Below are 57671 nucleotides of genomic sequence, written 5' to 3' on the forward strand. Positions count from 1 at the left end.
CAATTCGTAAGACCCCTGGTAGACGACCAGGTTGATAGGTTCGGGGTGGAAGCGCGGCAACGCGTGCAGCTGACGAATACTAATCGGTCGAGGGCTTATCCAACTAGCCCCGGTAAACCCCCGGGGCACTCGATTCAGCTTTAACTTGATTCGTTTCGCATTCAGTTTTCAAGGAATAAACCTTGAGCAAAATCGTTTGGTGATGATGGCGGAGGGGATCCACGCGTTCCCATCCCGAACACGACCGTTAAGCCCTCCAGCGCCGATGGTACTTGGACCGCAGGGTCCTGGGAGAGTAGGACGTTGCCAAGCGATCGATACAACCCGGAAGTTCTGCCTAACAGCAGGGCTTTTTTTTATCGCTGGATTCCGATCTTATACAAATCAGCCTCTTGGATTAATTTCCAGAGGTTTTTTTCATTGTAGTACGATACGCGTTTTGCGATTAAGCCATACTATTTTCATGATGCTGTAAAGGATCCATTCCGATCCGACCAAGCTTCGTAGAGAAGGAGGTGGTCTGCGATGAAATCAGTTGTTCGGCTAGGCATCTATATGACGCTAATGGCAAGCATGGTCGGATGTCAATTGTACGCACCGGTTGAGCTGGACGCACGTTTGCCTATTCCGAATGGAACTCCCCGAACGGATGTGTCGAGCAGCGATACAACCTCTAATAATAGGCTTGTTTCTTCGGCGCCGTACGGTTTCCTTCCTTCCTCGAGACCGAAAGTCAAAGGATTATATGTTAGCGGTTGGGCGGCGGGAACACGTAAGCTGGATACTCTGATCGAGCTGATCGATCAAACCGAGCTCAATGCACTGGTCATCGATGTAAAAAACGATTCGGGCCAAGTTACTTATGACTCTCAATTGCCTCTGGTGAATGAGTTCGGAGCGGATTCCAGGAAGATGATACCGGATATGAAGAGGTTGATTGCGTATTTGAAAAGCAAGGACATTTACACCATTGCGCGAGTAGTCGTGTTTAAAGACCCGTGTATAGCTTCGATTAAGCCGGAATGGGCACTTCATACGAAGGACGGGTCGGTATGGAGGAATAAGCACGGCGATTCATGGGTCGATCCTTATAATCCTCAAGTATGGAACTACGCATTGGGCGTCGCTAAAGAAGCGGTGGATTACGGATTTGACGAGATTCAATTCGATTATGTCCGGTTCCCCGATAACGGTCGAGCGGTAGATCTGGAAGTCGAATATTCCAATCCGAATGACTGGTCGAAATCGGCTGCGATCGCTCAGTTTCTCAAGCAAGCAAAACTCGAGCTGAACCAAAAAGGTGTTTACGTATCTGCAGATGTATTCGGCTTGACGGCTTCCGTATCCGATGACATGGGCATTGGGCAAGTGTGGAGCGATTTGGCAGCTGAACTGGATGTCATTAGCCCGATGATCTATCCATCGCATTACGGCAACGGTGTGTATGGAATCGAGCACCCGGATTTGCAGCCTTATGCTGTCGTACAGCAAGCGTTATCGGATGGTCTCCATAAAAATGAACAGCTTGCGAAAACGGGCATACCGTCTGCGGGGATACGTCCGTGGCTTCAAGATTTTACGGCTGCTTGGGTCAAACCGCATTTGAAGTATGGGAACGAAGAGGTGCAAGCCCAAATTCAGGCGGCCAAGGAGCTCGGTATAGACGAATATTTGCTATGGAACCCCGGCTGTACTTACACTTTCAGGTAAAAGTATGACAGAACGTAGACAGTAACCCGTAGAACGTGCGTTACATAGCCGGTTTGCCTTGACATGAAAATTAAGCTTTTGTTACTATTTCAATATTATATGTAAACACTGCAAGGCAACTATGAAGGAGGAACTTCTCGTGTGGGAAAATAAGTTTGCCAAGGAGGGCTTAACGTTCGACGACGTTCTGCTCATCCCCAGGAAATCGGAAGTGTTTGGGCCGCGAGAAGTAGACGTCTCCACCCAATTGACAGACAAGCTTAAATTGAATACGCCGCTGATCAGCGCTGCGATGGATACGGTAACGGAAGCCGCATTGGCGATCGCCATCGCCCGGGAAGGCGGATTCGGAATCATCCATAAAAATATGTCGATCGCCCAGCAGGCGGAGGAAGTCGATCGCGTGAAACGGTCGGAGAGCGGCGTTATAACGAATCCGTTCTCGTTGACACCGGAGCACCATGTTTACGACGCGGAAGAACTCATGGGCAAATACCGGATTTCCGGAGTTCCGATCGTTGACGCCAACAATAAGCTGGTAGGCATTTTGACGAACCGCGACCTTCGTTTCGTGCACGATTATTCGATCAAGATTAAAGATGTGATGACGAAAGAAAATTTGGTGACCGCACCGGTGGGCACTACGCTGCAGGAAGCGGAAATCATTTTGCAGAAGCATAAAATCGAGAAGCTGCCGCTTGTAGACGAGTCGAATACGTTAAAAGGGCTCATCACGATTAAAGATATCGAGAAAGCGATCCAGTTCCCTAACGCGGCCAAGGATGCTCAGGGAAGGCTTCTGGTCGGTGCGGCTATCGGTGCTTCCCGTGACGCAATGGAACGTGCCAGCGAGCTCGTAAAAGTAGGTGTGGACGTTATTGCCGTCGACTCCGCTCACGGTCACCATATCAATATTTTGGAAACCGTCCGCAAACTGCGAAATCAATTCCCGGACTTGGTCATTATTGCAGGAAATGTCGCGACGGGCGAAGGAACGCGCGATCTGATCGAAGCAGGCGCCTCGATTATCAAGGTAGGCATGGGACCGGGCTCAATCTGCACGACGCGGGTTATCGCAGGGATAGGGGTTCCCCAAATTACGGCTATTTACGATTGCGCGACCGTAGCCAAGGAATACGGCGTTCCGATTATCGGAGACGGCGGCGTGAAGTATTCAGGCGACATTACGAAAGCGATCGCGGCTGGAGCCGATGCTATCATGATCGGCAGCTTGTTTGCAGGCTGTGAGGAAAGTCCGGGTGAATCGGAAATTTTCCAAGGTCGCCGGTTTAAAGTATACCGCGGCATGGGCTCGATAGGCGCCATGAAGGAAGGCAGCAAGGACCGCTACTTCCAAGAAGGCGAATCGAAGCTTGTACCGGAAGGAATAGAAGGCAGAGTAGCATACAAAGGTCCATTGCACGATACGATACATCAATTGGTCGGCGGTTTAATCCAGGGGATGGGTTATTGCGGCACTCGCACCATTCGCGAGCTGAAGGAAGATACGCAGTTCATCCGCATTACGGGGGCGGGTCTTCGCGAGAGTCACCCTCACGATGTGCAAATTACGAAGGAAGCTCCGAATTATTCGATGTAATGTAAAACGACAGGCAGGGTGCATACGTGCCCTGCCTCTTTCATTTTACGGATTGTGTGGCGTTTTTGCGCGAAAGGCCGTTTTGCCTTTTGCCTCAAGGGTCGGTATGTTACAATAAAGAAAGGCTCTGTCGATGCGGATCAAGGATGTTTTTTATTCGATGATTCATTCTCGCAATGATTCCGGGGATTTTTCGGGGAGATGGAAACGTAATCTTTTTCGATTGGTCAATATAGGGTGAAAGGGAGCTGGGAGAAGAGTGTTGGGAGCAGGAAAAGTCAGTTGGAGCAAGTTGATCGTATGGGTATGTTGGATTACGGTATTGGCCAATACGCTATTTGTGCTGCAGCCGTCCAAGGCGCAAGCGGCCGACGCAGTCGATTTGAAGCTGGAAGCGAAGGCGGCGATTCTGATCGAAGCGTCGACCGGACAAGTTCTATACGAGATGAATGCGGACCAGCCTATGCCTCCCGCCAGCATGTCCAAGATGATGACCGAATATTTGGTCATGGAAGCGGTGAAATCGGGGAAAATAAAATGGGACAGCATCGTATCTCCTTCTCAATATGCGGTTGATGTAATTGGTTCCGGCCAATTAATCGGACCTGGAGAAAAATATACGGTTAAAGATTTGTTTGGCGCTATGTCTATTTATTCGGCCAACGACGCGACGGTTGCGCTGGCTGAATTTGTTGGCGGAAGCGAAGCGGATTTCGTCAAGATGATGAACGATACGGCCAAAAAGTTCGGATTCAACGAAAAATCTTTTTTTATTAACTCGACCGGACTGTCCCGAGCGGATCTGGGCAAATATGCGCCTCCGGGAACGGAGCCGGACACGATGATTACGGCCCGGGATGCGGCGACGCTGGCATATCATATCATTACCGAGCATCCCGAAGTTCTGGAGTTCTCGAGCGTTCCGTCGAAAAAGTTCCGCGAGACCGATAAATCGCCTATGATCAACTGGAACTGGATGCTCGAAGGCAACAAGGATAACCCGAACTTTAAATCTTATGTATATCAAGGGCTGGACGGCTTAAAGACGGGCCATACGCTTGAAGCCGGATACTGCTTTACCGGAACCGCCGTTCGTAACGGCATGCGTCTGATCAGCGTCGTCATGAATACGCCGTCCGAAGCGAAGCGATTCAGGGAAACGCAGAAGCTGCTCGATTATGGATTCAATACGTTTGAGATGAAATCGGTTATTCCTGCGAAAAGCCAAGTCGATTCGATGAAGACGATCCCTGTCAAAAAGGGTGTCAAAACGGAAGTGCCAGTCGTAACCGCCGACGCCGTCGATTTCGTCGTGAAAAAAGGCGAAGCGCCGCAAGTAACGATGGAGGCGGCACCGCTGCAGGAAGTGAAGAGCGCTCCGATCAGCACCGGCGATGTGCTCGGAACTGTTAAGGTGAAAGTTAACGATATAGAGAAAACGGTCAATCTGGTCGCCTCCCAAGATTTGGAAAAAGGAAGTTGGTTCCGTCTCATGATGCGGGGAATCAAAAACTTCTTCGGGGGCATATTCTCCGGTATTGCCGACGGGCTAAAAAACCTGTTCTAAATGGTTGACATGGGTTGTTAATTAAGAAGGCTTGATGTACAATGACTCTTTAGAAGAGGTTCATGTGTACAGGCTTGAACGGTATGGAACTACAGCTATTCATATACAGGAGGAATACAAGATGGAGACAGGAACTTGGACAGTTAAAAAAGGGATGGCCGAAATGCAAAAAGGCGGCGTCATCATGGACGTTATGAACGCCGAGCAGGCAAAAATCGCGGAAGCGGCCGGAGCATGCGCCGTAATGGCTCTGGAACGCGTCCCTTCGGATATTCGCGCAGCCGGCGGCGTAGCCCGTATGGCGGACCCTACCGTGTTGGAAGAAGTTATGAAAGTGGTCAGCATCCCGGTTATGGCCAAATGCCGGATCGGGCACTATGTAGAAGCACGCGTACTCGAATCGCTCGGAGCCGACTATATCGACGAGAGCGAAGTGCTTACGCCGGCGGATGAAGTGTTCCATATCAGCAAAAAAGATTTTACCGTACCGTTCGTTTGCGGTGCAAAAGATATCGGAGAAGCGCTTCGCCGCATCGGTGAAGGTGCAGCGATGATGCGTACGAAAGGTGAACCGGGAACGGGCAACATCGTTGAAGCCGTTCGCCACATTCGGATCATCAACTCGCAAATCCGCAAAATCCAAAGCATGTCCAAAGACGAACTGATGACCGAAGCGAAAAACTTGGGCGCTCCTTACGATCTCGTGCTGTATGTCCATGAGAACGGCCGTCTGCCGGTCGTAAACTTCGCAGCAGGCGGAGTGGCCACTCCTTCCGATGCGGCTCTCATGATGCATTTGGGCGCGGACGGAGTATTCGTCGGATCCGGTATTTTCAAATCGGATAACCCGGAGAAGTTCGGCAAGGCGATCGTTCAAGCAACGACTCACTATACCGACTATGCGCTGATTGCCGAAGTTTCCAAAAACTTGGGCACCCCGATGAAAGGGATCGAAATCTCCAAGCTGGAAGCGTCGCAGCGGATGCAGGACCGTGGCTGGTAAGCGAAGAAAGAAGGGTCAGCAATGAAAATAGGCGTTCTCGCTCTGCAAGGGGCGGTGGCGGAGCATATCAAGATGATCGAATCCGCGGGAGCCGAAGGCGTTGTCGTCAAAAGAACGGAACAGCTGCATGACTTGGACGGGATCATCATCCCGGGCGGGGAAAGCACGACGATCGGAAAGCTGATGCGGGACTACGGATTCATCGAGGCGGTCCGTTCCTTCAATGGACAAGGCAAGCCGGTTTTCGGCACTTGCGCCGGACTGATCATTTTGGCCGATGAAATTGTCGGTCAAGAACAGGCCCATCTGCAGTTGATGAATATGAAGGTTCAGCGCAACGCATTCGGCCGCCAACGCGAGAGCTTCGAAACGGAGCTTGCGATCAAAGGCATCGAAGAGCAGGTACGGGCTGTGTTCATCCGGGCTCCCTTGATCAAGGAAGTAGGACCCGAGGTCGACGTGCTGTCCGTGCATAACGGGGAAATTGTTGCAGCGAGACAGGGCAATTTGCTGGCGGCATCGTTCCATCCCGAGCTGACGGACGATTATCGGATGCACCAATACTTTCTAGATATGGTCAAAGAGGCAAAGACTTCTTCGGTTCAATGATATAACGCTCCTGCAAGAAGCACCTTGATTGGCTAAAGCCCGGGGTGCTTTCTTTTTTGCAAGAAGTCGTACCGGCGCGTCAAGTTGAATATTTCACCGATGTATAGTACATTATATTGCATAACTTTGTATACTAGTTCCCTTTTGGGAGGGGTTTTTGTTGTTCGACGTCAAGCTGTTGCGTAATGAGATCGAACGGGTAAAAGAAGCGATGTCCGCGCGGGGGAAATCGGCCGAAGAAATAAATCGTTTCACCGGTTTGGACGGAAAGCGAAGAGAATTGCTTCAGGAAAGCGAGCAATTGAAAAACCGCAGAAATACCGTATCTCAGGAAGTAGCTGCCATGAAACGCAGCGGAGAGAACGCCGATTTGCTTATTGCGGAGATGCGCGACGTGAATGACCGGATCAAAGGATTGGACGAAGAAGTCCGTGTGCTCGAGGACGATCTGAACAAGCTGCTTCTGTCCATTCCGAACATGCCCCACGCCTCCGTACCGGTCGGCAAATCCGAGGACGATAATGTGGAAATGCGCCGGGAAGGCGAAGTTCCTTCGTTTGCTTTCGAGCCGAAGGCTCACTGGGAGCTGGCGGACAAGCTCGGCATTCTCGATTTCGAAGCCGGGGCGAAAGTAACGGGTTCCCGGTTCGTATTCTATAAAGGGCTCGGAGCACGGCTTGAGCGGGCATTAATCAATTTCATGATGGATTTGCACAGCGATGCTCATGGCTACGAGGAAATGCTACCCCCTTACATCGTAAACCGGGATAGCTTGACCGGAACGGGGCAGCTCCCCAAATTTGAAGAAGACGTATTTAAAATACAAAATACCGATTATTTCCTCATTCCAACGGCGGAAGTCCCGGTTACGAACGTTCATCGGGATGAAATACTGCCTGTGGAGCAGCTTCCTAAATATTATGTCGCCTACAGCGCATGCTTCCGCTCGGAAGCGGGTTCTGCGGGGAGAGATACGCGCGGACTCATCCGTCAGCATCAGTTCAATAAAGTGGAGCTGGTGAAGATCGTGAAGCCCGAGGACTCCTACGACGAGCTAGAGACGCTGACGCAGCATGCGGAGAAAGTACTGCGGCTGTTGAAGCTTCCATACCGCGTTCTGACGCTCTGTACGGCCGATCTGGGCTTCTCTTCGGCCAAGACGTATGATTTGGAGGTATGGCTGCCCAATAGCGGCATGTATCGCGAAATATCGTCCTGCAGCAATTTTGAAGACTTCCAGGCACGCAGAGCGAATATGCGGTTCCGCCGCGATGCGAAATCGAAGCCGGAGTTCGTCCATACGCTGAACGGGTCCGGACTTGCGATAGGGCGGACTTTGGCCGCTATTCTGGAAAATTATCAGCAGGCGGACGGAAGCATACTTGTCCCGGAAGCGCTCCAGCCGTACATGAACGGAGTAACCGTAATCGGTAAAAAATAGACCTTGCAGGGCGCCCGCCTCGTATGATAAAATTCTTTGACGGGCGCCTATTGTGGAGAGGTGGTCGAGTGGTTTAAGGCTCTGGTCTTGAAAACCAGCGAAGGGGTAACTCTTCCGTGGGTTCGAATCCCACCCTCTCCGTACTAGCTTTCATGCAACGGGATGCAGAACCTTTAGGTTCGTCGAAGCCTAGAACACAAGCCATGAATCACGCGATTCATGGCTTTTTTTGTACGTTTCGCCATTCGCATAAAAGGGTGCTCACCTTCGCAAGTTAACGTAGCGGAGGTGTTTTTTTATGAGCAAAACAGATGTGCTCACGATCGATCAAAGCGAATTGACGGCGGCGTGGAAGCAAACCTTGCCTACCGTGCTTAACGAGTCGGATCAGGCGGAGGTACTGCCTGACGAGCATGACCCGAAATCATTGCGCATTCACATTCGAACCGCAGGACATTCCATGTATACGTTCGATTTTCAAGTTACGTATGTCGATTCTCGCGAAGTGAAGGTCGAATTGGTCGATGTGGAGAAAGCGGATCAAACGGTAGACGAGCGAAACGACGTCATTCAAAATTTGGTGGAAGATTATATACGCCACATCCATGAATGCGCCCAAGCTCTCAAGAAGATCACATCAAGCTGACGGAGGTCGGAACACGATGACAAGGCAGAAATCGGCCGATAAAAATTTGCAGAACGTAGTCAAAGATTTGGATCAGAATCCCGTTAATGCGTTTCATGCCCAACAGCTTCAGCAGGATACGAACGACAGGCAAAAACGGGATCGTCATAATCACGATACGACCACTGTCAAATAAGCGAGAGGAGAGCTGAATATGCCGAAGGATATACCTCAACCTGTAAATCCTCCTACGGGAGCCAAGCAACGAAACGCCAATAATGGCGGCAAGAGTGAGCCGCTGCCCGGATCGAAGCGGACGAAGCAGGCGAACCATACCCGCCATAACAACGGAGAAGGTTAAAAAAATAATAACGAAATCCGGGTATAACAATCCGTATCCCGGACATACTATATGTGACGGTGAAGAGAGAGGTGTGGTTCCGTTGAACTATTCAACTGCAACACCAAGTAAGGATCAATATACCGAACATTGAAGCGGAGGCGATGTGCTAAAGACACGTTAGCGTGTTCCTAACACATGGAGTTGGATTGTTGGCTGACAGCGATCCTCGTGACCGAAGCAGAAGGTAAGGGAAAATCGATTCATACAAACCTATCACCGTCAAAAAGGACCCGAAAGGGTCCTTTTGACGTTTGTGCGAAAAAGACCCGCCTGTAAATCCAAGCGGGTATCGAACATTAATCTTGTAAAGTCTTGATAAAAGAAGCAAGCTTATCTGCCAAATCATTCGGGCTTTCCATCATGCTCATATGACCGACCTTCTCCAACAAAATTTGCCGGATAGACGGACTTTGCACCGAAAACGTTTTGTCTGGCTTAATGATCTGGTCATTCTCGCCGGCAACGAGCACAACAGGACACGAGGCATGTTCCAGTACGGCATTCCGGTCAGGCCGTCCGCGCATCGCCTCTAACGTAAGTACGGCACCTTCAGGTGGCGTGGCATAGCCGACTTTCTTCGCTTCCTCCACTTTCCCTGACATCGATTCGACGTGCTCGGGTGCAAAAAGCTTAGGAATCAAGCCGTCGACGAACGGCACAACCCCGGAATCGAGTACCGTCTGTATTGCGTTAAGCCGGTTCTCCCTGCCCTTCTCGTCATCCGGATAGGCGGTTGAATGAATCAATCCGAACGCTGCAACGCAGTCGGAATGGCGCTCTGCGGCCGCCAATGTAACATATCCGCCCAGCGAATGCCCCAGCCATACGGCTTTGCCGATATTCAACTGCTTCAACAGCTGTGCCATGTCGTCAGCGAATGATTCAATCGGATAAGGTGTCTTAGGAACGCCTGACTGTCCGTGGCCGGGCAAATCCGGGACGATCAGTCTGCAATGCTGCTGAAGAAACGGGACGACAGCATCCCAATAAGACGAGCTGCCGCAAAAACCGTGAAGCAGCAAAACGGGAATGCCATCCCCCTCATCCTTGTAGGCGATTTCGATAGAGCGTTCGGTCAGTTTCATTTTGTTCATGAACATTCCTCCCGATATTTATTTTCTCCATGCTACCCAAAAAGAAACGGAAAAGCAAAGCCAACAAAAACAACGATGTGCGGAGTCCCGCTAACATCGTTGTTGAACAAAAAAAATTACGGGTGAACCACCCGTAATTTTTCTTCAATATCGGAACGACAGGATTCGAACCTGCGACCTCTTAGTCCCGAACCAAGCGCTCTACCAAGCTGAGCCACGTTCCGTCGATATATAATTCGTCAAGCGCGCCACGGCGGGATTCGAACCCGCGACGCACAGTTTAGGAAACTGTCGCTCTATCCTGCTGAGCTACGGGCGCAAGCACAATAACATGCAAGAAAAAGTATAGCATAAAGGTAGGCAAAAGTAAAGGTTATTCGTGTCCGGAAGTTGTCCGGCAGCAGGGGGAACCGTACAGTCATCGGCTAGACAGTTACGATTTATTTAAGGAACCCCTATGCAAGTTGACGAATTGCACAGGGGCCGTTTTGAACGATACAGAAATTTTAAGTTCGCTAAAGTGATACAGCTGCGAAGCATTGCCCCATTAGAGCGTACTGCGAGTTTCTGTACCAAGAAAAACTTCAACTATAACGCGGTCGCTCATCTTCGAAGTACGTCGATAGACGTTTTTCTTACTACTTATTTGGCTGGTTCAACTTTTCTTTAATCGCCTTGTCCATCTGCTCGTCCGCTTCCCGCAACGCGGTGTTGATGTCCTTGCCCGAGTATAACACATCGTTGAACGAATTGATGATGATCGTGGCGGCGGGTAGGTTTTTGAACGATTGCAGCAGGGCCAGCTTCAGCTTCGTAAAGGCCAGCACATTTTTAGAATCGTACCCGCTGATGTTTTTGCCGAATTGGTTTTGGATAGTCGAATCCTTCAGTACGGACAGCCTTCCGTTTCGGGACAAGTCCGTCTGCACCTCATCGGACAACATGACGGACAGCACCTGAAACGCGGCCTCTTTGTTTTTGCTTTGGCTCGTAATAGCGAACGTATAGGAGTCTACACGCTGCCCCACCCCTGGCACTTTCGTATTTTGCGGATAGGTGACCACATCCCAGTTGAAATCTTTGACGGCAAGCATACTTTTCAACGTGGAGGTCGAATCGGTCATCATGGCCAGATGCCCCGTATTGAATTCTTTAGCGTAATTCGTACCTTTCGGAGGGTAGCCCGGTATTTTGTATAAGCTGTACCACAAATTAAACAGATCCTGCCAGCCTTGCGTTTGAAAGACAGGCTTATTGGTTTTGACGTCGATCCACGGGAGGCTGACCTGGTAAGCTCCGCGGTACGCTCCATCCGGCCATAATCCCCAATACTGGACGCCACCCTCGCTTCTCGTCATTTTGACGGCCAGGTCCCGCACCTCTTCCCAGGTCATGTTATCTTTCGGATACGGGACCCCGAAGCGGTCAAACAGTTCCTTATTGTAAAACAATGCGAATGCTTGATTGTACAAGGGGAGGCCGGCTAAATAGTCCAAATCGCTGCCGATTTTGATGGACTGCACAAGCTCGGGTTGAATGCGGTTGACATCAAACTTATAGGTTTTGATTAATTCTTCCATATTGAATTGAAGTCCAAGTTCGACCAACTCGTTCATATTGAGCGGATAATTCGCGGCAATATCCGGAATCTCTCTGGCCGCCACCTGCTCTCTGAGCGATTGTCCTTTCTCCGCAATATCGATTCTCTTCACGGTAATATGCGGATATTTTTTCTTGACGGGATCCGATATATATCGTTGGACTTCTTCATCATTTATGGCTCCGCTGTGCGCGGCGATTGTGATCGTCACCGGCTGCGGGGCATCCGGCTTATTCGCCTCCTGCGTGTCTGCCGGTTTTTTCGCCGCACAGCCACCAGCCCCAACCGCGAGCAGCAAGGCGAGGATATTCATAACACTGCGAGTCTTGTTCAATAAGACCACCCCACATCTTGTTTTTTCAATGATTAAGAAAAAAAGACGCTTATACGAACTTCAAACGGAATGTCTGGATTTTCCAAGGCCCCAGTCGAATATCGAATGCATTGGCCTCGTGGGGAACGATTTTGCCGGATTCTTCATCCAAGGAGGCTTCCGTCACCTCCGTCAAGGGTTGGAAGCAGGTAAACAGAGCCGTGGCAGGAACACCCGACATGTTGTAGCAGCGTACGATCAGTTCGTCCTCTTTTCCGTTCTCCGGGCGCTTGATCACACTTGCGCAGATGTCGGAGCCGGACAGTTCGAAATAACTCTTCGGCTCGGCCGGAATGGAATTCTCGCCAACCTTAACAATCGAGGGGTGCAGATCGGCCTGAAGACATTCCTGCAGCCGGACCAGATCTGCAAACGAGGCGGAATCGTCCAGAACGGCAAGCGCATATTTGAACGTCAATCGGCCTGTAATCTGGCCGCCTTCTTCGCCGTCAGTCAGTCGGGTTTTCGAAAACGAGCGGAACATCGTCACGTGAATGGAGCCCCGTTCGTCGTCAGGAGCGGCGCATTCGTGAAGGCCGAATGCCGAAACGAACGCCAGTCCGGTTCCGTCACGTCTGCGTTTGCCGACAATGCCGCCCATCTGCTTCTCCGGAACCTCGCATTCTTTCCAGTTCTGCGTTTCCGTCCGAATCCCCGTATGCCGCTCGACAAAGGCAAACGGTTGGTTGGCAAAAAAACTGGACGTTGGCACACCCGTAGGAACGACCAGACGCAGCCGATGATCGCGGGCTTGATTGTCGATTTCGGTTTTGATATCCACATGCGCCGCTCCCTTGGAAAGCCCGATCAAAGAGTGAATGGTCAGCACGACTCGTTCATCCGAACGCCGGAGCCCATGCGGAAGCATTTCCATGGAACGGGGAACCCGAAGCTCATGGGTAATTCGAAAAACGGTGCGAACCGGACCGTTCTCCACGGTTTCGATCGTACAGGCGGCGCCGCGGCTTGTAATCTGGCGGTCTTCGACGGGATTGACGTGATACCATCCGTCGCCGATTTCCCCGTCGTCCAGGTAGCTCAACAGTTCATCGTAGAGGATGCCGTTTTGTTTGTCGTATAGGGCGATCGTACCGTTGTCGCGGATCGTCAGCTTGATCCATTCGTTCTCTGCTTCCCGTTCCTGTCGGGAGAGAGGCTGTAAATAACGGGATGGTTTTACGCTTGGGACGATTTTATATTGGACCGCGCCCATAGCTGGAACGTCCACTTCCATGGAAACGGTATGGCGGTCCGCGCTTCTAGCCTCAGCCCCAAGCCCTCTTACGGTCATCTGTTTCCTCATCCGGCACAATCCGTACGGAATTTCTTCTCCGCGATGATCATGAATGGTAAAGCTGTTTATCAACTCGTAACCGAAAGGCTCTTGATATTGAGTAGGATAGTTCGGCTCGAAATCGATGTCTACGGTGACCACGCTTCGCCGGGGGAACGGCAGCGGATTCCACAAAGTGAGCATTCTCGCGCCTCCGCTGCTTTCCGTATCGGGTTTGGCTGATTCCTTGCTCAGGATGGTCTTGATCACCTGCAAAGAAATTTCCTTCGCCTGATCGAACCGATACTGCATGTCACGGTGCACCTGATCGATCGAGCAACCGCAGATCGAGTCGTGCGGATGGTTTTGCAGCAAATACTTGTACGCGAGATCGACAAATGCCTTCTGCACGGGAAACCCGCGAAGCGCGGACAAAGCGGCCAGAGGCTCGACCCATTTTTCCAGCAGCACCTGGCATTCGTCGTTCGCTTTTTTAAGCGGGTAACGGCTCGACAACGTATGGGTGATCAAGTAATTGGATCCCGGCGCATCTTTGCCCGGCTCGTTCAGTTCTCCCGTTATGACCGGCATCTCTTGCCGATACGGTTCGAGCTGCTCGCCCATCCGTTCCAGATTCACATGGCGGACGTCCGCTTCCGGATAAAGGTCGCGGATCATGTCCAGATAATACGCCGTGTTCGGGCGAATCCGCGCATGATCTTGACAGTCCATGAGCAGACAGACGGGGATCGGGCTTCGTTTCAGCTCCCGTTCTATGGCGGTTTGAATCAACTGCTTCGTATCCTCCGGGGACAACCCTCTGCGTTCCGCCTCCATGAGCACGACCAGGAATGCCCCGTACGAGTTTGCATCCTGCAGCTTGAAGGTGATGCATTCGCTCCCGTCCGGCGATCGCCAACGGAAATGAGCCGGAGCGTCGTGCTCGTTGACCCCCCTCCCCAGCAGGGCATACGAAATGCCAAACCCGCTGAAGATTTGCGGCATTTGGGCAATATGACCGAAAATATCGCATACGTACCCGTACCTCCACGGTTCGACCCCCCATTCCTTGCAAATGCGCCGGCCTGTCAGCAAATTGCGGATCAGACTTTCGCCGGACAGCAAGTATTCATCGGGCATGACGTACCACGGTCCGATCACGATCCGGCCATCTTGAATGAGCCGGGCGAGCCGTTCCCGTTTGGCAGGTTCGATCTCAAGGAAATCCTCCAGCACGATCGTTTGGCCGTCCAGATGAAATGTGGCAAACTCCGGACGGCGCTCCAGCTCATCGATCATTTCGTTCATGACGGCTACAAGCCAGAAGCGAAAGCCTTGGAAGGATTCGTACCATTCCCGGTCCCAATGGGTACTGGAAAAGTAATAAATGGATGGTTTCGTCATACTGCTCCGTGCCTCTCTTTCCCGAACCGAATCGGTCAACCTAAATTTGAATTTGCTGTCGGGGAACTATTGATTATAATAGAACCACACCGACTGTACGTACTTCGATTTCCGTTCTTTGTCCTTACTCGTGTGAAGGAGTCGATCATCAATGGCGTATAAGCGTGTAACTCTTAATCAAGAAATCGTCATCGACAACATCATTACATTCCATTACTACGAGCTGTCCGGGTCGTACTACACGAAAGGCGAACGCCATGATTTTTGGGAATTTGTTTACGTCGATAAAGGCGAGCTTCTGGTGCGGACGGACAGCGGCAAGTTCAGGCTGCAGCAAGGCGAAATCGTCTTCTATAAGCCGAACGAGTTCCACGGGGGCGGCTCCGATGAGAAATCGCCGCCCAATCTGATCATTGTGACGTTCGACTGCGCTTCGGAAGCGATGAAGTTTTTCGAGAATATGAGATTCCGGATCAACGAACAGGAGAGGCTCCTGCTTACGCTGCTTGTCAACGAGGGGTATAACGCGCTTACTCCGCGGATTGACAAGCCTTTCAAACGGGTGCTTCACAAAAAGAAAAATGCGCCGTTCGGCAGCGAGCAGTTGATCAAAACTTATTTGGAGCAGCTCCTCATTCACTTTATCCGCAGGCTGAAACAGTCGGAAAGTATGCCGAAGCTTGCATCGACAACGAACGAAAACATGGAAAACGATTTGACCCGACAAATTATCGGGTACATGTCGAATCACCTGGAATGCAATTTCACGCTGCAACATATTTGCAGCCATTTTTCCGTCGGACGTTCCCAATTGTCGCGCGCGTTCAAATTGAAAACCGGTTCCGGCGTTATCGAATATTTCCACAATCTCAAAATCGAAAAGGCAAAAGCGCTTATTCGCCAAGAGTCTTACAATTATACCGAAGTCGCCGAACGATTGGGGTACAGCAGCGTCCATTACTTCTCCCGCCAATTCAAGCGGATGACGAATATGACGCCGACCGAATATGCGCGATCCGTCCGGGCGAGAATCGCCAACCACAAGCATACCTGAAGTGATCCGTAATCCCCCGGGGCTTGAGATCGTGAAGCGTTCACGGTGTTTAAGAAATCGTGCTGTAGATCGGAATAAAGCCGATAGAGCTCCCATCTTTGTCGAAAATTTGAATTTTTTGCGAAAGCGTTCCAAGTGTAGTGGCGGAAGCGGCTGCATTTGTACTGATGCTGGCGTTCGCCGTGGAAAATATTTTCGGCGTAGTTCCTGCGTCATAACCGATTTTACGAATCTTGACGTATTCAATCGTGTTCATGATACAGTTGATGTTCGTTTCGGTCCCGAAGCAGTAGATGCCGTAATTGGTTTGGTCTGTTATGCCTATGATGACATTTCCGACCAAATGGCAGTCCGAGCAGCCGGTGCTGAGGGCGATCCCGAACGAACCGCCGTAGATGTAACAGCCTTCTACAATGACCCGCTCGCAAACACCCAACGATTGGATACCCGCATTTGTCGTATTGTAGACGTGGCAATTTGCAATCAAAATGTCGGTTGCGGTAAACAAGATGCCTTGCGTTCCTGCCCCATTGATCCGGATGTTCTCCAGTGTCAAGCCGATAATCTTCCCGCCCTGTTGTCTGGCATACACCGACGGGCCCGAACCCGCTACCCGTTCCATCGTTACATTGGACACTCTGGTGTTCAGCAAAGCCCCTGGTACGGCGAGGGGGGTGCCGATTTGGATACCTCCCGTATTCGATGCGCTCCAATCATAGATGGTCAACCCGTCAATGAAGTTTCCCGTAACGTCGTTCGCTGAAGCGTTTGTAATGGCGGCCCCCGCTCCGCATTTTTTGGCCGTACAGCCGATAATTCCCGATAAGTTGGATTTTTCAATGACAAAGCCCGTATCCGTACAATTCAGGGCGATGCAGTTCATAATCAGGTTCTGCGTACCGCTCGTATACACACCGTCCGACGCTTTGCCGGCGACGCCGCAGTCTTTTAGAATGCAGCCGGTTACTTTGCAGCGGACCGAAACACCGCCAAGTGCGATCCCCACACCCGGTATACCATTCGCCCCTATGGTATTTTGTACCGTGCAATTGTCCACGGACGAATCCGTGCAGCTTGCCAGTAAAATCCCGACCGTTCGATTCGTTAAACCGGTCCGATTCCCCTGATTGGCATCCACGACCAGATCGGAAACCTCAATGCCGTTAAGCCCGTTGGCTGAAATCATCGTTTCATAGTTCGATGTGTTGGCCGCTTTAATTACTGTCGAGCTTCCGCATCCCATGATCTTAACGTAAGAGTAGGGAATAATGATAGTCGAGCTGACGATATAACTCGATGAAGGCAGAAACGCAACACCTCCGCTTGTCAGGCTACTGATAGCGGCCTGTATGGCTGCGGTATCGTCTGCACTCCCATCGCCTTTCGCCCCGAACCATTTGACATTGACCGGGCCGTCATAGATCCGCTTGAATCGATATCCGCCGGTACTGACCAGAACAAGGCCCGTATTATCCGGTGAAACGGAATCGCCGGGATCGTAGTAGAAATGTCCTTCCTGACCCGTATCGGTTACGTAAAAAATGCTCCCCGGTACTGTGGAGGCCATGGATCTGAGCTCCGCTATCGTGGCCAGGATAACACATTCGTCACACTGTGCCGACGATCCGTATACGGTCTCCGCAATGGAGCCCCTTCTGCTTGCAAATCCGATTCCGTCCCTCATCAGCGCTCCGGCGGCCATGCCGGCTCCGGTCATGCCGATGGCAGCGAGCAGCTTCCTCCTGCTGATTGCGGCGTGCTCCCCCGATTGTTGATTTCCCGCATCCGCAAATGAATCCAGTTGTTTCTGCATTGCATGTTCCTCCTCAAACGATGAACTTTTTGGAAGCGTTAACACAATGGTAAAAACTCGGACTGGACAACGATTACCGATTCTCTCCTTTCGTATGGAACTATTTACTATGATAGGGTGAATCCGGGAAAGCATCTTTATCCATCTTTCCGATTTTTTTGCACAATCGTGTCATCAATTATTGTCCGAAGCCGACTTACGATGACGGGCTAAAGACCTCGCCAAATAATCGTCCAGCGGCTCAATATTAAATTCGCGGACGAGATCCTGAGCGGAAAATTCGTCCGTTTCGCTGGAGATGAGTACCGAACCGAGGTAACCGGGGTCGGCAACTTTTACTTTCCTCCCGTATTTTTGCCTCATCGCCTCGAACTTTTGCCTGTTGTTATCAAGATGCGCCACGACAAAGTCCAAATTGACAGTTTCGCTCATAAAGTCATAATAGTTGGACGAAGACCGCACGATTTGGCCGACGGGAGAAACGATCGAAGCCGGCAACCCTCCCGCAATCGCCCCGACAAAATAAGCGCGGCACGAATATGCCCAATACTGCTGCATGAATCCGCCATGAAACATGGAAGGGAACAAGATCAGGTCCGGGCTTTCCTTGGCGTATCGGGTCCGCAGAGGATCGAAGTTGAGATCGAAGCAAATCGCGCATCCGACCCGGCCGAAATCGCAATCCATGATCGGGGCGTCTTGTCCGCACAGGATGCCATCTTCCTCGATTTCCACAATGACCGGGTGGTTTTTGTCATAAGTTCCGACTACATTCCCGCTGCGATCGATCAAGCGGACGGAATTACGCCAGGTCCCGTCGCTCAGCAGTCTGATCGAAGGATAGGCGATATAGCAATGACGCTCCTTCGCCTTTTCCGCCAGAAACTGCAGCATCCGGTCCCCGCGCTCGCGGTAATACATGCGCAAGTTCTCTCCTGTGCAGCCGGCTGGCATATCGCAGCATTCGGGCAGCACGATCAAATCGGGCCGGTCCGGCCAAACCTGGTTGAGCTTGTGCTCCAAATAATTCGTCACTCGTTTGACGGATTGTTCGGCGTTCCCGCTCGGATCAACGGGGCAATAATTGAAATTGAACGTACTGATGGTCACTTTTCGGGCCATACGTAAATCCCCTCGCTTATTTTAAAAGTGAATGAAGTTTGATCTCGTTGTTGTGCACATCTTACACCCGATTGGGAATAAATAGTAGAGGCATTTTTTCTCTTATTTAAGACACAGCAAATAAGATTTCATTATGGAAGCGCTGACATTAATATGCAATAATAGAACCAGCAAAGTTGACAATCTATACCAACCGGGAAGTTTGCGTTTTCCGGATAACCCGGCCCCGTATGCCGTCGTCCTCCTGAAGGGGAAGGTTGGCGGCATTTCCATTTTCGAATCAGGAGGATGGCTCCATGAGAACAAGCCAGTTTGCCGGTCTGCTTGCGATGATGCTGTTATCGGTGTTGGTCGTACTGTCCGGCTTCGGAACACCGCAGTCTCTTCTCGGGAAATCGTCCGAGCCTAGCGGAGCATTAGCTGAGACAACAGAGACGTCGGAAAACCTGCTTGAAAATCCAGGATTTGAAGCTGCCGCGCAACAAGGTGCAATACCCGGTTGGACTCCGGTCAGTCAAGGGGGAGCCGCGCTGTCGAGCAGCAAATATTACAGCGGCCGGCAAAGTCTCCAAATAGAGGATGCTTCGGATTTGAAAAACGGAGGGGCTTGGAGCGTCGTTATTGCGGCCCGGCCGGGCGACAAGTTCCGTTCGGAAGCATTTGTGCGTGTGGAGCAAGGGTCTGCGATTTTGTACATGGAGTTTGTCAATGCGGCGGGGCAGCATCACAGCTATGCGACCGCATGGACGAGCGGTCCGACGTCAGGCGGCTGGTTGCCCGCGAAGGTGGAAGGAACGGTGCCGGAAGGTGCCTCGGGGGTAAGGGTGCTGCCCTACTCGGGAGCAAAGACGACATGTTCGTGTTATTTTGACGACATTACGCTTTTTAAAAAAGGAGAGAGTTCGATGAAACAACGGTTCGGGCCGGTGCAAACGATTCCCGATGCTGTGCTGAACAAGCTCGGCCAATCGGCAGCCTTAGGGACGGGGCAAGACGGAAAAGCGGAGGCCTACTTTTTTGCCAACGGGGCACCGGGAACGTTCTACGCCTTGGACGCGGCGACGGGAGAGAAGCGATTCTCCCGGCAAGTTACCGGAGCCAGCATCGTGTGGGCGATGACTCACTCGTCGAATGGGAACGTCTATTTCGCAAGCTCGGAAAACGGACGGCTGTTCCGCTATTCCCCGAATGAACGGAACATAACCGATCTTGGGGTTAATCCTTCGGGCAGCTTCGTATGGGATATAGATGCCACGCCAGACGGCCGCTATCTGTATGGCGCGGTATATCCGCAAGGGAAAATGTTCGAATACGATACGCAGACGAGCGCCTTCAAAGATTTGGGGACGATGAAGCAGGGGAAAGAATACGTGCGCGGTCTCGGGGTAACCGACCGTTACGTCTATGCGGGCTTGGGCACGTTCGCAGACGCGGAGCCGCGCATCGTCGTCCGGTATGACAGGGAAACCGGGGCGAAGACGGACATTGTTATACCGTCAGCAAGCACGTTCATTAACGATGTCCAAATTTATGGCGGAAAATTGTTTATCGCTTCCGGGTCCGTATACGTAGTTGACGAATCGACTTTGAAGCCAGTAGATACATTCAGCTACGGCGGACAAATCTCGCCGCCTTATCCGGAGCAGCAAAGCCTCGTTTACTTTACGAGCGGTAACAAAATATTCAGCTATCGTCTCGATACCGGGATCCGTCAGGAAGCGGGGACATTGCCTTCCTTAGCCACTACGTCCATGAAGACGCTCGGCTGGGTACGTCCTTCAGCCGGACAGTTCGCCGGGAAAAGCGTACTTTCCGGGGTAACTTCGTACGGGGATAGCTTTCTGTTCGATCCCGCTTCGGGCAAGGCGGTCGAAGTCCGTTTGGATGTGGCCGGGTCGCCGGTGCAGACACATTCGATGAAGGCCGGTCCGGACGGGAAGCTGTATCTCGGAGGCTACCACCAGGGCGTGAGCGTATACGACCCGTCGGCAAGAAGCTTTCTCGTCCATCAGTATCATACGCTGCAGCCGGAAAGCGTCGGTTTCTTGAACGGGAAAGTGTATTTCGGGATGTACGGGGGAGCGCAAATATTCAAGTACGATCCGGCGAAGCCTTGGCAATACGGGACGGCGGCCGGAAACAACCCGTATCGCGCCTACGACATCCGGGAGCAGGACCGGCCTTATGTGTTTGCATCCGGCGACAACAAGCTGTTCGTCGGGACGATTCCGGATTACGGGCATCTGGGAGGCAAGCTGACCGTCTACGACGAAACGGCGAATACGTGGAAGGAATACGACAATTCCCGTCTGGTCCGCAATCAGAGCATTACCGGTCTCGCTTACCGCAACGGCAAATTGTACGGAAGCACTACCGTAAAGGGAGGGCTCGGCATATCGCCGACCGAGACGGAAGCCAAGCTATTCATATGGGATGTGGCGGCCGAACGGAAAATTGCGGAACGCCCGCTGAACCTTCCGGGACATAAGCCGCCGATGATCGGCAACCTTGCCTTCGGTCCGGACGGACTTCTATGGGGAGCGACGGGCAGCGCCATCTTCGCGCTCGATCCGGCTACGCTCGACACGGTTAAAAGCCGCGCCCTCTACTCCCCGGAGCTGGACAAATCGGGCAGCTGGCGGCCGTTTGATCTTCTATTCGGGGAAGATGGCTACATTTACTCGACGATCGGGCTCGCGATAACGGTCATTGATCCGAAGACGCTGGAGTTTGACCAATTGGCTCCGAAGGCCGGCGTAATCGCGCTCGGCAGCGACGGGAGCGTCTACTATTCGTTGTCGGGTAAAGATGTTTACCGGATTCCGGTCAAGCTGCAATCGGTCCACATCAACGGCTACAAACCGATTCTCCCTTTAAGCGGAACTTTATCGCTTAGGCCCGAGGGCGTACTTGCAAACGGCAAGCCGGCGGACCTCCAAGCTGCGACCGTACGTTATTCCACCAGCAATCCACAAGTGCTTACTGTAGCGGGGAACGGTCTGGTAACCGCTCACTCCGCCGGGGATGCCGAGGTCCGCGCGGAAGTAACGCTGGATGGAACGACAATCGTGTCGGAGTCGATGAAAATCAAAGTCAGCCGTTGAAACGAGCGGAGCACATAAAGCATAATCAATCGCGTCTCGCCGTGAAATGAAGCGTGTACAAGGGGGAGTATCATTGTCCGAGAACGGGAAGGAATTCGAACGCACGGACGGGAAGAAATCGATCAGCCGGAGAAAAATGCTCGCCATCATGGGGACGGCGGGCGCCGTCCTGACGCTAGGCGGATCCTCGGTCATATTGGCCCGGAAACGGATAGCGGAGGATCGCAGTGGAGGGAGTAGTCCTATGCCGAACACATTGGCTGAACTGAAGAACGCACCCGATTTGACCGAAGGCATGACGATCCGTACGACAGGCTATCATACGGCGGGCGACGGCGGAGGCGCCGAATATGTAGTGAAAGCGGATACGTTTCCGGCTGACGGAGGCAGCGTCATCAACTTGTCGAATGGGCTGCAGGCTCATTTGCTGTCGGTCGCAAGTGTCAACTACAAGCTGTTCGGCGCGGTCGGCGACGGCAAGAACGACGATGGGGTGCAGATCAAGAAGGCGCACGCCTATGCCAACAGGTCCGGAGTTCCGGTTGTGAACTTGTCCGGCGAATATTGGATCAAAGAGACGAATGCGATCAGCATCCTCACGAACGTACAGTGGGGGCACACCAAGTTCCATATCGACGAAAAGTTCAACTCGAAGTCGGACCCGCGATTTGTGGTAACGAGCCGCAAAAACTCGAGCCCGATTACATTGGATGCCGCGACCAAAGCGTCCTTCTTGGCGAAGCTGAAGCCGGGTACGGCGATTATACCGGAGCTTGCGTCCTACAAAAATTGCCTTGTAGTCGTAGCCGACAGCAATGACAAGATTGGCTTCCGTTACGGGGAGCAGTATAACGGCCAATCGTGGGCCAGGGAAGAGCTGTTCTACGTTGAGGAGCACGGGCGCATCATCGGCGATTTGGCATGGACATTCAAAAATTATACGAGCTTGACCGCTTATCCGTGCGACGACAACTACCTCGTCATTGACGGAGGAACGTTCTATATGTCGGGCGACAGCCCCGGCAAAAATTATGAGGGATACCGCCACAACGGCTTCGTCATCAAGCGCAGCCGGACGGTGATCCGCAATCAATGGGTCGGCCTCGAGCCCGGCAAAGCCGATGTTGCGCTCGATCCCCGCCAAGGCTTCTACACGTTCAGCTACGTATACGACGTTCTGCTGGAAAATGTAAGGCTCATCCCATGGGAGCAAAACAGGGGCGGGCAGGGCAAGGACGTTCCGGCCGGAACGTACGGCATCGGGGGTAACCGCATACTGGGAGCCACGTTCCGCAACGTTACGGCGGAAGGGAGTCAGGTGCACTGGGGCGTGTTCGGTACGAATCTGAACAAAAACTTCCGCGTCGAAGGCTGCCGGCTGAACCGGATCGACGTGCACTTTCATTGCTGGAACCTGTACGTGCGGGATTCGGAAATCGGCCGATTCGGGCTTACGGTTACCGGCGGGGGCAACCTGTTCATCGATAACACGACGGTGATGGGGAACAACTTCATTAATTTCCGCAACGATTTCGGGTCCAAGTGGGACGGTCATATCCGCTTGCGAAACTGCCGGCTTGTCGTATTGAATGTAAATAGCGACGCGACCGGGCTTCTGTTCAACCCGGCCGACTTCGATTACAAATATCCGATCGGCTACGGCAGAACGATCAAGGTGGAGGACTTCGTCTTTGATTTTACCGGGAGTCCGGAAGCCAAAGGCGTATGCCGGCTTATGAAAACTTCCGCATTCTCGAAAATGAAGCATGGGGAGCGGCTGTTCTTCCCGTACCGCATCGAATTCGAAAACGTTGCTGTGGCGGGAAGAGAGCAAGGAGTCCGACTGCTGGAAATCCGCAATCCGTTCGGCTTCGATTTGGGCAAGCAAGGCGGATATGACGGACAAAGGCTGGAGACGAACTGCCATATGCGGTTCGCGAATATACAGACGGAGAAGCTGCCGCCGCAGGCGTCGCAATCGACGACGCAAGTTCATTTCCTGCTGCAGGCGGCGGGTACCGGACAATATGAGGATGGAGCGGCGCTTTATCCGCGGATCGAGTTCGTGAATTGCGGAGATTTTTTCGGTCATCTGCAAGCCGGTGCGGCGGATGTTTCCTTCCAAGACTGCACGATTCGCGGACTTGACGCATACGAGGGCGGACCGATGCGGGGCAGACTATCGTTCGACCGGTGCCGGTTCCAGGCGTCCGTACAGGACGACGGGAAAAACTTCTGCTCGCTGGACGCCGCTCTTGGCACCAGTTTCGTCAACTGCATCGTGGAGGCTCCGCTTGTAGACGGGCAAGCAAGGCCGGATCTGCTGGCCCGGTACGGTTTTATCGAAATGAATCATACATTGCGCTTCAACCATCTGAATACGCGGCTGGCCAAGGAAATTACGGACCATTATGCCAAAGCGGGGACGCCGGCGGAGCCCGAATTTATAACGATGTTGAAAAGCCATCACGAGTCCGAAAGCATCCGCATGATCCGCCGCAAAGGGACCGGAGCACAGCGCCCGGACCGGAGCTTGCTCGGCTCGGAGGCAGGCTTCGGCTACTACGACACCGATTCGAACCAGATGGTCGTCTGGGACGGAAGCGGCTGGACGCTTCCCGTAAAGCCGGAGGAAGCGCTGCACTATTACGCCTCCGGTACCGCACTAACCACATCAGGCGAGCTCAAGATGAAGCGGATGGAAGGGCATCCGACCCAAGAATACAAGCTGCGCGCGAACGGCCGTGCAGTGGCGTATTCGGTTGATGCGACTCCGCAGAGAGCCGGGACGTTTACTTTCGATATTGTGAGGAACGGCGAGCCTTGGCAGGTCGGGCTCGGTGCGACGGGCGTGGAATCGTCCGGTTTGATCGAGCTTCCCGCCGAAGCCGCATTTACGGCAGGAGATCGTATCGGTATCAGGCTCTCGCTGTCCGAAGGGGCGGCGGACGATCAAGCCGGCATCACTATAGATCTAATAGTTCTTTACGACAGAGCTTGATTACTTAAGGTTCAATTCAATCGTTCATCATGATACCCCACATATAGATTTGGTCAGAAGCCCTGCTGCACGAAGGTGGAGCAGGGTGCTAACTAAACCGGCTTTCCTGCTTGGAAACCGAATGGAGGAGATCGAATGGATGAACAAAAGCAGATGGATGGGAATACTGTGGCGCCGGTCAGCAGGCGTCAGCTGTTGGCGGCGTTCGGGATGGCGAGCGCTGCGCTGGCGGCGCAATCCATACTCGCCGGACAGGCAGCGGCTGCAGCCCAGAACCCGACGGTGTCGGGGAGCACATATGGAGGGGGTGGCACGGTGACCGGGGCGACCTATAACGGAAACGGGCCGGGTTCCGGTTATCCGCCGGGCAAGGCTATGGCAAATGGACTCTACCATCTCTTGTACGAGACGGTCGCGGACATGAAGGCGGATGCCAGCCTGGTTGACGGTATACTCGCCAGCACGTCCGGTTATTACGAGTCCGGCGACGGAGGGGGAGCGGATTATGTGATCCGGTCCGGCACGCTGCCGGAAGACGGAGGCGGGGTCATTTCCTTGTCGGCGAACGGCTTGCAGGCTGTTCTGCTTCCCGGAGACAGTATCCGCTACAAGCAATTCGGCGCCGTAGGGGACGGTTCGAACGATGACGGCGTGCAGATCAAGAAGGCTCATGCTTATGCGAACGACCGCGAGTTGCCTGTCGTGAACTTAAGCGGCGAGTATTGGATTAAGCAAACGAACGAAATTGTCATCCAGACGAATGCGAGCTGGGGGCACACCAAGTTTCATATCGACGAAAGCTTCAACAGTAGGTCGAATCCCCGCTTCCGGGTAACGAGCCGCAAGAGCGAGGTAACGATCGCATTCGATGCGGCGACGAAGGCATCATTCCTCAGCCAGATGAAACCGGGCACTACCTTAATCCCCGAATTGGCACCTTACAAAAACAGTCTCGTGTTTGTCGTCGACAGCAACGACAAAATCGGGGTTCGCTACGGCTATACCCATAACGGATGGAACAGGGAAGAATTTTTTTATGTCGAGGAGCACGGTCGCCTGATCGGGGACATCGCCTGGACGTTTACAGGCTACACGAGCCTGATCGCCTATCCGTGCGACGACAATTATTTGGTCATTGACGGAGGAACGTTCTACATGTCGGGAACCAGCCCGGGCGTTAACGGGGCCTACCTCCATAACGGCATTTTGGTCAGGCGCAGCCGCACCATCATCCGCAACCAATGGGTCGGGCTGGAGGAAGGGGCGGTTGACGTTTCGCTCGATCCGAGGTCGGGGTTTTATTATTTCAACAACGTCTTCGACGTAACGCTAGAAAATGTCCGGCTCATTCCATGGGAGCAGGACCGCGAAGGAACTGACCGCGATGTTCCGGCAGGCACGTACGGCATCGGCGGGGCCCGGGTGCTGAACGCCACGTTCCGCAATGTTACCGCTGAAGGAAGCAACGTTCACTGGGGCGTATTCGGCACGAATCTATTCAAAAATTTCCGCATCGAAGGGTGCCGCCTGAACCGCGTAGACGTTCACTTTCATTGCTGGAACTTGTACGTGAAAGATTCTGAGATCGGCTACCGCGGCTTTACGCTCACCGGGGGCGGAGATTTGTTCATTGAGAACACGAAGCGGTTCGGCAGCCGGTTCATCGATTTTCGCGTAGATTACGGAGCCAAGTGGGACGGCAACATCCGGCTGTCCAACTGCCGGCTGGTCGTAACGAGCGGTACCGCCGAGGCTGTCGCGCTGCATTGTGTGCCCGCCAATTTCGACTACAAATATCCGATCGGATACGGGCGGTCCATCAAAGTGGAGGATTTCATCTTCGATTACACCGGCATTCCGAATCCGACCGGCGTATGCCGAATCATGAAGATCGCCACGTTTTCCAAAATTACGAGCACATCGGCCAGGTTGTTTTTCCCGCAAACCATCGAGTTTAGTGATGTAAGCGTCGTCGGTCGGGAGAAGGGCGTACGCATTCTGGAGATCGCGAATCCGTTAAGCTTCCACCTCGGCAAGCCGGGAGGCTACGATGCGAATCAGGTGACGCCTAACTGCCACATGCGCTTTGTCAATATCCAGAGCGAGAAAGTGCCGAGACAGGCGTCGCAGTCGACGGCAAACGTCAATTTTTTGCTGAACGCGCTTGGCACGGCTGCCTATGACGATCCGTATGCGCTGCACCCGAAAATTGATATGATCCATTGCGGCGATTTTTTCGGACATTTTAAAGGCGCGATTGCCGATGCGTATTTCAACCAATGCACGATCAACTGTCTCGATGCTTATGAGGGCGGGCCGATGCGCGGGCGCATCGTGTTCGACAACTGCCGGATCAAGGCGGACGCCGTAGACGACGGTAAGCTGCTGTACTCGCTGAGCGCCGTACACGGAGTATCTTTTGTAAATTGCACGGTACACGCCCCTGTTCTGGACGGGACGGAGCGGCCGGATCTGCTTGGCCGGTATGATTTTATAAACGTAAACAATACGTTGCGGTACAATCATCTCAATACCAGATTGTCCAAAACGCTCGTCGACTATTTCGCGGGCGCGGGCACGCCGGTCGAACCGGAGTTCTACGCGATGCTGAAGAGCCACCACGATTCGGAGAGCATCTCGATGGCCAAGCGCAAAGGGACGACAGCCGAGCGGCCCGCACCGGCCAAATTCAATTCCGAGAAAGGCTTCGCTTATTTCGATACCGACCTGGGGCAGCCGGTCGTATGGGACGGCACGCGCTGGGTGAATACGGCGAAAGCGGGAGATACGCTCCACTACTATACGGGAGACTTGCCGGCGGCCGCCCCCGGAACGGCTATGAAGCGCGTGGAAAGCCATCCTTCCCAGGAATACGTCCTCCCCCAGGCCGGGCAGCTTGCCAAATATGCCATTTACGTAAGCGCGCCGCTCGCGTCCGCTTCCTTTACTTTCGACGTATGGAAGAACGGTGCTGTCTGGCTGAGCGGAATAGCCGGTTCGACCTCGTCGTCCAACCCCAAGTTGGCAGCGTTTACAGGGGCGGCTTCGTTCAATGCGGGGGACCGGATCGCGATCCGGATCGCTTCGGTAGGCTCGGGATTGGCGGCAGGTACTTATGCGACGGTCGATTTATATGTCAACTATGCCAATTATTAAACGGCAAGGAGTGATGGAAGCAATACGGACAGGCCCGCATGATGACGTTTGCGATAACGAGATCGTGAAGGAATTAGAGGAGTGATCGAATTGATGAAGAGATTGGTCTGCCGGCTGCTTATGCTCGTACTGGTGTTTACGATGATCCCCCTGTATGCCGTAGAGACCCGGGCGGAGACGATGCCGTTATTGAACGGAGGCTTCGACTCCGGGCTTACGGGGTGGAGCAGGCTGCATGGGAACGCGACGAACATGACGATAACTAGCGAGCTCAAATTTTCGGGTGGATTCAGCCTGAAAATCAAAGATTTGGAGAACAACGGATCGTATGCCATGGTCAGCGACAAGTATCCCGTCGCGGAGGGCAAGCAGATTACGGCATCGGCCAAAATGTATTTATCGGGAGGCTCTGGATCGGTCTACCTGTATTTCTACGATTCGGCGGGAACGATGATCCACAGCGTATTCTCGAACAAAAGCTCCCCGCAAACGGCATGGTTCGACGTCACGATCAGCTCGGCCGTACCGGCAGGGGCGGTGAACGTAAGCATCGTGCTCGCCACGAGCATTGTCAATGTAGGTACCGCTTATTTCGACAACGTCTCGCTGTCCGCCTCGGTACCTCTTCCCAACGGCGGATTCGAGTCGGGATTGACGGGATGGACCGCAGCTTACGGCAGTGCGCAGCGAATGACTTCGACTGGCGAAGCGGCCTTTGCAGGTACACGCAGTCTAAAGATCGACGATAACTCGTCCACAAGCTCCTTCGGCATGGAAAGCGACAAATTCCCGGTCGTTCCCGGCCGGCAGTATACGGCCGAAGTGAAGGCGCGCGTAGAGAGCGGTTCCGGAGCTATTTATTTGCGCTTCTACAATGCCTCAAATCAGCAGCTCGATCAAAAATCGACGGGAGCCGGGGCGGCACCGGGTCAGTGGCGCAATGTCACGGCGACGCTGGTCGCACCGGAAGGCGCGGTTAAAGCAAGCGTCGTTCTGTACAGCGCTCTGGCCAATACGGGCGTCATCTATTTCGACGAGGTGAGCGTGTCGGAAATCAGCCTCATTCGCGGGACTGTGACGGATAGCTCGAACGGCTCCCCGGTAGCTTGGGCGGCCGCTTATCTTTACAACGCCGCCGATACAGGCTTCGCCACACCGCTAGATAAAGCGGTAACCGATAGTAACGGGAAATATACGTTCGGCCGGAGCATGGAGAATGGAAGTTACGTGGTCCGAGCGTCGAAAGACGGTTACTTGCGCGGGACGGCGGCTGTCGAGGTCGGTGGCAACGGTACCGGGGTCGGAGCCGTTTCCCTCGCGAAGGATACTGCTGCGGCAAGCTATACCGTAAGCGGACAAGTGTATTTGCCCGTTACAGCCCAACCGATCCCAGGAGCCAATATATCCCTATACGACGATGACGATCTTGCTTACACGACTGTACTTGGGACTGCGGTATCTGCGGCGGACGGCACGTTCACGATGGACCGGACGGTCCCGAACGGCAGATATTTGGCCCGCGCGGTCAAGGCGGGATATTACACGACGACGTTCCCGGTAACGGTAAGGGATGCCGATTACACGGAAGCGGCACTGCAGATGCCGATAAAAACAAGCCTCACGGTGCAAAGCATGCCGAAACCGCCGGCGGTGCATCCGCGAGTGTACGTAACGCCGGAGCTCGTACCTCAGCTGCAGGCGAAAATACAAACCGCCGCATTCCAGCCGATCTGGAGCAAGCTGAACAGTCTCAGCTACATTCCGGTTTATACGGGCAGGAGCAGCGGGGCATCGCTTGCGATCGAGCAGTACGCTTTCCCGGCAGCGGAAAACACCCGCTATGTGAAAGTTTTCGGCAGAGGCAATTCGACCAACCAATGGAATTCGATAACGGAAACGGAGATTTACACGCGCAATTCCGCCTCTCAATTGGTCAAGCTGCCCGTGCAGAGCGCTTCCTGGAGCAGCCAGGACCGCCAGTATGACGGCAACAACACGATCGACGGCAATCTCGATCAAGAGTCCAGATGGTCGGCGGAAGGCAGGGAGGAGTGGATCCAATACGACCTCGGGGCTTCCTCCGCAGTAACCGACATAGGCATCGCTTGGTATAGCGGCAATATCCGCACGTCCTATTTCGACATCTACGTATCCGGCGACGGACAAAGCTGGAGGCTCGTCGATCTCGGAATGGGCAAGGAGCCGGGCTTGTTGGATCCGCCGCCGGTCGGCCAATCCAACTATTCGGCCGCCCTCAAAAATGCGGTCGAGTACAACGCGATGAAATATTTGCTGACCGGAGACGCCGCCAGCGGCCGGCTGGCAATCCGGACGATTCTTAATTTCATGGATACCGCCGTCTACGCGGGGCTGGATACGTTCAGGCCGATCGGGGATACGATTCACGCCGCATCCGTTACGTACGATTGGTGCTACCCGCTGCTGACTGCAGAAGAGAAGTCCGCCTTCATCTCCAAGATGAAAAATCTCGCCGGACAGATGGAAATGGGGTATCCTCCGACCCGCGGCGGCTCGATTACGGGGCATTCCGGAGAAAATATGCTGATGAAAGATTTGCTGGCAGCCGGCATCGCGATATACGGCGAAGATCCGGAGATGTACAATTTGTCGGCCAACCGGTTTTTTAACGAATTCGTTCCGGCGAGAAACTTCTGGTATTTATCCGGCATGCACCATCAAGGCGATTCTTATGGCTTCGGCGTCCGCCTGATGCCCGAACTGTGGGCGCAATGGATGTTCGCCCGGATGGGGTACCCCGGAGTGTTCGTCGACGAGCAGCGCGATACGCTGTACCGCGGCCTCTATCTGCGCCGGCCCGACGGACAGCTGATGCGCGACGGAGACACGTCCTGGCAAAACTCCAGCGCGCCGGGAGCTTATTGGAAATATACGTCGGTCATTCCTTTGGCCGCTTCGTATTACAGGGATCCGTATTTGCAGGACGAGTTTCTGCGGCAGTATACGATGGGCTCGAATCCGCTCGTGGAAATATTGTTCATCGATCCGGAGCTTGCGGCCAGGCCGGTCGGCGAATTGCCGCTCACCCGCTACTTCGGATTCCCGTACGGGACGATGATCGCCCGCACCGGATGGGAGATGGATAGTCCGGGGACAAGGGCGTCCGACGTGGTGGCCGAGATGAAGATCGGCAACTACCAGTTCGGCAATCACCAGCATCTGGATATGGGCAGCTTCCAGCTTTATTACAAAGGCGGTCTCGCCATCGATTCGGGCATGTACCAGGGTGTGCACGGAGCCTATGGCAGTGAGCATGACAAACATTACTACAAGCGGACGATCGCGCATAATTCGATGCTCGTCTATGATCCGGCGGAGAAGTTCTACAGCGATTGGGCAAATGACGGAGGGCAGCGGAAGCTTCCGGAAGCGGGCAAACTGGACGATCTGCTCGGCAAAGACTACTATAACGGGATTGTGGAAGGCCATCAGTTCGGACCGGATCCGGACGCACCGGTTTTCAGCTATATGAAGGGAGATTTGACGGCCGCTTATACGGATAAAGTGGAGCAGTTCAAACGATCGTTCTTGTTCTTGAACATGAAGGACAGCAGTCATCCTGCCGCGATGATCGTATACGACAAGGTCGTCTCCTCCGACCCGAACTTCAAAAAATATTGGCTGCTGCACAGCATGGAAGAGCCGCAGGTTGCAGGCGGCACGACAACGATCGTGCGGAGTGAAGCGGGTTATTCCGGCAAGCTGGTCAATGAGACGCTGCTGCCGCAGGCCGGCAACGCCTTGATTGAGAAAATCGGAGGACCCGGTCGGGAATTCGAGGTTTTCGGAACGAATTATTTGCAGGAGCCTTCGCGGCCGGCTGGACAGCATACGGTCGAAGCGGGGGCGTGGCGGGTACAAATTTCGCCGCAAGCTCCGGCGGAAACCGACCATTTCCTGAACGTGATGCAAGTAATGGACAATGGTAGTACGGCACCGCTCTCGACCGACAAGATCGAATCCGAGCGGATGGTAGGGGCGGCTGTAGCCGATGTCGTGGCTCTGTTCAGCAAGTCCGGCGACCGGGAGAGCGGAACCGTATCGTTCTCGGTCTACGCCAGCCAACCGAAGCTGCAATTCATAGTCGCCGATCTGGCGGCGGGATCGTGGAAAATCGACGGCGGCGGGCAGCAAGTATGGGGAGAAGTTACCGCGGAAGGCGGCGTGCTCTACTTCAACGGAGCCCCGGGCGATTATACGTTGACCTATATGGGAGAGCGGGATATCGTTCCTCCGGTAACGGCAGCGCATATCGACGGCAAGAGCGGGCCGGGAACGTTCAATAATCGGGACGTGACGGTCACCTTCAGCACATACGAACTGTTGTCGGGAGTGAATCGGACGGAATACAGGCTGAACGGCGGAAACTGGTCCACGGTGACCGACTCCGTATACTTGACCGGAGAAGGCGTGCATGCGTTCGAGTATCGTTCCGTCGACGGCGCGGGCAACGTCGAGACGCCCCAGCAGGCCGTTATCGGGATCGATAAGACGCCTCCCGTGCTGATCTTGAACGGCAGTCCGGAGATGTCGGTGTTAATGGGCAGCACCTATGCCGACCCGGGTGCCAGAGCGGAGGATCAGCTCGACCCGAGCGTAGGCGGACGGGTAGAAGTTGCAGGATTTGTGAACACGGGCGTGCCGGGAACGTATCAGTTGACTTTCCGGGTGACCGATGCGGCGGGCAATGCCGCGCAGCCCGTCTCGCGAACGGTACATGTACTCGATCCTTCCGGAATAGCGAAAATCGGGTTTGATTCGAATTTATATTTGATGCCGATCGGAACCTCGAGAGGAACAGTTGTTACTGCTGTTTACGGGGATGGCCGCCGTTCGGATATAACGGCACTGGCCTCTTTCGCCTCTTCTAATCCCGGGGTCGCTTCGGTTGCGAACGGCGTCATTACCGCGGTCGGCAGCGGGGGAGCGGTCATCACCGCTTCTTACGGAGGCCATACCGCATGGGCGGTCGTAGGAGCAGGTTCTCCGATACACGGATTTTTCCGTGCACTGGAGGAGCTGATCCATAAGTATGCCGCGCTTGGGGAGCTGGACTCTTCGCTTCGGAGCCAGCTTGAGAACCGGCTGAAGCAGGCGGAGGATCAAGGGGAGAAAGGACATCCGGTACAAGCGCTCAAGCATTTGGGAGATTTCCTTGACGCTTTGCGGAAGCAATCGGATAAAATTTCCGTGCAAGCGGCGGAGAGGCTCGGCGCCGGCGTCAATAGCTTGATGCGCGAGCTGTCGGGAGCAGCCGACTGATCCGGCATCATCCATAATCGATAGAGAAGCCCTTTGCGGTTGTCCCGCAGGGGGCTTCTCCATGCAAGCCGGTCATAAAAAGATGCTGACTGGCTGCCGCCGCATCTGTTACGATGAAAGCATTAAGCAACCGGAGGGAACAACGTGGACCGTTTTTGCTTCGAGCCTGACCGATACCCCGAGGAGCCCGGCTGCTATCTGATGTTCGACCGGAGCGGGCAGCTGCTGTACGTCGGGAAAGCGGTCAATTTGCGCCGGAGGCTCTGTTCTTACTTTCAGTCCAAGCCGGATCGGCCGAAGGTGGCGCAGCTCGTCCAAGAAATCGCCGATATCGAAATCATGATCGTGCGAAACGAAAACGAGAGCTTTACGCTGGAAACCAATTTGATCCAGTATTACAAGCCGCCCTACAACCGCGCGAAAAAGCGGGAGAGCTCCGTTTACCCCTACATCGCCGTAACGCAAGAACCGGTGCCCCGCCTGCTCTCCGCCGACCGGGAACGGCAGGCTCCGCGCGCATCGGGCGCAAGCGGCGGGGAACGTTTGATCGGACCTTTTCCCAATCCTGTCTTCCGCAATTATGCGCTGGAATTCGTAATCGACAACTACAAGCTGCGCACGTGCGAACCGCTCCCGAGCAGGCTGTGCATGCGCTATTATTTGGGCAAGTGCGGAGGAATATGCGAGCTTAAGGAGACGGAGGAGCAGTACGACGAGCGTATGTCCGGCGTGCTCCAATTGCTCTCCGATCCGGGCGGGATGCCGGGAGAGATGGAGAAGGCGATGGAGGCTTTGTCCGAACGACTGCAGTTCGAGAAGGCCAAGGACATGTACGTCCGGCTGAACGCGCTGCGAAGCATGCTGGACGAGCAGGCGGTCAACGTTTCGCGGGACCATCATCAGCTGGCCGTCTTCTTCGGTTCGGGTCATCTGCTGGCCGCCCGTATCGAGTACGGAATGCTGCGTACAAGGTTCGTCTGTATCGCAGTCGATTCGGAGTGGGTCCAAAGACTCATTTTTCTGCTGCCGGACAAAGGCCTCATCGAGATTATAACCAACGACATGAGCATGGCGGAACCGTTGGTGCGATTGGCCCGAACCCGTCGGTTAAAGGTGAAAGCCGCTGTTCCGGCAAGAGGAAAAAAGTTACATATGTTGAACATATGCGAACGGAATTTAATATATCGTTTGGACTATTCGACAAAAACAAACACGAACTGCCATAACCCTTCATAATCACCCAGCGCGTTTCACCATGGGTTAAAAAGTTGCGTAGTATAGCGGGAGCAAGGTATTTCAGGAAAAGTGGAATCATGCTATAGTAGGGAAGGATAGTTTCAGGAAAATGCTTCCGTTTGGTTGGAAAGTGTCAAAACTCACATTTTTTCTGTTTCGTAATTCACAGAGGTTCGAGCCGGAAATATGGCATAATTAAGGTTACATAAGTCTCCGGTAGGATCTCTTATGAACTATGAGTGTGGAAAGGACTGCGACTATGCGCCTAATACCGGTCTACATGTGCCAGCCCGGGATGAGATTGGGCAAACCGATTTTCAATAGCGAGGGACAAATACTTGTCGGATACCAGTTTCAATTAACGCAATCGGTCATTACCAGGCTGCAAAAAATGGGAATTGACTACGTATACATTGAAGACCCGAATACCGACGACATTCTCATTGAAGAAGGAATCAAGGAAGAAACAAGACTGCACCTCCGAGCGACTTTGCAAAGCATTATGGAAGCCGTCTCCAGCTCCTCGTATGATTCCCGGTTTGGCAATGCCCAATTGTTCCGGTCTTGTTCCAGAAGCGTCGATATGGTCATGGGCGATTTGCGTTACGATAAGAACGACGCCTTTATGCTCATGAACATGCACATGTTTCCGTCCAATGATTACGCCCAGCATTTTATCCAGAAATCGATGAATGTATGCGTGTACGCGACCAAGATAGGCATGTCCGAAGGATATGTCGGGGACGATCTGATCGCCTTCAGTCTCGGCGCGCTGCTGCACGATGTCGGAAGCTTGAAAATTTCGCGGGAAATTTTAAACAAACGGGGAACGTTGAGCCCGTTCGAGTACGAGGAAGTGAAGAAGCACCCGGAGTACGGCTTCAAGCTGCTGAAGGACGAACCCGGCATTCCGCTCATAGCGGCCCACTGCGTGCTGCAGCACCACGAAAGAGTGAACGGAAGCGGATATCCGTACGGCTTGAAGAAGCACGAAATCCATTCGTTCGCCCAATGGGTCGGCTTGCTGGAAACGTACGATTCGCTGACCCACCCCCGCGCCCACCGCGAAGCACTTCTGCCTCACGAGGCGATCGAGATCTTGTACGGAGGAGCGGGAACATTGTATGATATCGATAAAGTGAAGTTTTTCCGCAACAAAGTATCGATATTCCCTCTCGGACTCAGCGTCCAATTAAGCTCCGGCGAGAGCGGCATCGTCTCCAAAGTCATGCCCGACTTCAAGCACCGCCCGGTCGTCAGGGTATTGAAGGATTCGAACGGAGCCGTTCTGAAGCAGCCCTACGAAATCGACTTGTCCCGCAATTTGAGCGTTATGATCGACCGGGTTGGAGAAGCAACGGCGAAATAAGCTCGTCACCGAACTAGAAGGAGTAGAATCGCTATGGAGCAGGTCGCCGAACTCATTCGCAAGATCCCGTTGTTTCAAGATTTAACCGACGACGAGCTTCTCAGCATATCGGCCCTGTTCTTCGAGCGGAAGTATAAGAAGAATGCGATCATCTTTTTCGAGGGGGATCAGGGTGAGGAGCTGTTCGTCATCAAGTCGGGAACGGTAAAGGTGTACCGCATCGACAATACGAAGCAAATCACTCTCGCCTTGTTCCGGAGCGGCGACTTTTTCGGCGAAATGTCGATCATGCAAAAGGACGGGACCCGTTCGGCCAATGTCGAGACGCTGGAGCCGAGTGTCATGTACACGCTCAAGCGATCGATGTTCTACGAGTATATGGGCCGTTCCCCGTCGCTTTGCATGAGGCTGCTGGAAGTTACGATGAACCGGCTTAGAAGGGCGAACGAACAAATTCATGACTTGACGTTTCTCGATGTCAGAACCCGTATCTTGAAGGCGGTCCATCAATTGTCATTGGAATACGGGGAGCCGAGGCTCGACTCGGTGCAAATTACCGTAAAGCTGACCCATCAGGAAATTGCCAATATGGTCGGAACGGTAAGGGAATCGGTGACAAAGGTGCTGCAGGAGCTCCAGGACGACCGGATCATTTCGATTCAAAATAAACAAATCCGGATCGAAAACATGGACGCGCTGAAGCGGAAAATCGTATATTGATCGTACACGGGGTGCCGGTCGGGGCATCTCGGGCTATTGTTAATTTTTTATGAAAGCGCTCGCAGAATCGACAAATTTCGATTATATTAATGGGATGAATTTATTCTTATATAGGATGTGACGCCGTGGACATTCAACAATCGATCAAACTGCAAATTATGAAGCGCAAAAACGGTGTCGTCTTCGTCGCCTTGACCGTGACTTGCCTGCTGGCGATGCTGAGCATCGTGGCGCTGGGCGGTGCCGCGAAGAGCGGAGGAGGCGATTCCTGGTTCGTTATGTCGTTGTTGGTCGGACTGCTCGTTATTTTCGGGCTGCTGCACTTTACGAACCGGTACCCGTATGCTCTTCCATATATAGCGATTATCGGCAACGCCGCCATCTCTTTCGTGACCGGCATGCAGAACGAATCTATAAGCAACGTGTTTGCCATTTATTACGGTCTGATCCTCGCCGCCGTGTATATGAGCATAGGGCCTACAGTCGTCAGCTTGGTAACGAGCAGTTCCCTTCTGGCCTATTTCGTCGTGACTCAAAACGAGGTTCCGGGGATAGCAGGCAACGAGTCGACGCTGTTCATCTACTACGTGCTGATTTGTGCGATGCTGATTATGCTGCTCGTCATCGCTACGCAAATGTCCAAGAAGCTGGAGTCGTTCGGCGTCGAAGCGGGGAAGCTGTTCACGCAGCAGAAGGAAGATAAGGAACGGCTGCTCGCCGGAGCATCGACGGTGTCTACGAACATGTCTTTGATCGCGAGAGCGAGCGAGGAGAACAGCGGATCGTTCGCGGAAATGAGCAAGGCGTTCCAGGAAATCGCCTGCGGGGCGAACAGTCAGGTCGACTCTACATTATCGATCAACCGGTCGGTGCAGGAAACGGGGCGGATGATCGGTGATATGCTCGACTCGCTCGCCGAGCTGAAGCGCAAGACGGAGGGGACGAGCAGGCGCAGCTTGGAAGGTGGAGAACGGATGGACACGATGTTCCGCGTAACGAACGAGTTTCAGCGAAGCATTGAAACGATGTCCCGAGAAATCGCCGATTTGACGGAGACGCTTCAGGAAGTGACCCGATTCAACGAATCGATCCAGCAAATCGCCCAGCAGACGAACCTGCTGTCGTTGAATGCCGGAATCGAGGCGGCGAGAGCCGGAGAAAGCGGCAAAAGTCTTCGCCGTAGTGGCGCAGGAAATACGCAAGCTTGCGGATATGAGCGGCAGATCCGCAGACGAAATATCGCAGAAGCTTGGCGTCGTATCGCAGCAGGCGGCTGCCACGAGCGTCAGCATGACGCGCATCGCGGAGCAAATGAAGCAGAACGCCGCCGTTACGCTGGACACCCGGCAGGCGTTCCAGGAAATCAGCGCGTCGGTTAACGAGTTGAACGAGATGGCAAGCGGCTACAACGACATGATGGGGGCGGTTCGCGGCGCGAATGATTCGATTCAGGAATCAACGGAGCATTTTGCCGCGGTAAGCGAACAATCGTCGGCGACGCTGCAGCAGCTCTCGGCGACACTGGAGACGCTGCATAAACAAAATTTGCAGATGCGGGAGCACATCCGCGAAACGGACGGCAAGATCAAGCAAATGGTGCAGTGAGTGGCGGTGTGATACAATCGAATCGAGGAGCGAGCCGGGGCCCAGGCTGGGCTGCCGGATGTTTCGCGATCATGCGGCTCAAGGAGGGTATGAACGATGAAGTATCGCAGGTTGGGCGGTTCCGGCTTGAAAGTGAGCGAGATCAGTTTGGGCAGTTGGCTGACGTACGGCGGGTATGTGGAGAAGCAGCAAGCTATACATACGATGCAGCTCGCATTCGATTCGGGCGTCAATTTTTTCGATACGGCCAACATCTACATGCGCGGCGAAGCGGAGAAGGTGGTGGGCGAGGCGCTCGGCGGCTATCGCCGCGATTCGTACGTCCTCGCCACGAAGGTATGGGGCCAGATGGGCGATGGCCCGAACGACCGCGGATTGTCCCGCAAACATATTATGGAACAATGCGAGGCAAGCCTGAAACGGCTCGGCATGGATTACATCGATTTGTATTACTGCCATAGTCCCGATCCTTCGACCCCGGTCGAGGAGACGCTGCGGGCGCTTGACGACTTGGTTCGGCAAGGAAAAGTGTTGTATGTAGGGGTCAGCAATTGGACGGCGGCGATGATGACGGAAGCGATTCACATTGCGGAGCGCAGACTTCTGGACCGGATCGTAGCGAGCCAGCCTCCGTATAGCATGCTCCGGCGGGATATCGAGAAAGAGATCATTCCGGTAGGGGAGAAATACGGGATCGGCCAAGTTGTTTATTCCCCACTCGCGCAGGGCGTACTGTCCGGGAAATATATGCAAGCCGGCGAAGTGCCGAAGGACAGCCGGGCTGCGAGCGAGCGCGGCGGACAGGCGATTCAACGATATTTGACCGAATCGAATCTGGATAAAGTAGAGCGGCTTCGGAATGTGGCGCAGCAGCTCGAGCTGACCTTGTCACAGCTGGCGCTTGCCTGGGTTCTGCGGCAGCCGGGCGTGTCCAGCGCGATCATCGGCGCGAGCCGTCCGGAGCAGGTGGAAGAAAACGTAAAGGCGTCCGGAGTCGTTATTCCGGCTGAAGCGTTGGCCGAAATCGAGGCAATCCTGCAGTAATAAAGAACTGGTGTAAAGAAAGAGTCAATGACGTTTGGCAGGGAAGCAAAAGCTCGACTAATGCGACTATGAAATGAGGGTAAGGCCGGCTCCCGGACGAAGGGTTCCGGCTTTTTTTGAAGGTTAGAATTTAGAGTTTCGGGGTCCCCGCAAAGTACCTGGAAAAGCCCCGGAGCAAAGGCTCCACTTTGTGGGATCGGGTTCAGTTAGCGGAAGCCTTGTTCCCCCGCAGGCCCCGGAAAAAATCGGTCAACAGGGCGGCGCATCGTTCCTGCAAGACGCCTTCAACAAGCTCGGCCCGGTGATTGAACCGATCTTCCTGCAGCAAGTTCATCAGCGTTCCGGCGCAGCCCGCTTTCGGATCGGGCGTACCGTACACGACCGTCTTGATGCGCGACTGCACGATCGCTCCCGCACACATCGGGCACGGCTCGAGCGTGACGTACAGCGTGCAGTCGAGCAGCCTCCAAGCGCCGAGCGCGGCGCTTGCCTCGCGGATGGCGATCATCTCCGCATGGGCGGTAGGATCGAGCGACGTCTCCCGCAAATTATGGCCGCGGGCAATAATTTGCCCGTCCTTTACGATTACGGCTCCGATCGGAACTTCCCGTACAGCCTCCGCTTTTTTCGCTTCCAAAATCGCTTCTTCCATCCACCGCTCGTGGTTATCCATCGTTTCGGTATCCTTTCCATCGAGTTATTCCCATGTGCACAAGTACGAACGTCCATTCTGTTAACATGCTGTGGATAACATTGTGGACAACTGTCTGAAAACTGTAGATAACATTCGCAATAATGGGGATAACGCCGCGGTTAAAGCTTGCCATGTCCCCAATATTGTAGGACAACGCTTCTCATGAATCAAGAAACTTCGTCGGGCCATGAGGTGAGCTGAGCTAGAAGGTCGATGCCGGGCCTTGAAACTTGCCCGAACTCGCCGCTTGAACAAGGAAAAACTCCTTTAGCGGCTGCCTTCGCCTAAGCGATCCGATGCAAACCGCACGGTGTGAACAAGCGGAATGCGAATATTCAGACTATGTTATTAACATGTGGATAACCTTTGGATATACTGAGGATAACATCCACAACATTGTGAACAAGATGTGGATATTGGGGGGATATAAGCAAGGCGGAGCCGTGTCGAAGCCCGGAATTCCGCGTGTCGCAGGCAGGAGCTGTCATTGTATATCGTTCGGTGGTGCTATATAATGATGGGAGTGTTCAGTTTGTTGATGAGGAGTTGTATCGTTTCATGGCATTGAAGGCAGGTATTGTCGGGCTTCCCAACGTCGGGAAATCCACTTTGTTTAACGCAATTACGCAAGCGGGGGCCGAATCGGCCAACTATCCGTTTTGTACGATAGATCCGAATGTCGGCGTCGTGGAGGTGCCGGACGAACGGCTGCAGAAGCTGGCTGATATCGTCGTGCCGAACCGCATCGTGCCGACCGCTTTTGAATTCGTTGATATTGCCGGACTCGTGAAGGGCGCGAGCAAGGGCGAAGGGCTTGGCAACAAGTTTCTGGCTCACATTCGCGAGGTGGATGCGATCGTGCATGTCGTCCGCTGCTTCCAGGACGACAATATTACCCACGTCTCGGGGAAGGTCGACCCGATCAGCGACATCGAGACGATCAATCTCGAGCTGATCCTGGCCGACATCGAAACGGTGGAGAAGCGGATCGACCGTTCGCGCAAAAATATGAAGGGCGGCGACAAAAAGTACGCCCAGGAAGTCGAAGCGCTCGAACGCCTCAAGGAAGCGTTGTACGAAGATAAGCCGGCGCGTAGCGTAGAGCTTACCGAAGAGGAGAGGCTGCTCGTACGCGACCTGCATCTGCTTACGATGAAGCCGGTGCTGTATGCGGCCAATGTCAGTGAAGGGGAAGCGGCCAATACCGACGGCAATCCGTATGTGCAGAAGGTGCGAGACTATGCGGCGATAGGGGGAGCGGAAGTCGTTCCGATCAGCGCCAAGGTGGAATCGGAAATCGCCGAGCTGGAAGGCGAAGACAAGGCTCTGTTTCTGGAGGAGCTCGGTTTGGCCGAGTCGGGATTGAACCGGCTCATCCGCGCGGCTTACAAGCTGCTTGGTCTCTATACGTATTTTACCGCGGGGGTGCAGGAGGTTCGCGCTTGGACGATCCGCAAGGGGACGAAAGCTCCGCAGGCGGCGGCGGTTATCCATACCGATTTCGAACGCGGCTTTATCCGCGCGGAGGTCGTCGGCTACGACGATCTCGTGAACAGCGGCTCGATGAACGCGGCCAAAGAAAAAGGGCAGCTTCGTCTGGAAGGCAAAGAATACGTCGTGCAGGACGGAGATGTCATGCACTTCCGTTTTAACGTATAATAGTTTGCAACTAAGTAAGGCACAGGATGGAGGTGAAGAGCGTATGCTGGATCGGCTACAGGCATTGGCGGACCGATACGATAAATTGAGCGAGCTGCTCTGCGATCCGGATGTCGTGAACGATTCGAAGCGGCTTCGGGAATATTCGAAGGAACAATCGGATTTGCAGGAGGCTTATCAAGCGTATACCGAATATAAAAGCGTCGTCGAGCAGTATGAAGCGGCGAAGGTGATGCAAGGCGAGAAGCTGGACGAGGAAATGCGGGAGCTCGTGAAGCTGGAGCTGGACGAGTTGACGGAGAGCAAAGAGCGGCTGGAAGCGTCTATCCAGGTGCTGCTGTTGCCGAAAGATCCGAACGACGACAAAAACGTGATCGTCGAAATCCGCGGCGCCGCCGGCGGAGAGGAAGCGGCGCTGTTCGCGGGGGATCTGTACCGAATGTACAGCCGGTATGCGGATGGGCAAGGCTGGCGCACGGAAGTGTTGGACTCGAGCATCAGCGATCTTGGCGGATTCAAGGAGATCGTCTTTATGATCAGCGGCAGCGGAGCTTACAGCAAGCTGAAGTACGAGAGCGGGGCGCACCGGGTTCAGCGTATTCCTACGACGGAGTCCGGAGGACGCATTCACACGTCCACATCAACCGTCGCGGTTATGCCGGAAGCCGAGGAGATTGAAGTCGAGGTTCACGAGAACGATATCCGTATCGATACGTTCTGTTCGAGCGGACCCGGCGGACAATCGGTCAACACGACCAAGTCGGCGGTACGCATTACCCACCTTCCGACGGGCATCGTCGTCTCTTGTCAGGACGGCAAATCGCAAAACTCGAACAAAGACAAGGCGATGCAAGTATTGCGGGCGAGAATATACGACAAGCTGAAGCAGGAAGAGGATGCGAAATATGCCGGCGAACGGAAAAGCAAGGTCGGCACGGGAGACCGCAGCGAGCGGATCCGCACCTATAACTTTCCGCAAAGCCGCATTACCGATCACCGGATCGGCTTGACGCTGCATAAGCTGGATCAGGTGCTGAACGGCGATTTGGAAGAAATTATTTCCGCGCTCACGCTGGAGGCGCAATCCGAGCTGCTGGAAAAAGGAGAGTAACGGTCATGAACGATGCGGGACGAGGAACCGCGGACAGGGAGCCCGAACGGAAGGGTGAAACATCCTATACCGGCCATCCGGGCCGCATCGCGGAGACTACGATACGGGAAGCCTGGCTGCAGGCTTCTTCTTTTTTGCAAAGCCGGGGAATGGAAGACGGGGCTTCATCCGCCGAATGGCTGCTGCAGCATCTGCTTGGAATGAGCCGGAGCGAATTTTTCATGAAATGGAACGACCCGTTTCCCGATCAGCAGCGCGAACGGTGGGCCAGGATGCTCGAGCGGAGGGCGCAAAGCGAGCCGGTGCAGTATATAACAGGGGAGCAGGAGTTTTACGGACTGTCGTTCCGGGTTACGCCCGACGTTCTCATCCCCCGCCCGGAAACGGAGCTGCTCGTGGAGAAGATGATCGCCGCCGGCAAAAAGCTATGGCCGCAAGGCCGTCCGCTCGTTGCGGATATCGGATGCGGCAGCGGGGCGATTTCGGTGACGGTTGCGGTAAAATGTCCTGGCTGGAACGTGACGGCTACGGACATCTCGGCCGCAGCTATCGGGGTGGCACGATACAATGCGGAATCGAACGGAGTAGGGGACCGCTTGCGGCTGTTCCACGGCGATTTGCTGGAGGCTTATATAAAGGAGCGGCTGGCGATCGATATGCTGATCTCCAATCCGCCGTACATCGAGAGCGGGGACATTCCGCATCTTCAGCCCGAAGTGCGTCTGCATGAGCCCAGTCTCGCTCTGGACGGGGGGCCTGACGGTCTTGCGTTCTACCGCCGCATTCTGAGGCAGGTGGAGGAGCTGCCGTCGCCTCCCGCCCTGATCGGCTTCGAGGTCGGTCAAGGGCAGGCCCGGGAAGTTGCAGAGCTGATCCGCGCCGGCGGGTATTGGGATGAAATCGAGATCGTACCCGACTTGGCAGGGATCGAACGACATGTAATAGGTTTGCCCAAAAATTAATAGATTCATAGGTTTAGGCCCCCTCGCGTCTGTCCATAATGGGTAACAGGAAGACGAAAGAGGGGGTTTCACTTATGGTCAAGAGACAATCATTCCGGTCCTATTGGATCGTTGCTTTTGCACTTATCGTCATGATGACCTGCTGGGAATCGAATCGTACGCAGGCGGCCGTCCTGGATTCCGCCATTCCGGAGGAATCGATCCGGCTTAGAATATTGGCCAATTCGGACGCGCCGAACGACCAACTGGTGAAACGGATTTTGCGGGACGAAGTGATCCGCCAGATGAGCGAATGGGTTACCGAGCCGGAAGGCATCGCCGCCGCCCGCAACGCGGTAAACCGGCACATTGGCGATCTTGAAGCGCTGGTAGGGAACGTGTTGGCGCAAAATGGATACGATTACGCATATACGGTCGAGATCGGTCAAGTTCCGTTTCCGGCCAAAATATACGGCAATAAAGTATATCCGGCGGGCGATTACGAGGCGCTGCGCATAACGCTCGGTAAAGGGGAAGGCCAAAATTGGTGGTGCGTGCTGTTCCCGCCTCTGTGCTTCGTGGATGGCAAAGCCGGTGTAGCCGTAGCGAAAAAGAACGCGGATGCGACCAAAACGACAAAGGCGTCCGCTCAAGCCGCTGCCTCCGCCCCGGCGGCAGAAGATGCTCCGAAAGTCGAAGTGAAATTTTTCCTGGGGGAAGTTTTGTCGAAGGCGGTCTCGTTCGTAAAAGGATTGCTCGCTTAATGCCATTATAATCGGATTTCATCAGGATGCGCCCCCGCGCATCCTTTTCATGTTCATGGATCCGCGCTATAATGGCAAAGATAATGGACGCGCGGGATTATCCCGCGGAACAGGCGGGAGCAGGGATGGGACGGTTATGACGAAAATATGGAAAGTGCAACCGGATGCGTCCTCGGCGCATCCTTTCTTGGCGGAAGCGGGGGCGATGATCGCGGAAGGCGATACCGTCGCGTTTCCGACGGAAACAGTTTACGGTCTCGGTGCAGACGCCGGGAATACAAAGGCGGTCGAAGCGATTTTCACGGCTAAGGGAAGGCCGTCGGACAATCCGTTAATCGTGCATATAGCGCATATCGGACAATTGAACGGTTTGGTCGAAGAAATCAATCCGATTTCGAGAAGGTTGATGGATGCTTTCTGGCCGGGGCCGCTGACCTTGGTGCTTCCGGTCCGGTCCGGAGCCGTTTCCCCTCGCGTCACGGCAGGGCTGACTACGGTGGCGGTACGAATGCCCGATCACCCCATCGCACTCTCGCTGATCCGTGCCGCAGGCTGCCCGGTGGCGGCGCCAAGCGCCAATCGATCCGGACGGCCAAGCCCGACTGTCGCTGCGCACGTGTACGGCGATCTGGACGGGCGGATCGGCGGCATCGTAGATGGGGGGGCGACCGGAGTCGGTCTGGAGTCGACAGTCGTCGTCGTAGAGGCTCGGGAAGGAAGTATTCGCGTCCTTCGTCCTGGCGGCGTAACCGTAGCCGATCTGCGGCGAGCGGTGCCTGGCGCGGAAATAGTCGTAGAGACGACGGCGGAAGAAGCGGAAGCGCCCCGTTCACCGGGAATGAAGTATGCGCATTACGCGCCGCAGGGGCGGCTTACGATCGTCCATGGGGATAAGGAGCGTGCTGTCTCGTGGGCGAGGGATTCGTTGGCGGAGGCGAAACGAACGGGCGAAAGGACCGGCGTAATGACGGTGGCAGAGCACACCGGGCTGTATGAGGCGGATCTCGTGATCGGCTGCGGGAGCGCCGGAGATATGAATGCCGTCGCCCAGCAGTTGTACGCGGCTCTTCGCCGTTTCGATGAAGCGGGAATTACTTATATTTTGGCGGAGGGGTACGAATCGTCGGAAGGAATCGGACTTGCCGTCATGAACCGGTTGAACAAAGCCGCCGGCCACCGCGTCGTCCGGGTATGAACTATTCATTGCCTGAATGTTTCCAGGATTGTCCGCATATGTTGATTAAGAACATGTGGACATGGGGGGAATATCATGGCAGCCGCAGCCGCAGCTGGGACGGGACAGTTAATCACGATCGTCATCATGGCCATTGCGCTTGGAATGGACGCTTTTTCCCTTGGGATCGGCATCGGGCTTAGAGGGATCCGGTTATTGGACATCGTCAAGATCAGCTTCATCATCGGAGTGTTTCATATCGTCATGCCGCTTATGGGCATGTTCATGGGGCATTATGTCGGCTCGCTGCTCGGAAATGTCGCGACCATGACAGGAGGCGCGCTCCTCGTGCTGCTTGGGGCGCATATGATATACAGCTCGCTCAAGGGGCCGGAGATGCCGTCGTTCGACCACCGCACGTTGTGGGGGCTGCTGTTCTTTGCCCTCAGCGTAAGCATCGATTCGATGTCCGTCGGCGTATCGCTCGGCTTGTTCGCTACCGACTTGTTATTTACTGTGCTCATGTTCGGTGCGTTCGGAGGGGCGATGTCGGTGCTGGGCCTGCTGCTCGGCCGAAAAGCCGGCAACTGGGTGGGAGAATACGGCGAAGCGTTGGGCGGGGTCATCTTGCTTGCATTCGGTATCCGGTTTTTGATATAAAAACTTCCATGAGGTACAATAGATGGTGGACATGTTATTCGGAAAGGGGAGAAACGGATGTACGAACATATTTTATTTGTATGTACGGGCAACACGTGCCGCAGTCCGATGGCGGAAGGATTGTTCCGTAAGCTGGCGGAGCGGGAAGGCTTAAGCTGCAAAGTTCGGTCGGCCGGCGTATCCGCTTGGGAGGGCTCCCCCATTTCGAAGCATTCGGCCGATATTTTACAAGGAAGAGGCATCATGGACCGGTTAAGTTCGAGTGCGGTTACGGGCGATTCGGTAACGTGGGCGGATTTGATCCTGACCATGACGACAGGGCATAAGGAAACGCTGATCCGGCGCTATCCCGAAGCGGTCGACAAAGTATATACGCTTAAAGAGTTCGCCGAGGACGATACGTCGGTGCTTGAAGCGATAGCCGACCGGCAGCGGCTTCATACCGAACTGCAGATCAAGCGTGCTCTCGGCCAGCGTATTACCGAGGAGGAGCTTCGCCAAGTCCGTCAGCTCGACTTCGGGATGCCGAGTTTCGACATCGCCGATCCATACGGCGGAGACCGCAAGATGTACGAGAAAAGCGCGGACGAGATTGAAGCCTATTTGATTAAGCTGATCCGCAAGCTGGGGAAAGCGGATAAAGGCTGAACCGAGTGCCTATGTTGCCGCGACCGTCTTTACAGCGGAAACCGAATGCGCTATGATGAAAGTATATAAATTCAGACCCGATGTAACTGGCGACAAGTGGGCGTAACCACAATGGAGCATCGGGAGATACGGCCGGTCGCCTGGGCAAAGAGCAGCGGCGTTTTCATGCAAAACGCGCCGCGCGCTCTTTTTTCGCTTTCCGGGGGTTATACTAAATACGGGTTGAATGAAGAGACGGAGGGAAACGAAATGAAGATTGCAATCGGCGCGGACCATGCGGGCTTCCGGCTGAAGGACGAAATCGTGAAGGTGCTGCAATCCGAAGGACACGAGGTGGAGGATCTCGGCTGCAATTGCGCGGACTCCATCGACTACCCCGACTACGCGCTTCCGGTTTGCGAGAAGGTGGCGGCAGGAGCTGCGGACAAAGGAATTCTCATTTGCGGGACGGGGATCGGCATGACGATCGCCGCGAACAAAGTGCCGGGCATCCGCTGCGCGCTCGTACATGATTTATTTTCCGCCAAAGCAACCCGCGAGCACAACGATTCGAACGTATTGGCCATGGGCGAACGTGTAATCGGACCGGGGATCGCGCTCGAAATCGTGAAAGTATGGCTCGAGACGGAATTTTCCCAAGGACCGCGGCATCAAAACCGGATCGACAAGATTAAACGGCTCGAAGATAAATACGCGCTTCATCCGTAAACAGATGATCGGATGGCGACTAGCGGAAGGAAGTGGCTTTCCGTGAGTGATTCTGAAGCAAGCGTGGAGCAGCTGGATCCGGCCCGGATCGGCACCGATGTCGAGACGGTGCTGCGCGAGTTGGTCGCGATCGGCAAAGTGTCCCGGGGGCAAATCGTCGTAATAGGGACAAGCACCAGCGAAGTAATCGGCCGACGGATCGGCACGGCCGGAACCGAGCAGGTGGCCGAACGGATATTTCACGCCGTGGAGACAGTGAGGCGCGATGTCGGATTTTATGCCGCCTATCAGTGCTGCGAGCATTTGAACCGCGCGCTGGTGGTGGAACGGGAGCTGCTCGGCAGTTATCCGCTGCTCGAGGAAGTCAGCGTCGTCCCGGTGAGGAGAGCCGGCGGCTCCATGGCAGCCTATGCCTATCGTCATTGGAAGGATGCCTGCGTCGTTGAAACGATATCCGCCCACGCCGGTCTGGATATAGGCGATACGCTCATCGGTATGCATCTTCGCCGGGTCGCCGTTCCGGCGCGTCCGTCTATCCGGTCGATCGGACACGCACACGTCAATATGGCATTCACGCGTCCGAAATTAATCGGAGGCGAGAGAGCGGTCTACTCTTCGGAGAAGGCCGGAGAAACGCACGGCAGTTGCGATTAAAAATTCCAATATCATTTTTATTATGCATATTATGAGCGGAGGAATCGTACAATGGAACATTTGCGCAAATCTGACCCGAAAATCGTGGAAGCTCTGGGATTGGAGCTTAACCGCCAACGTGACAAAATCGAGCTGATCGCATCCGAGAACTTCGTTAGCCAAGCCGTTCTGGAGGCAATGGGTACGGTGCTGACCAACAAATATGCCGAAGGCTATCCGGGCAAACGGTATTACGGCGGCTGCGAATACGTCGATATCGTGGAAGATATCGCCCGCGACCGCGCGAAGGAGCTGTTCGGCGCCGAGCATGTGAACGTTCAGCCGCACTCCGGGGCGCAAGCGAACTTGGCCGTTTATCTCGCCGCTTTGAATCACGGCGATACGGTGCTCGGGATGAATCTGGCGCACGGCGGTCATTTGACGCACGGCAGCCCGGTCAACGCTTCCGGCATTCTGTACAACTTCGTCGCATACGGCGTGAGCGAAACCGACTCCCGCATCGATTATAATGAAGTGCGGAAAGCCGCCTTCAAACACCGTCCTAGAATGATCGTAGCGGGTGCCAGCGCCTATCCGCGCATCATCGATTTCGAAGCGCTTGCATCGATCGCAAATGACGTAGGAGCACTGTTCATGGTGGATATGGCGCATATCGCCGGACTTGTCGCAGCCGGGCTTCATCCGAATCCGGTACCGCATGCGCACTTCGTTACGACGACGACGCACAAGACGCTACGCGGTCCGCGCGGCGGCATGATTTTGACCCGTAAAGCGTGGGGGCCTGCTATCGACAAGGCGGTATTCCCGGGTACGCAAGGCGGACCGCTCATGCACATTATCGCGGCCAAAGCGGTTTCGTTCGGAGAAGCGCTGCAGCCGGAGTTTAAAACCTATGCGCAAAAAGTCGTGAACAACGCCAAGGCGCTGTCCGAAGCGCTTCTGGCCGAAGGCCTCGATCTCGTCTCCGGCGGCACGGACAACCATTTGATGCTGGTCGACCTGCGCAGCATCAATTTGACCGGCAAAGACGCCGAGCACCTGCTCGACGAAGTCGGCATTACTTGCAACAAAAACGCGATTCCGTTCGACCCGAACAAACCTATGCTTACAAGCGGCGTCCGCCTCGGCACGCCGGCGGCGACTTCCCGCGGCATGGATGAAGCGGCCATGAGAACAATCGCGAAAATCATCGCACTCACGCTCAAAAATCCGACCAGCGAAGCGGCTCACAACCAAGCTCGCGGCATGGTCAAAGAGCTTACGGCACAATTCCCGCTTTATGCAGGGCTTACGTATTAATCCATAAGCTGAAAGGTAAAATGAATAATGCCGGTTTCCTGTTTCATCTGAGAGACAGGGAACCGGTTTTTGCCGTTGCGGGAATAAATGGCGGATCAGAGCGCGAAGAGAGGCGCTGACGCTGCAAAATCTTGCGTGCAACGCGATTGGGACAATGATATAATAGACAAGGTTCGCCTTCAGAGGGCGTACGCCATACGCAAGGAGCTTTCGGCGGACAGTCCGGCGGAAGTGAACCGGGAGGACAAGTTATGAGCAAGGTTTTCGTGTGCGATCATCCGTTGATCCAACACAAGCTTACTTACATTCGGGATAAAAACACGACAACGAAAGATTTTCGGGAATTGGTCGACGAAGTAGCCACGCTGATGGCATACGAGATTACACGGGAAATTCCGCTGGAGCGTGTCGTAGTGGAGACGCCTGTGCAGCCGGCGGAGTGCAAAATTATTTCCGGCCGCATGCTCGGCCTGATTCCGATTTTGCGTGCCGGGCTTGGCATGGTGGACGGGATTCTGAAGCTGCTGCCGGCCGCGAAGGTGGGACATGTCGGCTTATACCGGGACCCCGTTACGCTGCAGCCGGTCGAATATTACGTCAAGCTTCCTACGGACGTGCAAGAGAGGGAGCTTATCGTGATCGATCCGATGCTCGCGACGGGAGGCTCGGCCAATGCTGCTATCGACGTGCTTAAAAAAAGGGACTGCAGCCAAATCAAGCTGATGTGTCTGATCGCAGCGCCCGAGGGCATTCGTGCCGTGCAGGATGCACATCCCGACGTAGACATTTATGTGGCTGCCGTAGACGAATATTTGAACGAACACGGTTATATCGTACCCGGACTCGGTGATGCGGGGGATCGGTTGTTCGGAACCAAGTAATGAATTTCACTGTCCTTAAGAAGGAGATAGACCATGAGTCGTTTACGAGTGATGACGATTTTCGGCACACGTCCGGAAGCGATCAAGATGGCTCCGCTAGTTCTGGAATTGAACAAGCGAAGCGAGCAGATCGAATCGATCGTCTGTGTTACCGGTCAGCATCGGGAGATGCTGGATACGGTGCTGCACATTTTCGGCATTAAGCCCGACTATGATTTGAACGTGATGAAGGCCAGGCAGACGCTGAATGAAGTCGCGATCCGGGTACTGCAAGGACTGGAGCCCGTATTGAAGGAAGCGAAGCCGGACATTGTGCTCGTTCATGGCGATACGGGAACGACTTTCTTGGCCAGCTTTGCGGCTTTTATGCAAAAAATCGCAATCGGGCACGTCGAAGCGGGACTGCGCACTTGGAACAAGATGTCCCCGTATCCGGAAGAGATGAACAGACAGCTGACAGGCGTTCTGGCGGACATGCACTTCGCTCCGACGGATTGGTCTGCCGATAACTTGCGGCGGGAAAGCAAATCCGAGGCGTCCATTTATGTAACCGGCAACACAATAACGGATTGCATGCAGTACCTCGTCAAAGACGATTATACCCATCCGATGCTGGATTGGGCGAAAGGCCGCCGTCTTGTGCTCGTTACGGCCCATCGGTCGGAGTCGATCGGGGAGCCGCATCGCCGTGTGTTCCGGGCGATCAAGCGGATAGCCGACGAGTTCGACGATATCGCCATTGTGTATCCGGTGCACCTAAATCCGGCCGTCCAAGAGCCTGCCCATGAAATATTAGGCGGCCACGAGCGGATCCGGCTAATCGATCCGCTGGATGTTACGGACTTGTACAATTTTTATCCGCATACGCATCTGATTATGACCGACTCCGGGGGCATTCAGGAAGAGGCGCCTTCATTCGGTATTCCTGCACTCGTGCTGCGGGATACGACGGAACGCCCCGAGGGTGTGGAATCCGGCGTACTGGAGCTCGTAGGCACCGACGAGCAGCTTATCTACGATCGGGCCAAGACGCTGCTCAGCGATGCCGCCGCTTACGAGAAGATGAGCAGGGCGGCCAATCCGTACGGGGACGGACGCGCTTCAGAGAGAATCGTAGACGCCATCCTGCACCGTTTCGGCCGCCGCGAGAACGCTCCCGAAACGTTCCGCGCATAACGCGAAAATCGGCTTGCAAACCAGACAGTAGCGCTGTACGGTGTCTGGTTTGCAAATACCGGGAGCCGTTGGAGCACAAGGACTCTCCGAAATACGTTCACACAATGTTTGATATTATATCGATTGACAAACAAGATCATGCTTCGATACAATAATTGAGGATTAACAGGAGATCATGTATGCGAAAACGCAAATCCGAGAATAATCCTTGGAGAGCAGCAGGAATGGCCGGCGCCGTTGGGGCGGATTTGGCCATCTGTATTGTGCTGGGCTATTTCGGGGGCAAGTGGGTTAGTGTCCGGATGGACAATGAACCCATTTATATCGCGATCGGGGCACTGGTCGGTTTGTTCGTCGGCATATTCAGCGTGATCCTATTGATTCGATATTATGTAAAGGATTCCAAATGAACGATCTCGCAGGCTTTCTGAAAACGATATCTAGAAGCTCCATGGTTCTGTTTGCAGTCGGTGTGGTTCTGTGGGGTGCTTTGCCGTCTTATCGCCCATATATGTCCGGATTGCTCCTCGGTATGCTCGTCAGCTATATTAACGTGCTCTATCTGGGCATGAAGACGCGACAGTTGGGAGAACTGGCGATTCAAAGAGAGCGAAAGCGATTCAACCTGGGCTTTTTGACCCGGGCTTCGCTTGCCGTCCTGGCCGTCATGTTCGCCTATAAATCCGAGCATGTCGAACTGGTTACCACGATTATCGGGCTGTTTTATGGACAAGCGGCATTGTTTGTTACCGCTGCGATCGCTTTTTTCAGGAAATCTTCATGATTGTTATAAACTACTGGAAAGGGGTGAAAACATCCGATGCATGATTTTCCCGTGTTAAAGATTGGATCCTTAAATATCGACATTTCGAGCTTCCTGGCGATAACCGTTTCGTTTATTATCGTTCTGGTGCTGGCCCTTAAGGCTACTCGAAATTTGTCGGTTGACAATCCTTCCAAACTGCAGAACTTCATGGAATGGGTAGTCGAATTCGTTCATAATTTGGCGGCTAGCACAATGCCGCTCGACAAAGCCAAGAAGTACATTTCGCTGGGCATGACCATCATTTTGTTCATTTTCGTGTCGAACCTTCTCGGGCTTCCGTTCGGGATCGTGACTGAGCACGAGCATGGATTGACCCTGTTCGGGTACAAAATCGAAGGTCATGAATTCGCTTGGTGGAAATCTCCTACGGCCGACTTGTCCGTAACGAGCGGATTAGCCGTAGTTGTGTTTTTCCTGATCCACTATCTGGGCATCAAGAACAACACGAAGCATTACTTCAAACACTACTTTGAGCCTTTCTGGTTCTTCTTCCCGTTGAACTTGATCAAAGTATTCTCCAAGCCGCTTACGCTTGCCCTTCGTCTATTCGCAAACATTTTTGCGGGCGAGGTGCTGATTGCCACGATTTTGATGGCTGGCGTATTTGGAACTCCGCTCCTTATTGCATGGCAAGGATTCAGTTTGTTCGTCGGCGCGATTCAGGCGTTCCTGTTCACGATTCTGACGATGGTTTACATTTCCGAGTCTACCGTGCATGAAGAGCATCATTAATGCAAGAGTCCGTATTCGACCCCTTACTATAAGGGTTGGGATATAAATGAAAAACAAACAAACTATAATGAGGACCAATTTAAGGAGGATTTTACAATGAGTTTCTTGGCAGCAGCATTAGCAATCGGTTTGGGCGCTTTGGGCGCAGGTATCGGTAACGGTTTGATCGTCAGCAAAACGGTAGAAGGTATCGCCCGTCAACCTGAGCTCAGAGGCACGTTGCAAACGACCATGTTTATCGGTGTAGGTATCGTAGAGGTTGTTCCGATCATCGGCGTAGTATTGGGCTTCCTGCTGTACTTCGGCGCTTAAGTAATAGATTGGGTTAGGCGGGGAAGGCCCTATGCCGTCCGCGCCTTCGTTTTGACAACCCACTTGAGTACCAATTCGAAATACAGCCTTCAGAAGGGAGTGACCTGTTATGGCATGGCATTGGGAGTCGTTTGTATACGCGATCGTCGCTTTCGTCGTATTGTACGTTTTGTTGAGCAAGTACGCGTTCGGACCGCTTTTCTCCATTATGGAAAAGCGCAGGGAACAGGTACTGGATCAAATGAAGTCGGCGGAACAAAACCGCTCGGAGGCAGCCAAGCTGCTCGATGACCAGAAGAAAGCGATTCAAGACGCACGCAAAGAAGCGTACGAGTTGATCGAACAGGCTAGAACGACCAGCGTCCGTCAAGCGGATGAGATCATTCAACAGGCCAAAGACGAATCCGTTCGCATCAAAAACGATGCTTTGAAAGATATCGAGAGCGAGAAAAACAAAGCGATTATCGCATTGCGCAGTCAAGTTAGCGCGCTGTCGGTCATGATCGCATCCAAAATCGTAGAAAAGCAAGTGGATGAGAAATCCCAGCAAGAGCTGATTGACCAATACCTGAAAGAGGTAGGGGGCAAAGTATGAGCAAGGAGACGATCGTAGCGAAACGGTACGCGAAAGCGTTGTTCGAGGTAGCACGCGAACGCGGCAAGATCGCCGAAGTGGAGCAAGAGCTTCAAGCGATTGCCGATGCGCTTCAGGCGAACCCGGATTACGTCAAGCTGCTCGAACATCCGAATATCGGCGCTTCGGTTAAAGGAACCATGCTCAAGCAGGCTTTCGGAGCCAACGCGTCCGAGGAAGTGTTGAACACACTTCAATTGCTCGTAGAACGGGGAAGAGAGTCGATTCTTGGCGATCTCGTCACCCAATATTCCCAAGTTGCGAATGACGCTTTGGGGCTGGCCAAAGCGAAAGTATATACACCGCTTCCGCTTACTGCGGAAGAGTCGGACAAAATTTCTGCCGCGTTCGGGCAAATTACCGGCAAGAAAATCCGTATCGAAAGCTTCGTAGACCCGACTCTGCTGGGCGGACTGCAAGTTCGGATCGGAGATCGGCTGTACGACGGAAGCTTGTCCGGGAAGCTGCAAAGAATCGAAAAATCGTTGATTCAAGCTTAAAGCCAATGTTAGGGGTGAGTTTCGTTGAGTATCAGACCTGAAGAAATCAGCACACTGCTCAAGCAGCAAATCGAGCAATTTAACTCGGATATCCAGGTGTTCGATGTCGGTACGGTCATCTACATTGGTGACGGTATCGCTCGTGCACACGGCCTTCAAAACGTAATGGCGGGGGAGCTTCTCGAATTCTCCAACGGCGTTATGGGGATGGCGCTCAACCTGGAGGAAGACAACGTAGGTATCGTTATCATGGGTCCCTACACCGACATCCGCGAAGGCGACCAAGTAAAACGTACCGGCCGCATCATGCAAGTTCCCGTAGGGGAAGCGCTTCTCGGCCGCGTAGTCAACCCGCTTGGACAACCGGTCGACGGTAAAGGACCTATCGCCACTACGGAGTTCCGTCCGGTAGAATCGCAGGCTCCGGGCGTTATCGACCGGAAATCGGTTCATGAGCCGATGCAAACCGGTATTAAAGCGATTGACGCGATGGTTCCGATCGGCCGCGGACAACGCGAGTTGATTATCGGTGACCGTCAAACCGGTAAAACCGCGATCGCGATCGACACGATCATCAACCAAAAAGGCAATGGCGTTCTTTGTATTTACGTAGCGATCGGGCAAAAGCAATCGACCGTTGCCAACGTAGTTGAAACGCTCCGCCGCAACGGCGCGCTTGACTATACGATCGTCGTAACTGCAGGCGCATCCGAGCCTTCTCCATTGTTGTTCTTGGCTCCATACGCCGGTGTTGCGATGGGCGAATATTTCATGTTCAAAGGCAAGCATGCGCTCATCATTTATGATGACTTGTCCAAACAAGCTGCCGCTTACCGCGAATTGTCCTTGCTGCTCCGTCGTCCTCCGGGCCGCGAAGCTTACCCGGGAGACGTTTTCTACTTGCACTCCCGTTTGCTGGAGCGCGCAGCCAAGTTGAGCGATGCACTGGGCGGCGGTTCCTTGACCGCGCTGCCATTCATCGAAACTCAGGCGAGCGACGTATCCGCTTATATTCCTACGAACGTAATCTCGATTACGGACGGTCAGATCTTCCTGGAGTCCGACTTGTTCAACGCGGGTCAACGTCCGGCTATCAACGTCGGTATTTCCGTATCCCGTGTCGGCGGTTCCGCACAAATCAAAGCGATGAAGAAGGTCGCTTCCTCCTTGAAGCTCGATCTTGCCCAATATCGCGAGCTTGCCGCGTTTGCGCAGTTCGGTTCCGACTTGGATAAGAGCACTTTGGCCCGCTTGAACCGCGGTCAACGCACGATGGAAATTTTGAAACAAGGCGTGAATCAGCCGCTTCCGGTTGAGAAGCAAGTCGTTTCCATCTATACGGCGGTAAGAGGGTTCCTGGACGATATTCCGGTTCAAGACGTTCTTCGTTTCGACCGCGAATTCTTGGCTTACATGGACGCAAACGCCGCTCAAGTATTGGCAAATATCCGTGAAACCAAGGACTTGACTGCTGACAATGAGAAAGCACTCATCGCGGCGATCGAGAAGTTCAAAAAAGGTTTTGCTGTATCGGTGTAATAGAATGACTATCGCTTGAGCGGCCAACAAAGGCCGCGCAAGCGCGTTATAGAACGTAATAACTTTCTCTTCGGGAAAGTCTTAAGTTATGCTTACGAAGTCAGCTTTTGCTCCGCAAAAGCTCAGGTTATGCTTACGAAGTTAGCTTTTGCTCCGCAAAAGCTTTAAGGTGGTGAAAGCATGGCAAAAGGAATGCGCGAGATTAAAAGGCAAGTCAAAAGCACGCAAAACATGAAGCAAATAACCAAAGCGATGGAAATGGTCGCAGCCTCCAACCTGAGAAGAGCACAGGAAGCGGCACAGGCTGCGCGTCCGTACTCGGAAAAAATCAAAGAAGTCATCACCAGTATCGCGGCTGGCACGAAAGGAATTAAAAATCCGATTCTGCAAGCCAGAGATATTAAGAAAACCGGCTATTTGGTTATTACAACCGATCGCGGATTGGCGGGCGGCTTCAACGCCAACCTTCTTCGCAAGCTGATTCAAACGATTCGCTCCAAGCATAAATCGCAAGACGAGTATACAATCTTCGTAGTAGGCCGTAAAGGACGCGACTTTTTGAAAAAACGGGGTTTCCCCGTTATGGGCGAAGTTACCGGACTTGCGGACACTCCGAAATTTGCGGATATTAAAGTATTGGCCTCCCAAGCAGTCCAAAACTATGTAGACGGAAAATACGATGAGTTGTATCTCGTATATAACAAATTCCATAACGCCATATCCCAAGAGCCGGTCTTGAACCGTCTGCTTCCGCTGGAAATGTCGGAAGGCAAAGCAGTGGCAAACTACGAGTACGAACCGTCTCCGGAAGAAGTGCTTGATGTATTGCTTCCGAAATACGCGGAAACGCTGGTATTCAGTGCGCTTCTTGAATCGAAAGCCGGCGAATTCGGTGCGCGGATGACGGCTATGGGCAACGCGACACGGAATGCGACCGAGATGATCGCCCGTTACACGCTCATGTACAACCGTGCTCGTCAAGCTTCGATTACCCAGGAAATATCCGAGATCGTCGCCGGAGCAAACGCGCAAGGCTAACAAGCGTATAGCTTGTAATTTGCATGTTGATGTGAAGATTTTCTCATGAACTGACAGTGAAGCTTTCTTACGGGAAGCTTAGCAATTGCTTACGATGTGAAGCTCTTCTTATGAAAAGCTTCTTAGGAGGGAAAAAAATGAACAAAGGACGCGTTTTGCAGGTAATGGGACCTGTCGTTGACATCGAGTTCGAAAAAGGTCACCTTCCTGATATTTTGAATGCGGTCAAGATTGAGTCGAAACCGCAAAATCCGAACGATCCTCAGATCAACCTGACGGTTGAAGTCGCGGTTCATTTGGGCGATAACGTGGCGCGCTGCGTCGCGATGTCTTCCACGGACGGACTGGTCCGCGGCACCGAAGCGGTTGATACGGGTAATCCAATCAGCGTTCCGGTCGGCAGCGTTACGCTGGGCCGCGTATTTAACGTACTCGGCGATCCGATCGATAATGCAGGCGAAGTGAACTCGGGCCAAAAAGACCCGATTCACCGT

The 57671-nt window shown here is 53.7% G+C and carries 46 protein-coding genes, 3 tRNA genes, 2 rRNA genes, 1 pseudogene and 1 riboswitch (1 of these 53 running past the window's edge); of the genes and pseudogenes, 44 read left to right on the forward strand and 8 right to left on the reverse strand.

Features of this window, described 5'->3' with window-relative positions:
- The 12 genes from FE783_RS38025 to FE783_RS22880 form a co-directional block, all read left to right on the forward strand.
- Positions 1–103 (forward strand): 23S ribosomal RNA (locus FE783_RS38025); the annotation flags it as partial.
- Between the two features lie 92 nt (positions 104–195).
- Positions 196–312 (forward strand): 5S ribosomal RNA (gene rrf / locus FE783_RS22835).
- 213 nt (positions 313–525) lie between these two features.
- Positions 526–1710, forward strand: a complete 1185-nt coding sequence (locus FE783_RS22840) for a putative glycoside hydrolase (RefSeq protein WP_138881715.1) — start codon at positions 526–528, stop codon at positions 1708–1710.
- Positions 1711–1849: 139 nt separating this feature from the next.
- Positions 1850–3310, forward strand: a complete 1461-nt coding sequence (gene guaB / locus FE783_RS22845) for an IMP dehydrogenase (RefSeq protein WP_138881716.1) — start codon at positions 1850–1852, stop codon at positions 3308–3310.
- Between the two features lie 259 nt (positions 3311–3569).
- Positions 3570–4877: a D-alanyl-D-alanine carboxypeptidase family protein gene (locus tag FE783_RS22850; RefSeq protein WP_238403210.1), complete on the forward strand. Its 1308-nt coding sequence runs from the start codon at positions 3570–3572 to the stop codon at positions 4875–4877.
- A 121-nt stretch (positions 4878–4998) separates the two neighbouring features.
- Positions 4999–5880: a pyridoxal 5'-phosphate synthase lyase subunit PdxS gene (pdxS, locus tag FE783_RS22855; protein WP_138881717.1), complete on the forward strand. Its 882-nt coding sequence runs from the start codon at positions 4999–5001 to the stop codon at positions 5878–5880.
- 21 nt (positions 5881–5901) lie between these two features.
- On the forward strand, positions 5902–6489 hold the full coding sequence (pdxT, locus tag FE783_RS22860; protein WP_138881718.1) for a pyridoxal 5'-phosphate synthase glutaminase subunit PdxT: 588 nt from the start codon (positions 5902–5904) through the stop codon (positions 6487–6489).
- 160 nt (positions 6490–6649) lie between these two features.
- Positions 6650–7930, forward strand: coding sequence for a serine--tRNA ligase (serS, locus tag FE783_RS22865; protein ID WP_138881719.1), 1281 nt, complete (start codon positions 6650–6652; stop codon positions 7928–7930).
- A 54-nt stretch (positions 7931–7984) separates the two neighbouring features.
- A tRNA-Ser gene (locus FE783_RS22870) sits at positions 7985–8071 on the forward strand.
- A gap of 157 nt (positions 8072–8228) precedes the next feature.
- Positions 8229–8576: a hypothetical protein gene (locus FE783_RS22875; protein ID WP_138881720.1), complete on the forward strand. Its 348-nt coding sequence runs from the start codon at positions 8229–8231 to the stop codon at positions 8574–8576.
- 16 nt (positions 8577–8592) lie between these two features.
- A complete protein-coding gene (locus FE783_RS38030) occupies positions 8593–8751 on the forward strand; it encodes a hypothetical protein (RefSeq protein WP_202916242.1) in 159 nt (52 codons plus the stop codon).
- Positions 8752–8769: 18 nt separating this feature from the next.
- On the forward strand, positions 8770–8916 hold the full coding sequence (locus tag FE783_RS22880; RefSeq protein WP_138881721.1) for a small acid-soluble spore protein P: 147 nt from the start codon (positions 8770–8772) through the stop codon (positions 8914–8916).
- Positions 8917–9254: 338 nt separating this feature from the next.
- Here FE783_RS22880 and FE783_RS22885 read toward each other — a convergent pair whose 3' ends face one another.
- The 5 genes from FE783_RS22885 to FE783_RS22905 form a co-directional block, all read right to left on the reverse strand.
- Complete coding sequence (locus FE783_RS22885; protein WP_238403211.1) at positions 9255–10052, reverse strand: alpha/beta fold hydrolase; 798 nt, start codon at positions 10050–10052, stop codon at positions 9255–9257.
- Positions 10053–10202: 150 nt separating this feature from the next.
- Positions 10203–10276 (reverse strand) — tRNA-Pro (locus FE783_RS22890).
- Positions 10277–10296: 20 nt separating this feature from the next.
- Positions 10297–10371: transfer RNA gene (locus FE783_RS22895), tRNA-Arg, on the reverse strand.
- A gap of 319 nt (positions 10372–10690) precedes the next feature.
- Positions 10691–11986 (reverse strand): ABC transporter substrate-binding protein, encoded by a 1296-nt coding sequence (locus FE783_RS22900; protein ID WP_138881722.1) that lies wholly within the window; start codon positions 11984–11986, stop codon positions 10691–10693.
- Between the two features lie 49 nt (positions 11987–12035).
- Complete coding sequence (locus FE783_RS22905; RefSeq protein ID WP_138881723.1) at positions 12036–14702, reverse strand: alpha-mannosidase; 2667 nt, start codon at positions 14700–14702, stop codon at positions 12036–12038.
- A gap of 151 nt (positions 14703–14853) precedes the next feature.
- On the opposite strand from FE783_RS22905, the gene FE783_RS22910 reads away from it, so the two are divergent.
- Positions 14854–15756, forward strand: coding sequence for an AraC family transcriptional regulator (locus tag FE783_RS22910; RefSeq protein ID WP_138881724.1), 903 nt, complete (start codon positions 14854–14856; stop codon positions 15754–15756).
- Positions 15757–15805: 49 nt separating this feature from the next.
- Here FE783_RS22910 and FE783_RS22915 read toward each other — a convergent pair whose 3' ends face one another.
- Together FE783_RS22915 and FE783_RS22920 are read right to left on the reverse strand one after the other, a co-directional pair.
- Positions 15806–17569, reverse strand: a complete 1764-nt coding sequence (locus FE783_RS22915) for a right-handed parallel beta-helix repeat-containing protein (RefSeq protein ID WP_158301986.1) — start codon at positions 17567–17569, stop codon at positions 15806–15808.
- A 174-nt stretch (positions 17570–17743) separates the two neighbouring features.
- Complete coding sequence (locus tag FE783_RS22920) at positions 17744–18691, reverse strand: carbon-nitrogen hydrolase family protein (protein ID WP_138881726.1); 948 nt, start codon at positions 18689–18691, stop codon at positions 17744–17746.
- A gap of 296 nt (positions 18692–18987) precedes the next feature.
- Between FE783_RS22920 and FE783_RS22925 the strand changes: the two genes are divergently transcribed.
- The 10 genes and pseudogenes from FE783_RS22925 to FE783_RS22970 all read left to right on the forward strand — a co-directional run bounded on the left by FE783_RS22925 (position 18988) and on the right by FE783_RS22970 (position 39227).
- Entirely contained in the window at positions 18988–21795 is a 2808-nt protein-coding gene (locus tag FE783_RS22925; protein ID WP_138881727.1) for an Ig-like domain-containing protein, read from the forward strand.
- A gap of 73 nt (positions 21796–21868) precedes the next feature.
- Complete coding sequence (locus FE783_RS22930) at positions 21869–24796, forward strand: hypothetical protein (RefSeq protein ID WP_138881728.1); 2928 nt, start codon at positions 21869–21871, stop codon at positions 24794–24796.
- Between the two features lie 135 nt (positions 24797–24931).
- Positions 24932–27952: a hypothetical protein gene (locus tag FE783_RS22935; RefSeq protein ID WP_138881729.1), complete on the forward strand. Its 3021-nt coding sequence runs from the start codon at positions 24932–24934 to the stop codon at positions 27950–27952.
- Between the two features lie 93 nt (positions 27953–28045).
- Entirely contained in the window at positions 28046–33253 is a 5208-nt protein-coding gene (hepB, locus tag FE783_RS22940; RefSeq protein WP_138881730.1) for a heparin/heparin-sulfate lyase HepB, read from the forward strand.
- 144 nt (positions 33254–33397) lie between these two features.
- Positions 33398–34489 (forward strand): GIY-YIG nuclease family protein, encoded by a 1092-nt coding sequence (locus FE783_RS22945; protein WP_138881731.1) that lies wholly within the window; start codon positions 33398–33400, stop codon positions 34487–34489.
- 235 nt (positions 34490–34724) lie between these two features.
- Positions 34725–35858: an HD-GYP domain-containing protein gene (locus FE783_RS22950; protein WP_238403212.1), complete on the forward strand. Its 1134-nt coding sequence runs from the start codon at positions 34725–34727 to the stop codon at positions 35856–35858.
- A 33-nt stretch (positions 35859–35891) separates the two neighbouring features.
- Positions 35892–36578 (forward strand): Crp/Fnr family transcriptional regulator, encoded by a 687-nt coding sequence (locus tag FE783_RS22955; protein ID WP_138881732.1) that lies wholly within the window; start codon positions 35892–35894, stop codon positions 36576–36578.
- A gap of 983 nt (positions 36579–37561) precedes the next feature.
- A pseudogene (locus tag FE783_RS38710) lies at positions 37562–37732 on the forward strand (methyl-accepting chemotaxis protein); the annotation flags it as partial.
- 58 nt (positions 37733–37790) lie between these two features.
- Positions 37791–38183, forward strand: a complete 393-nt coding sequence (locus FE783_RS38405; RefSeq protein ID WP_158301987.1) for a methyl-accepting chemotaxis protein — start codon at positions 37791–37793, stop codon at positions 38181–38183.
- Between the two features lie 96 nt (positions 38184–38279).
- Complete coding sequence (locus FE783_RS22970) at positions 38280–39227, forward strand: aldo/keto reductase family protein (protein WP_138881735.1); 948 nt, start codon at positions 38280–38282, stop codon at positions 39225–39227.
- 202 nt (positions 39228–39429) lie between these two features.
- Here FE783_RS22970 and tadA read toward each other — a convergent pair whose 3' ends face one another.
- Positions 39430–39900 carry a tRNA adenosine(34) deaminase TadA gene (gene tadA / locus FE783_RS22975; protein WP_138881736.1) on the reverse strand — a complete coding sequence of 157 codons (471 nt, stop codon included), beginning with the start codon at positions 39898–39900 and terminating at the stop codon, positions 39430–39432.
- Positions 39901–40479: 579 nt separating this feature from the next.
- Between tadA and ychF the strand changes: the two genes are divergently transcribed.
- The 21 genes from ychF to atpD form a co-directional block, all read left to right on the forward strand.
- On the forward strand, positions 40480–41580 hold the full coding sequence (gene ychF, locus FE783_RS22980; RefSeq protein WP_138881737.1) for a redox-regulated ATPase YchF: 1101 nt from the start codon (positions 40480–40482) through the stop codon (positions 41578–41580).
- Between the two features lie 43 nt (positions 41581–41623).
- Positions 41624–42691: a peptide chain release factor 1 gene (gene prfA / locus FE783_RS22985; protein WP_138881738.1), complete on the forward strand. Its 1068-nt coding sequence runs from the start codon at positions 41624–41626 to the stop codon at positions 42689–42691.
- Between the two features lie 5 nt (positions 42692–42696).
- Positions 42697–43653 (forward strand): peptide chain release factor N(5)-glutamine methyltransferase, encoded by a 957-nt coding sequence (gene prmC / locus FE783_RS22990; RefSeq protein WP_138881739.1) that lies wholly within the window; start codon positions 42697–42699, stop codon positions 43651–43653.
- Positions 43654–43727: 74 nt separating this feature from the next.
- Positions 43728–44396: a stage II sporulation protein R gene (spoIIR, locus tag FE783_RS22995; RefSeq protein ID WP_138881740.1), complete on the forward strand. Its 669-nt coding sequence runs from the start codon at positions 43728–43730 to the stop codon at positions 44394–44396.
- A 136-nt stretch (positions 44397–44532) separates the two neighbouring features.
- Positions 44533–45591 (forward strand): L-threonylcarbamoyladenylate synthase, encoded by a 1059-nt coding sequence (locus FE783_RS23000; RefSeq protein ID WP_138881741.1) that lies wholly within the window; start codon positions 44533–44535, stop codon positions 45589–45591.
- Positions 45592–45666: 75 nt separating this feature from the next.
- Complete coding sequence (locus FE783_RS23005) at positions 45667–46230, forward strand: manganese efflux pump MntP (RefSeq protein ID WP_138881742.1); 564 nt, start codon at positions 45667–45669, stop codon at positions 46228–46230.
- A gap of 57 nt (positions 46231–46287) precedes the next feature.
- Positions 46288–46878 (forward strand): low molecular weight protein arginine phosphatase, encoded by a 591-nt coding sequence (locus FE783_RS23010; RefSeq protein WP_138881743.1) that lies wholly within the window; start codon positions 46288–46290, stop codon positions 46876–46878.
- Between the two features lie 72 nt (positions 46879–46950).
- A riboswitch (ZMP/ZTP riboswitch) is annotated at positions 46951–47031 on the forward strand.
- A 96-nt stretch (positions 47032–47127) separates the two neighbouring features.
- Positions 47128–47586 (forward strand): ribose 5-phosphate isomerase B, encoded by a 459-nt coding sequence (gene rpiB, locus FE783_RS23015; RefSeq protein ID WP_138881744.1) that lies wholly within the window; start codon positions 47128–47130, stop codon positions 47584–47586.
- Between the two features lie 42 nt (positions 47587–47628).
- A complete protein-coding gene (locus FE783_RS23020) occupies positions 47629–48240 on the forward strand; it encodes a TIGR01440 family protein (RefSeq protein WP_238403213.1) in 612 nt (203 codons plus the stop codon).
- 51 nt (positions 48241–48291) lie between these two features.
- On the forward strand, positions 48292–49539 hold the full coding sequence (locus tag FE783_RS23025) for a serine hydroxymethyltransferase (protein ID WP_138881746.1): 1248 nt from the start codon (positions 48292–48294) through the stop codon (positions 49537–49539).
- Positions 49540–49790: 251 nt separating this feature from the next.
- Positions 49791–50420 carry a uracil phosphoribosyltransferase gene (upp, locus tag FE783_RS23030; protein ID WP_138881747.1) on the forward strand — a complete coding sequence of 210 codons (630 nt, stop codon included), beginning with the start codon at positions 49791–49793 and terminating at the stop codon, positions 50418–50420.
- Between the two features lie 33 nt (positions 50421–50453).
- Positions 50454–51596, forward strand: coding sequence for a non-hydrolyzing UDP-N-acetylglucosamine 2-epimerase (gene wecB, locus FE783_RS23035; protein WP_138881748.1), 1143 nt, complete (start codon positions 50454–50456; stop codon positions 51594–51596).
- A 179-nt stretch (positions 51597–51775) separates the two neighbouring features.
- Positions 51776–52006, forward strand: a complete 231-nt coding sequence (locus tag FE783_RS23040; protein WP_138881749.1) for an AtpZ/AtpI family protein — start codon at positions 51776–51778, stop codon at positions 52004–52006.
- Complete coding sequence (locus FE783_RS23045; RefSeq protein WP_138881750.1) at positions 52003–52380, forward strand: ATP synthase subunit I; 378 nt, start codon at positions 52003–52005, stop codon at positions 52378–52380. The genes FE783_RS23040 and FE783_RS23045 overlap by 4 nt, the downstream gene beginning before the upstream one ends.
- Positions 52381–52416: 36 nt before the next feature.
- Entirely contained in the window at positions 52417–53154 is a 738-nt protein-coding gene (atpB, locus tag FE783_RS23050) for a F0F1 ATP synthase subunit A (RefSeq protein WP_138881751.1), read from the forward strand.
- A gap of 96 nt (positions 53155–53250) precedes the next feature.
- Complete coding sequence (gene atpE, locus FE783_RS23055; RefSeq protein WP_138881752.1) at positions 53251–53466, forward strand: F0F1 ATP synthase subunit C; 216 nt, start codon at positions 53251–53253, stop codon at positions 53464–53466.
- Between the two features lie 109 nt (positions 53467–53575).
- The gene (atpF, locus tag FE783_RS23060; protein ID WP_138881753.1) at positions 53576–54061 is read left to right on the forward strand and encodes a F0F1 ATP synthase subunit B; all 486 of its coding nucleotides are present in this window, start codon (positions 53576–53578) and stop codon (positions 54059–54061) included.
- Complete coding sequence (locus tag FE783_RS23065; RefSeq protein ID WP_138881754.1) at positions 54058–54600, forward strand: F0F1 ATP synthase subunit delta; 543 nt, start codon at positions 54058–54060, stop codon at positions 54598–54600. Before atpF ends, FE783_RS23065 begins: the two co-directional genes overlap by 4 nt.
- Before the next feature lie 24 nt (positions 54601–54624).
- Positions 54625–56139 carry a F0F1 ATP synthase subunit alpha gene (atpA, locus tag FE783_RS23070; RefSeq protein WP_138881755.1) on the forward strand — a complete coding sequence of 505 codons (1515 nt, stop codon included), beginning with the start codon at positions 54625–54627 and terminating at the stop codon, positions 56137–56139.
- 180 nt (positions 56140–56319) lie between these two features.
- Positions 56320–57177 carry an ATP synthase F1 subunit gamma gene (gene atpG / locus FE783_RS23075; RefSeq protein WP_138881756.1) on the forward strand — a complete coding sequence of 286 codons (858 nt, stop codon included), beginning with the start codon at positions 56320–56322 and terminating at the stop codon, positions 57175–57177.
- 137 nt (positions 57178–57314) lie between these two features.
- Positions 57315–57671, forward strand: partial view of a F0F1 ATP synthase subunit beta gene (gene atpD / locus FE783_RS23080; RefSeq protein WP_138881757.1) — the beginning only. The gene runs 1053 nt beyond the window's last position; the window shows 357 of its 1410 coding nt (coding positions 1–357); the start codon lies at positions 57315–57317; its stop codon lies beyond the right edge, outside the window.

This window comes from Paenibacillus mesophilus (genome assembly GCF_005938385.1).
Classification (GTDB): Bacteria; Bacillota; Bacilli; order Paenibacillales; family NBRC-103111; genus Paenibacillus_AB; species Paenibacillus_AB mesophilus.

Bases quoted from the DNA above. Each gene is read 5' to 3' on its own strand.
- FE783_RS23010 (WP_138881743.1), top strand. From the start codon at position 46,288: ATGTACGAACATATTTTATTTGTATGTACGGGCAACACGTGCCGCAGT.
- FE783_RS38030 (WP_202916242.1), top strand. From the start codon at position 8,593: ATGACAAGGCAGAAATCGGCCGATAAAAATTTGCAGAACGTAGTCAAA.
- FE783_RS22905 (WP_138881723.1), bottom strand. From the start codon at position 14,702: ATGACGAAACCATCCATTTATTACTTTTCCAGTACCCATTGGGACCGG.
- prmC (WP_138881739.1), top strand. From the start codon at position 42,697: ATGAACGATGCGGGACGAGGAACCGCGGACAGGGAGCCCGAACGGAAG.
- FE783_RS23025 (WP_138881746.1), top strand. From the start codon at position 48,292: ATGGAACATTTGCGCAAATCTGACCCGAAAATCGTGGAAGCTCTGGGA.
- atpB (WP_138881751.1), top strand. From the start codon at position 52,417: ATGCATGATTTTCCCGTGTTAAAGATTGGATCCTTAAATATCGACATT.
- FE783_RS23005 (WP_138881742.1), top strand. From the start codon at position 45,667: ATGGCAGCCGCAGCCGCAGCTGGGACGGGACAGTTAATCACGATCGTC.
- FE783_RS22925 (WP_138881727.1), top strand. From the start codon at position 18,988: ATGAGAACAAGCCAGTTTGCCGGTCTGCTTGCGATGATGCTGTTATCG.
- prfA (WP_138881738.1), top strand. From the start codon at position 41,624: ATGCTGGATCGGCTACAGGCATTGGCGGACCGATACGATAAATTGAGC.
- upp (WP_138881747.1), top strand. From the start codon at position 49,791: ATGAGCAAGGTTTTCGTGTGCGATCATCCGTTGATCCAACACAAGCTT.
- FE783_RS23045 (WP_138881750.1), top strand. From the start codon at position 52,003: ATGAACGATCTCGCAGGCTTTCTGAAAACGATATCTAGAAGCTCCATG.
- atpF (WP_138881753.1), top strand. From the start codon at position 53,576: ATGGCATGGCATTGGGAGTCGTTTGTATACGCGATCGTCGCTTTCGTC.
- FE783_RS23000 (WP_138881741.1), top strand. From the start codon at position 44,533: ATGACGAAAATATGGAAAGTGCAACCGGATGCGTCCTCGGCGCATCCT.
- tadA (WP_138881736.1), bottom strand. From the start codon at position 39,900: ATGGATAACCACGAGCGGTGGATGGAAGAAGCGATTTTGGAAGCGAAA.
- rpiB (WP_138881744.1), top strand. From the start codon at position 47,128: ATGAAGATTGCAATCGGCGCGGACCATGCGGGCTTCCGGCTGAAGGAC.
- atpG (WP_138881756.1), top strand. From the start codon at position 56,320: ATGGCAAAAGGAATGCGCGAGATTAAAAGGCAAGTCAAAAGCACGCAA.
- FE783_RS22910 (WP_138881724.1), top strand. From the start codon at position 14,854: ATGGCGTATAAGCGTGTAACTCTTAATCAAGAAATCGTCATCGACAAC.
- FE783_RS22880 (WP_138881721.1), top strand. From the start codon at position 8,770: ATGCCGAAGGATATACCTCAACCTGTAAATCCTCCTACGGGAGCCAAG.
- FE783_RS22915 (WP_158301986.1), bottom strand. From the start codon at position 17,569: ATGCAGAAACAACTGGATTCATTTGCGGATGCGGGAAATCAACAATCG.
- hepB (WP_138881730.1), top strand. From the start codon at position 28,046: ATGAAGAGATTGGTCTGCCGGCTGCTTATGCTCGTACTGGTGTTTACG.
- atpE (WP_138881752.1), top strand. From the start codon at position 53,251: ATGAGTTTCTTGGCAGCAGCATTAGCAATCGGTTTGGGCGCTTTGGGC.
- FE783_RS23065 (WP_138881754.1), top strand. From the start codon at position 54,058: ATGAGCAAGGAGACGATCGTAGCGAAACGGTACGCGAAAGCGTTGTTC.
- wecB (WP_138881748.1), top strand. From the start codon at position 50,454: ATGAGTCGTTTACGAGTGATGACGATTTTCGGCACACGTCCGGAAGCG.
- pdxS (WP_138881717.1), top strand. From the start codon at position 4,999: ATGGAGACAGGAACTTGGACAGTTAAAAAAGGGATGGCCGAAATGCAA.
- ychF (WP_138881737.1), top strand. From the start codon at position 40,480: ATGGCATTGAAGGCAGGTATTGTCGGGCTTCCCAACGTCGGGAAATCC.
- FE783_RS22840 (WP_138881715.1), top strand. From the start codon at position 526: ATGAAATCAGTTGTTCGGCTAGGCATCTATATGACGCTAATGGCAAGC.
- FE783_RS23040 (WP_138881749.1), top strand. From the start codon at position 51,776: ATGCGAAAACGCAAATCCGAGAATAATCCTTGGAGAGCAGCAGGAATG.
- FE783_RS22955 (WP_138881732.1), top strand. From the start codon at position 35,892: ATGGAGCAGGTCGCCGAACTCATTCGCAAGATCCCGTTGTTTCAAGAT.
- FE783_RS22970 (WP_138881735.1), top strand. From the start codon at position 38,280: ATGAAGTATCGCAGGTTGGGCGGTTCCGGCTTGAAAGTGAGCGAGATC.
- FE783_RS38405 (WP_158301987.1), top strand. From the start codon at position 37,791: ATGAGCGGCAGATCCGCAGACGAAATATCGCAGAAGCTTGGCGTCGTA.
- FE783_RS22920 (WP_138881726.1), bottom strand. From the start codon at position 18,691: ATGGCCCGAAAAGTGACCATCAGTACGTTCAATTTCAATTATTGCCCC.
- spoIIR (WP_138881740.1), top strand. From the start codon at position 43,728: ATGGTCAAGAGACAATCATTCCGGTCCTATTGGATCGTTGCTTTTGCA.
- FE783_RS22885 (WP_238403211.1), bottom strand. From the start codon at position 10,052: ATGAACAAAATGAAACTGACCGAACGCTCTATCGAAATCGCCTACAAG.
- FE783_RS22950 (WP_238403212.1), top strand. From the start codon at position 34,725: ATGAGTGTGGAAAGGACTGCGACTATGCGCCTAATACCGGTCTACATG.
- FE783_RS22935 (WP_138881729.1), top strand. From the start codon at position 24,932: ATGGATGAACAAAAGCAGATGGATGGGAATACTGTGGCGCCGGTCAGC.
- FE783_RS22875 (WP_138881720.1), top strand. From the start codon at position 8,229: ATGAGCAAAACAGATGTGCTCACGATCGATCAAAGCGAATTGACGGCG.
- pdxT (WP_138881718.1), top strand. From the start codon at position 5,902: ATGAAAATAGGCGTTCTCGCTCTGCAAGGGGCGGTGGCGGAGCATATC.